We start from the raw sequence: 57671 nt of genomic DNA, 5'->3' as shown, positions 1-57671 counted from the left end.
GAACAAACAGAGGGAAGCAAGTGTAGGAACTTTATCATGTGCTCGAAGTAGCGTGCTTCTATAGATTTCAGTTTCTTTGATTGATTTTACGGCTGTTTTGGGATTACTCTGTAGCCCCTCGAGTCGAAATCTTGCTGGGGTGTAGGCACCGTTTAATAGCATATGGCGTAAGACCCAGTTATATGAATTTAAATTAGGCATTACACCAAGTTTTTGAGCCAATGCGGTTGAAAATTTTATTTCCTCGCGGTCTTTAGGGGTATTTGCGATTTCTTCCTTCATTAAGTCAATTGACGGTAACTTCAAGCGACCACTAAACACACCACAAGCATATCTTGCTTGCAACTCAACAAGAGGAAATACTGCTCCACGTGCACCGGGATACATCCCTATATATGCGAGATTTTTCGTATCGAGTGGAAAAGTATCTTCATAAAGAGGCGAAGTTGGATTTAAGCGTAAGCTTTCAGGAAGAAATGATAAGTCTCTTTCATAACCAGTACAAAAGATAACAACATCAAATTCAATAGTGCGGCCATCTTTTAAAACAACACTGGAGTTTAAAAAATAGTCTATTTCGCCACGAATAGGTTTTAGTCTTCCGCTACGGACTTCTTTGAAATAATCATCGGCTACCACAAAACCAACAGGTGAAGAAGGGGACATATGCCATTCAGGAACCTCTTGTTGTTCCGAACAGTGTTGCAGCATAAATTGATATAGTTCTTCTTTGGACAAGGGAGTTTGGGCACTGTTATAGGTTTTTAATAAATCTCGGGGTAAAAAAGGACCATTATTTTTAGGATCTGAGGAGCGATATCTTTTGATTACCCAACGTTCTTTCCTTAATAAGTGTATGACATCGGTTACTTTTGCAATTTCTTCTGCAATGGATGTGCCACTTAATGAGCCTCCTACGATTAAAACACGTTTTTTTGCAAACTCTTTGGCAGATTTATATTTTGAACTATGAAGCATTTTGTCATTTAATTGTTCCAATCCCTTAAAATTAGGAACAGAAGGACTTGTAAATTTACTTGATGCAATAATAATTGAATCAAACGATTCTTCTTTAAGTGTGGTTTGGTTTTCTTGCCAACGAATCAGCCATTTTCCATCTTGCTCTAATACTTCAGTAACGCGACATCCAAAGCGAATGTAAGGAAAAAGGTCAAAATGTGTTGCATAGCTGGATAAATAATCATATACCTCTTGAGTTGTTGGGAAATCAGCAGCGTCTCGTGGCCAACTGAAATTAGAAAAAGCGCCCGTATGACGTGAAATATTTACTTTCATTCCTGGCCAAGCAGAACCTTTATCTTCAGGCTTACGAATATCTGGTCCCCATACACCACCAATTCGAAATGACATTTCAAAGAGGGTAGGAACTATCCCTTCTTCAAGTGCAGCTTCAGCGGAAGTAAGACCAGACGCACCAGCACCAATGATGGCTATTTTGGGCATAATGACAAATTCTCCATACGCATACTCGGTATTTTGGGTACTGAACCGAATACCTTTTTGCAGTATTTATATAAGAAATTGTGACGATAAGGAATAGCAAGCATTAAATAAAGGAGGGAGGTTACCTCATGAAAATATCTGGCTCCGTAGCAAGAATAAACAACCGAACGTAGTGACCTGAAGATCGTTCTTTCTATTTGTATTCTATTGATTTTTGCGTATCGAGAGCTACAAATTCTTGATTAGAAGCAGACTTAGTCCCGCTAAATATTCCCAGTTGGCTGCTTTTAACTTCTTCTGTCTTTGATTTTTGTAAAACAGATAAAGCCAACTGTAATTCTTTGGCTGCTTGCGCAAATACTTCCGGGCATTGAGCCAGCACTTTCTCCCAGGGTTTATCATTTAAGGAGACAAATAATTTTTGTTCTAAAAGTTCATCGCGTACAATTTGATACACAATATTAGCTAAATAATTTTTACCCAATGCATCACATACATGATGTGTTTCAAGAGTGTTTATGATTTGCTGCAGTTCATTTAATTTTGAACTAATTCCTGCATCGCGTTTAAAACTATTAAATAAAGATTGAGCATCTTCAATATCGAAAAAGCTATATTCTACCCCTAACTCATTGAAGTATGTTCCGTCTTTATAATAAGCAACAGGTTTTTCACCACGAACCCAAAATCCTAGTTTGGCACAGAGCTCAATGGCATTGTCTTCATGAGTAAATAACTCAAGTTTTTTTACTCTTTGTCCTGCCAAGATAACATTTAAAGCCTGTCTTAAGGCGAGGCTGCAAAGCTCTTTATCCTGATGATGAAGTTTTAGATTCTCAAGAAATGCAATATGTTGAATGACACTTTCATCTGGATAATAATCAAAATCAAGAATTAACTCATTTCCTAGTTTGACTTGGATCTTATCGTTTACAAGACGTACTTCCCATTGACCTGACATGTTCTTTAAAAGAGGAGGGAGTTCTGGTTCATATTGTCTAGACGAAGTGGATTCCGCTTTGTTAAGCAATACTGGGTCTATAATTTTGTAACTAAAACGTTCGATAAGGTAATAATGATCCTTTGGCGTTGGTCCAGTGCGCTGCAACCAATCTGGAAATACTGCTTCGGCGTGATAACCTATTGAATCAGAGAGATGAAATGCTTTATTGTTTCCTCCGCTTTGCGTAAAACGGATGCATTTAATCTTGGGATTTTGTTTTACAATTTCTTCGAATCCTTTCCAAAAAACTTTACCGTATCCTTTATTCAGGTATTGAGCATCAACTCCCATGGAGCAAAATTCGGCTACATGTTCATAGGGACCAGAAAGATATTTAATACGGCGCACACCTACAATCGTTTCTTTTTCATTGATCGAATCGACCATGACATAAATATCGCTTTGTTGATTGAGCCGATTAAAAGTTGCTTTAAAGGACTCTTTATCTTTTTTTGTAAAAGACATCCATTGGATAATATGATCTTGCATCCATATTTCCCAAACTCGCTCATAATCGCTTTCTTTAACTCGCCGAAGAAAAGGATATTTTATCTCAGAACGCTCTTGCATATAATGGGCCACCAAACAAACAGTAATGTCTATTATATTTGTTTTGTGATTAATTGTAAATCATATTGATTGAAATGTGATCAATTGATTTTTAGGGAGTGCTGAAATATTGTTGTTAACATTAGCAAGCATACTCAATGGCAGTTAAGCTTACTCTCCTTGAGCCTACGTCTCGCGAACACGTCGCGGGACGTAGGCAGAGAGGGAATATAGAAAAATATTCTTAGCTTAGTGCAATTTACGTTTAGAGATCATTGTCATTGCCATAACCAAGACCTATATTAAATCCTTGTTGGACCTCATATTTATCGCCAGGTGATTTATTGGTCATTCCTTGATACAAATCATCTCGCACACGACCTGATCGATGAAGTGATTCTATGCTCAAGGGCGCCCCTTTTTCGAGAGAACGAGGTAATTCAATACCTAATGTTTCTCGAGAAAAAGTTTGTAGCTTCTCAGCCAAACCACTTCCAGTTTCTTTGGAGAACATACCCGTGAGACCACCGCGCAGAATATGGCGGTATTCTTGCAACATGAGATCGATCATTTGTTCTACTTTTCTTTCTGGACTTTGATTGCTACTGTCAATCTCTTGTATTTTTTCAAGTAATCTATCCTTGCCGCCTCTGGTTGTTTCCGAGGTATTAATCGCTTGTTCTAATTTTGTTTTTACCTCATGCCACTCAGGGATTTTAGTAGAAGAATTATATACATCTTGGACGGTTTGTAAGGCTTGATATTCTAGACGTTTATTAAGAAATAGCTGATCATTTTGAATAAGGTTCATTTTTTGTTCATAATCTTTGGATAACTGCTGATACAAACTCAGTTTTTGTTGATACTCACTCAACTCATTCTGATATTCATCGTTCGATTTCTCTATATCACGATATTGTTCCGATTCAGGACGATTATCATCAATCCATATAGAAGATAGCCCTTCAAAAGGGATCCACTCTTTTGTAGTACGCGAAGGCTCATTTGGCAAAATGGGTTTTTCGGGTAACATATCTCTTAACTCATTGCCTAAACTCCAGATTTTTTGATTTAATGTACGCTCAAACTCAGTACCGCTATTTATTGAGATTCCACCCTGATTCTGCACATCGTACTGAGCCATTAACTGACTCAAACTTAGGGTATTTCCACCAAGCAAAATTTTCATTTTAACATCTCCTTGTCAATGTACGCTCCTTATATGTATAAATTATAGACAAGCTTGACGAGAGGATCTGTGAATTTTAGACCATTAAAAATGAGTAAATTATGAGGTGAGGCGTTATTGCTAATTTATAGCACGCAGGCACTAATATTAGCCATGCGTGCTGATAGAGGCGAGAGGATTTACTTACCACCGAAGCAGACATCGAGAGTGACTGCATTACTAGCAGGAAGCCAGTGTCCATAACCTTCTCCATGCCAGCGGCTGGTTTCTTCAAGCTTCGCGAGGACTATTTCTTTTGTGAGCTCGTTGCGTTTAACCCAATCAGTACAACGTTTTTTTACTTGCCTACGAATTTGATCGCGCATAAAAGCGTAACGACATGGGTTATAGGCTTCATTTAGGTTATCTGAAATATAAGGTTTCAATAAGTTATACTTATTGACGTGTTTGGAGAATTCCCATGTATCTCCATGCAAAACTAGGATTGGGGGAAGTGTTTGTTCTCCAATTTTTACGCTATTTGCAAGATTCATATAAAACTTCCATCCTGCATAATTTGCAGCTAAATCCGCATTGGAATACACCCCATTAATTAATGTACCTAAATAGGTCTGCTCTAGAATTTGACCGTATGTAACAATAGCGGCATGGGCTTGATCGGGTGTTTTTCCATGATCCAGGAAATAGTTATAAATTTTATAATAGGTATGGCCCATCATGAAAAAATGACCAAGTTTGTCTGTACCAAAATAATAACCATACATATTAATCGTTGGTGCAAGTCCAATGACAAATAAGGGAGATTGCGAAAAAACGAGCCAATAAACGGTTTTCCAAGGCCAGACTTCTTTATAGAGCATGGGATTGGAGTCTTTAGGTAAGCGACGCAACCAACGTGGAAAACCCGGACCGGTATTTTTATATATTAAATCAGCGATGTAGCTTGCTTTACGACGCGTCGCCAATTGTAATGCCGAGTGCCGACTCTTCTGTGCTCTTGGGAGAAGCATTTGAATTTCTGCATTAGTTTGTGCGATGGATTTTTCAAGAACTTCATAAAGTCTATAACTGGCCGCTGGGCCGATGTCTTGTAATTCACCAGGTGGTAGAGTAAATTGATCCGTTTCCTCTGCTTGAGTTTCCTGTATTCCATAAATACTAAATAATAAAATTAAAAAGAAGATCCTTGTAAAAGCCATATTCCTTTTTCCTATCCTAAATCGGTGAGTCATTAGAATACAAAATGTTTCCTACTGTCTAGAAAAATTATTAAGAAATGTAATTTAAATAGGGTGGTTTTACGTTCCAAGGGTATTTTATGCTGGATTTGGCATATAAAAATCAAGAAAGGCTCTAATCTTGGGTAGTTCAGATCCATAAGGCTGATAAAAAGTAAAAATCTCATATTGTTTAAATTTTATTTCAGGAAAAATATGGATAAGTGTTTTATCTTTAAGGGCTTGCTCAACGAGTCTGTCGCCAGTTAAAAAAAGTCCTAATCCATTTTTACACGCCTGGTTTAGCGCATTAAAGTCATCCATAAAGAGTATGGGTTTTGGGCAGGGTAGATAAGTTCCATTTTCTAGCGGAAGTTCTGTAGCCGGTTTTCTCAAGCTGTGGGAAATAAACGGAAAGGCCATCAAGTCGGATGCATGAACTGGCATCCCATATTGTTCAATTAAACGAGGTGCAGCACAAAGAATATTGTTGATGGGGTTCATCTTCCTGTATTTTAATTGGTCTGTAAACGGTGGAATTTCCGGAAAGCCAACCATCACATCAATATCTTTACGCGCCAAATCATTATCTTGTTCAGAGAATAAAAATTCGCACTCAATCAAGGGATATTGGGCCATAAAATCAGCAAGCCGGTCTAGAATTAATTCCCTGGCAAGAATATTCGAAACCAAAATGGTAATTTGGCCTTGAGGGAGCGTTTGTCTTGATTCAATAAATTGTTCAATAAGTTGTGTCTCTGCAAGTAGCTTCTGACATTTTTCCAGAAGAACGAAACCAAAAACGGTCAGTTGTACTTTACGCGTATCTCGAATAAAGAGTTTTTCACCAAGTTGATCCTCCAAGTTTTTAATTTGCTTACTCACTGCGGTTGCTGTAATACATAGTTCGGCTGCAGCGCGATTGTAACTTAGATACTCTGCTACTTTTATAAAGCATCTTAATTGAGAGAAATTCAGCATAATCAAATATTGGTTGTTTAATTATTCATTAATTATAAACTAATAGTTCATAATGCAAAAAATAATGTTGATTAATATCCACGTAATTGATGAGTACAATATAAATAAATAAAAGTACTGAGGTTTATTATGAACTATCAATATCATCATGTTGGAATACCCATCACGGAGCCGCGTGCAGGTGAGCGTTATAGTGCCATTATGGATATGTATACCTCAGGAGGAGAGTTACCAGGACGCATTCAATATCATCGATTTGGTCCTAATTGTCCTTTGCATAAGCTGATTCAAACCCAACCGCATATAGCCTATAAAGTGAGATGTATTGATGAAGCAATAAAGGGGAAACATGTTCTTTTAGAGCCCTATTTTCCATTAAAAAATTTTAAAGTAGCAATGATCGAAGACCATGGGGCGATCATCGAATTTATTGAAACAAGCCTGCCAGAAGAGGAAATATGGGATGAATCAAAGCACCAAGATTCCATGTTATATTCTCAAGGATAGCCGGACGTTTGTCCGGTTTGTCACAAAAAACTACAATCTCGTTTTGTTTTAATTGAGGTATATAAGGTTGATCACCCGCGGAGAATAAACTGCAAATAATGTGTAAATTCAGCACAGAAAATAACAAAGTGTGTATCAAGCTCAAATATAATATGAACTACCAAGATTAAAATAAAACTAAGATGTCCGAATCAATTAAATTTGTGGTAACTGGAGAAAGTGCGGGTATCGTTGAAGTGAAGATTGATGCTACTTCATCAGAATTGACTGCGACCATCATCTATAAGCCAAATCCTGAAACGCCAGTCCCCAAAGAAATGTTATTAGGTTATCGTGATGCATCAGGAAAAGGTCATATGCTTTCTATGACTAAAGAAAAAGAGGGAGAATGGAGGGCAAAACGTTCGGTTGCTCCAAATGAAAGCAGCGATTTTTTTATGCATCCAGATGTAAAGCCTGGGGAGTTGAATCAAAAGCCTAATATTATCAACAAAATTGCTTTATCCGATGGAAAAATTGTTACCTCGGTGTATGAAAATCGTGAATTATCCCAAGAAAATAAAGGAAATCTTCAAAAACGCATACTGAGCGCAACAGGTGTTTTAAGCGAGCCGATTGAGGAACCCTATCAATTAAAGTCCGGGGACCAAATGGTTGAAGTCTATTTTCCAGCTGGTTATAAGGCTTCCGGACCTAGTGAATACAATATTCAGGTGATGCTCGATGGGGATATGCATTTGCACCAGGATGCCTTTGGAAATCGCATGGGCACAAAAGAAGTTTTAGATAATTTAATTGCTGAAGGTAAAATAGAACCAGTTATTGCCGTATTCGTATCACCGACACCACCTATTATGGGAAAAGGGCAGTGGGCCTCTATGCCAAGGCTTAAAGAATATGGTTGTGATCTGCATACCGATGCGATGCTCGCTAAAATTCCAGGCGCATTAAGGCGAGCAGATATTCCCGTCACGAGTGATCCTCAAAAAATAGGTTTATGTGGGCAAAGTATGGGTGGGCTACAAGCCTTGTATACAGCGAAAATGCATCCGGATATCTATGGACACGTGATTGCTCAATCTCCAGCTGTTTGGTGGGGGCCCTCATTACTGCGATTAAAAGGTGAAGAAGTTGATGAGCCTGTGCGTTATGAAGAGGATCGAACCTGGCGTGCCCCTTTGGCTAATAAAAATGAGCAACAATATTTATTGCATATGCTCAAGAGTGGGTATGATGAATTGTCTAAGCAGAAAGTACCTCAGGGAGCGGTCAATGTTCATCTCCAGGCAGGAACTATGGAAACAGGCGACTGTGGTTTAGGTGATGAACCACTAACCCAAGCAACCCTGTCGCTTGCTCAAGAATTAAAGGTTCCATGCAAACTCCACAACGGAGGGCATGCAGCAGAGCCTTGGGCCACTGGATTTGCTGTGCTTTTGCCGCAAGTACATCCTAAGCTGACCCCATTAAAGCAGAGTTGGCTAGATTCCGCGCCAAAGACTGCATCGGGCGCGATTGATTTAACTAAAGCCGAACGCTTTGCCGAAGGTGGGACTCATGTACTTTATCGTTTTCCGGATGCCCCTTTTGTTATTAAGGTAATGAAGCAGAATCCCAACCCTAAGGAGCTTGAAGAGTTAGAGAAAAAATATGCTGTTTTATACGATTGTTTTGACCGAGATAATAAACAGCGGTGTATTCGGGAACACCATGTTACCCATCAGGTTTTACTCCCTGGGAAAGAACCGAAAAATGCTGCTCTATCAATGGTTCCATATGAAAAATGCTTCAAGTCTAAAGTGAAATTTGATTTTAAAATAGAACCTGCGGAACTTGATCCCTACTTAATGGAACACAATAAAGTGTTGTGCGAAAAGGTTAATAAAATACTTATCCATAGTGGCTCTTCTGCAGCAAGTTTTGATTTTAATGATTATGCGAAGGTTGATGAGCGAATCGGCGCCATAATACAACGGTTAGAGAGCGATCCTAAACTCCGGGACCTAATGATTGAGTTTCTAAATCATTATCGTGATTTCTATCAAAAGACGAATATTATTATGGATGCTATGGGGTTTGAAAATATTCTCTTCTTTAAAGATGAAAAGAATGAGTGGCAATTTAAAATAGGAAGTGTCATCAAGCACGATACTGGAAAATATACCAATGAATTGTTTCATGCACTAAATACTGAAAAAGCAGTAGATTTGAATTCTTTTGTTAATTTTACCCATGCCTATTTTTCGCCGGCGAACATTCGAGCAGTTAATGTCTGTGCGATGAGGCTTGGTTTAGAGCCTGTTATTAATGATGTGATGATTGATTCCAAAGATTTATTCAAAATATCGCAACGCTTATCTGTTGCAGAGCGCATGTTTGCCTATGCACGACATGGCGATTTTGGGCAAGTGAATAAAATGCTCGAGGCGAATAAGGATCTGCTTAGTTTTGATCTCAAAGATTTCTGGGCTTATTCTCTAATTGCTGATGAATACATAAAACATGGACAGCCACCCACAGCACTTAAAGCTTATTTAGATACCGTGAGTAAATTCCCCGTTATCTTGCCAGAAGGTAAGGAAGAGGCAAAACGAGTACTCGATGCAAAAACGGTCATTGTCGATCGAAAAAACATACATGATAAAAAAATAATGCTCCATAAAGAACTCACCATGTTCTCACCATCCGTTCTTTCAACTAAAACGATGACTCATAATTATAAAAAGGAACTGCAAGAAACAAAATCTGAAAACCCTTCTAATATGTCTATTTCATATAACTGATGTATCGATTTCTTTTGAGACTAAAAATTAATATGAGAATTGAGTTTCGAAAGAAGTGATGCAAATACTGCATTAACAATAGACAAATAATGTTGGCAATACTTTCCAAATGAATTAAGATGGTTCAATTTGACTTATATTTTGCTTGGGGTTATGTATGTTTGGTGAGTTATTTGAAAATTCAATAGGCTTAAGTATTCGATATTACTCCAACCAAGCTTATGAAGCTGTAGCGAATATTTTGCATCAAGCAGAGCAATTTGGAATTGGTCGCACCAGAGATTTTATTCGTGATCCGAAAAAGATGATCCATACGTTGACCTCTGAAGCACGAAGCAGCAAAGGAGGATACAGTGTTGCCAGTTTGGGATATTTGGGAGGACACTATGCAGTGATTACGCCAAAGTCTCAATCGCAGCTTGTTGAATTAATTAATCAATTTGATAAAGAACAGTCAAGTCGAAAAGGACATGCTTCGTTTAAGTTTTTTTCCGGTAATGATTTTTTTATTATTTCAGATATTGGACATGATGCACTGGCATCAAGAAAAAATCTATCTCGATTTCTTACCCCATCTCGACTTGCCAATCCTCTTAGCACAGAAATAGAAAAAAGCATAATTCCTGATGCGGATATTAAAATCCGTCATTCGGTGTGCGGTATTGTGCGTGCCGTTATGGTCGAAAATATGTTGGGTATCCAGCAATTACCAGAAGATACTTATAACATGATGGAGTCTTATAGAAACGATGTAAAACGTTGGGGCGCATTCCCTTTTCCTGAGTTGCTTAATTTTATGCCGAGCTTAAGAAAAAAACGGGATGCTTATCGCGCTTTTTCAAAGGGAATTTTAGAGCAAGAGTTCGACAAAGTTGTCTCAGAACTCCATTCAGAGGATCCTGGGAATGCTAATTTAATCGCTGCTTCTATAGTGAGTTTGTTTAAAGATGAAAACCCAGAGCTATCAGCGACTGAATATTCAGATGCTTTAAAATCTTTGCCTGTTCATGAGATTAGACGATATTTTGAAAATCCCGTAGTTCAATCGCTCCCGATGATCCTTAAAGCGGCAGATAATTTAACGGATGCAATTGTATTGTGCCTCGAGCAGATGGCGTCCGATCCCAGCCTACTTGAGATGCTTCGTGATGAAATTGATGGCGCTCATTTGACATTCGGAGAATTAGACATTAAAGCTCTGAAATCGCTACCCATATTGGATGCTTTTTATAAGGAGTCAGTGCGGTTTGATGCTCCTATTGCAGTGCCGCGATATACTCAAAACGGGTATTCATCGGAATCAATGAACATCCCTCCTAATACCATGATTATCTTTGATTTACATGCTTTAGCAAAAGGGGAGCAATATTGGACTCATCCTGATGAGTTTGATCCTAAACGTTTTTTGCAGCCTAAACAGCACCTTAAAGAAGGCATTGAATCAGATAACAAAAATAATCATACCCTCGGTCAATTTCCATTCGTTCCTTTTTCGGTAGGTCAACGCAATTGTCCAGCTTTTGCGGTTACAGAAGTGTTATTTAAAGCGGCTGTTGCGAAATTTGTTGCAGACTATGAACTCAGTTTTGTTAAAAATGAGGATAATGATTCAATATTGCATATTGCTTCAAGAGATAAGTCATTTAGCTTAACGCAATAAGATCAAAAATCGATAGGTTGCATTGAATGCAACCAACACTTTCTGAGTACGATGACGTTACTGAATTATATTTTTGGATTTGACAAGCAATTCGTCCAGGCTGTTTAGATTGTTGAGATGTTTTTGTACTGGCTCTGTTATCACAGTATATTGTTTTGTTCCTTCAAGAGATAATTGCTGTAAATCACCAAGAGTTAAGTATAAAGGACTATGAATCTCAGTAATCGAACAATAAATACTTGATTCAGAGGTTTTAGGATTTTTAACGGCTAATTGATATATATTGACAGCGGCTGACTCTTCATCTGTTTTCATTTTCTCTTGTGCAATCTTAGGTAGTTCGATAACTCCAAAATAAGTATCCTCTTTGGTTAATTCAAATCCATCGTCTTTAATCGTTTGACCAATAGTGCTCCCTTTGTAAATTTTCTTATGAGTATCTTGCAACCAGGGTGGAACGGGTAAAGAAAAATGAACAATGGCACAGGTTCGCATGACACCATTAGAATTGAGATTGGATATACGAACACTATCTTCTTGAAACATAAGTTCTACTCCATAGTTACCAAATATGAGTTTAATTCTTTGACTATTGAGTAAGCCCTGCATCTTCTCCAGCTCATCCGCTTTTCTACATGGCATTTGTTGGTTCACAGCGCCTAATTTAAAGAAGGTTTGGATTTTTGAGGTAGGATTAGTTAATTTTGCATACATCTTAAGCTCCTATTTGTAAGACCTCCAAGTTACCATGTTTTATACAAGGAGGGGATAATTTATCCCTATTGCCTATGTGTCGGCGTGTTTCCTACGTAGGCAGAAAAGATGAATTTGTTAATTCGTCCTATCTACGTTGTTTGAATTTTTCTTAATGCCTTGAGCAATCAGAGTCTAGGTCCTGGGACAGTTTGTTTCCTTTATAGATCCCGCCCCACGACTTGTTCGCGGGGTTATCCGCGGGATCCAGAGAGATGCTCCTTTGCACTGCATTAATTGATTAGGAAGAATGTAACTATTAAATCAACTATACATCGACGTTCGGATTTCATTGAACCGATCGTTATCATGCTCTTTCAATTTTTCAGCTGTTTGCAACTCCTCTTGCTCTTGTTCTTGTTGCGCTTTTAATTTCATTAGCTCAATCATGTTTTGGGTTTTTAATTCTTGTAAAATACCAGCCAACAAAAAATCGGTGGTGGTTTGTAGACTTATTTCTTGAACGGGTTGCTGTATTTCCTGTGTATTTTGTGTTTCTTGTATTTCTGATGAGGTGGGTATTGGTTTTTGATTAAAGAAAAGTGGCGCCTCCTGATTTGAGTAAGTTTTTTTTGCTTTACTATTTCCATTTGCTAGACGAGCATTTGTAGCTTTTCTACCCATGATGATCTCCTTTTCCTTATGAGTCTCCTCCAGATTAATCTAAATATTGACTCAAATGCAAATGTTTTCTTCAGAATTAACAAATTTTGAGTTTATATAGTTAATATTGCTCATCAAGCGCATATATAATCCGTTTTTTCTCTGTCTAATGAATAAAAAGGAACATTGATCCCTCGTGTTGTGCACCTTAATTGATAGTTTTGCGATTAATCATGCGATTCCTTCATTTTTAATACCCATGTTATGCCTATATTTTGTTCTCATTGTCTTTTATTTAATAATTCGTTAATCGCAATGAGATATAATGTTGCAAATTGTTTAATTTTATATCTTACGATCTTAGTCTTTTAAGCCGCAACATGAGAATTAAAAATTATGAAAGAACTCTTTGAGAAACCTTTTGCATCTGATGTAACTACTCCTGTAACGCATGCTGATATTTGTACTTGTACTATGTGTATGAAAAGCAAATTATCTACTGAGGTTACGAGCAAGCATTTACATAGCTTGCAAGCTACTATGGTGGATCGACGCAATCCTGATACACCTGGCAGCAAACCATTAATGAAAGCAGTAAAAGCCCATGCCATTCTCAAAGCAGGCACAGAAATAAACATGATGGAAGCAACTGGAATTGATGAATATGATATACCTAATGTAGGATGTGTGATTCAAATAGCTTCTCCTCAAGAATTAACTATTAAGGCAACATGGAAAAATAAAAATCAGGAATGCGCAGTAAGTGGTACGGATGCGAGTGTTTTTGGTAGTTTAGGAGTATTAGTTATTCCATCCGATGTTCAAGTAGTGAATATACCCAAAATGAATGCTCGTGCTGTACCCACAGCGTTTTTAGCTAAATACGGTGCCGAGTTAATTCCTTTAGATACATCATTTGTTTTGGATGCTGTGGATGAGCCGTCATTAGAAAACCTGTACTTGGTTGAATATCAATGGGATGCAGATTACATACCAGACTATGTAATGAAAAGAAAAGGTGGTGGTGGATTATTTGTAGAAACACATCCATTTCCTCATGTTTTTACACCGTTGTCCCCTGAGTGCAGTGGTGCATTGATACTTGGAGTAGAACGGCCTGATGGGGCATTTGATTTTGCTGCTTTTGAGATACCATTTGGATACACGATGAAAATTGGGAGTAATGTAATCCATGGCGACTCGTTTTTTGTCGGGCCTTACGCAATCGCATTAACTGAAACCGAATTAGCTGATTCTGTTATTTTGAAGCAAGATACTCCTCAGCGTGACCTACAACGAGTAGCTCAAATACCTACTAAAACGTTTAAAATAAATTTATTTGAGGATACGCAGGTACATAAAGGTGCTTTTGACAATCAGATAAACTTTTTTAAACAGTTACCTAAAGAAGTTTTAAGTGACGCTCGTCATTTATCAACAGAGTTTCAAGAGGCATTTGATCAACAATTTGAATTAGTACCTAAAATCGAGCCCCCATATTAAAAATAGATAAGTATAACGAATAATTAGGTGATGTTTAGTAAATGGAGTATCGGCCAAAAAGTACTCCATTTTTCTATCCTGTAGAAAAGAAGCAGGCCAAATGAATCGTTCAATCTTTGCAAAGTGAACAATAAAGTGTATTATTCAAAAAAGTTCCAAATTGAAAAAAATTTCCACTGAAATAGAAAATTTGTGACTAGCTCTATTATATTTATGAGGTAAATGGATATGTTTGGTAAAATCGGCCCTGCAAAAAAGAATACTTTTGAACAAGAAATAGCATCAGAGCAACGTCAAAAACTGAAAGAAAATTTAGAAAAACTTGCTGTTCCAAGGTGTGAACAAGATAAAATCATAGAAATGCGAAATAATTCATCTGATGAATACCGTAAGTCGCGTTGTTTTTGGTTCCTTGAAAATCATACTATTCCTGAGACGAAAACGAAGCTTAACCGGCATCACTTCGAGACATTTGAGCGATGTCAGCGTGATCTTAGTAAAGCGCTTGAACATGGGACAGAAGAACCACACTCAGAGGGTTTGAAGTTTAGATAGATTGTGGCAGTTTTATCGAAATTCAGCGGGGTCGGGTAACCAAAATACCCTGTTAGACGCATTAACCACAACATCTACAGAAGGGCTTCCTGCGGCCATATCAATGAGTTGTTCGGCCCATTTTGCATACGTGTCTGCGGATTGGAATTCGAATTTTTGCTCTGAATTCATCAGGGTTAATGCAATCATAGTACCAATCATTTCATAGATTATTGGTTTTTGATAATCATGCATGCATTTCTGAGCGATGGTAACGCGGTCTTTTTTTCCATCCATCAGTACCGGTTGAGCAATGTGTTTTAATACATTTTCTTCCATGGTTAGCCCTGTCAACGCTGCAATGCGTTGAATCAGTTCTTCTTGAGGATATACCAGTGACACAGCTACGTCACGATTAATACCAGGTTCGTAGAATAATGGCTGATGCTGAAGTATATTAGGGAATTCTTCGATATAAGGCACACACTGGGTTACTTCAAAGTAATCGTCAATCGATTTAAGCATTTGTTTGAAATCAAAACAAACTTCCGTATCCAGCTCGGCGTTTAAATCATTTAAATAACAAACAATTGCCAGCCCACCCATTATCCGAGCGCGCGCCTCAGGTGAGTTGGTATCCGCTTTGCTGATGGGGTAGGCGATGCTGAGCCAACGATTGGGAACTGCAGCCAATTCTTCTATTGGTGATCGGAGATTACGTCCATACATTTTTATGGTGTACTCTATAACCCGATCACATACCTCTTGACGTGGCTTTAAAATCATCATTTCCGTTGGCTTAGATACGTTTTGCTCCTTAATTTTGTCTTCATTCATTTTAGTTACTCATTTCAAATCAAATGTGTACTATTGCTCTAAATGATTTTGACACAAAGGCCCCTTATTCATCATTTGAGCTACCATTCGGTCGTGGGGTGGTGATGCAAGGTGTATAACATCGATCCATAGCATTAATAAACGCTTTTTTCCCATCAAAACTTCCATTAGGCTGGACTAACCAGGGTTGATCTCCTTGCCAAGTAGTAATTTTTATACGCTGTAACATACCAGGAAGTTCTCTTATTCCCTGTGTCGCAACGATAGATAGTCCATCTCCGTGATTTTTATGAATACAATGAGGTGATTGGTGATGTAACGAAAGAACATCTTCAGGGAAGAGAGGAACTGCACCACCAAATACACGCGCTCTATCCATATTGCTAAAAAGATGCCCTGGCCCTTGAACAAAGGCCAAGGTATGAGCTAAAGCCTGTGAATATTCGCTGTCATAATAAGAGTGTTTTACTAATGCTAATTCATCGTTTCGCATAGCATCAATATTATTTCGGTATTCCTTTTTAATTTTGTGTATTATTTTGGCACGTTCATCGCTAGTCAAACCCTCTTTCTTTAGGGACTCAGCGAGTGAGATAAGACGCATACAATGAGTGCCCAATTTCTCAGCAATATCTACAATCGAATCTAAATGTTCATCTTTTATAATTTGCCCATTTAAGCCAGCTACAGTTTGACCCGAGATTAATCCTAGACCATACATTGCAGAACCAATTCCTGCGTCAATTATTTTTCGACATTCTTTTTGTGATAGATGAGTGATTTTGGATAGTTCTTGGGGATCGATGCTTACTAGTTTTTCAAGAGCGGCTCTCGCGTCGGGATAGAGTTTGGCGAGATGTTTATGTATGCTTATGCGGTGCTGCATATCAATATAGAACGCCTTACAGGCTTCAACACCCTCTTGAGCATGTTGGTGCCTCTCAAGTAGCATCGAGGTATACTCATTCAACGTTTTTCCTTGCATCTTGGCTCTTTCCTCGAGCTGTTCTTTAGGCAAGTTTAAAGCGACTTCGGTAAGTTCCAAATCCGAGAAATATTTGCGACCTTTCTCGGTGACGCATTCTAAATGATGTTCTAATGCGATCCCGCAGGCTTCTACCAATTTTTGGTGTTGTTTTGGGTGTTGGAACAAAGTCAGAAGACCACCTGTAAATCCTTGAACGACTAATTCTTGAGATCGACTCGGCGTATAAGCCTCTTTTCCTGGATGAGGAATTGTTCCGATTGGTAATTGTTCGGCATAAGTTAATAATTCTTGCGCTGAGGCAAATTGGGTTTCAACATTTTTCGTTAAGTGATCTTTGTCTGCTCGATAGAGTTTTTCAGCATCTTTGAATCGTTGTTGATCTTTAGAGTCCAAGTTGTAAAGTATTACTCCCGTACCAACTCCAGTACCAATGATAATTGCCGCTGCTTTTTTCAGCTTAAAAGCATGTTTAAAACTGGAGCTTACTTGTCGGTGGGCTTGCTTGACATAGATAATTTTGGACAACATAATTTTTTCCGCAAAGTTTGTACTTGTTGGTCATTATAGCATCATGTTGATTAATGAATTATTAAGTAAAAAGCCAGCATAGTGCTTTTTTTTTTAAATTGAAATTATGTGAATGAATTGTACTTAATTAAATCCATAATAGATGCAAAAATGGGCGAGAAGATAGGCGCAATAGTTGCTAATAATGCTTTAAATTACTCTACAAAATATCAGGAGTGTTTTAATGAATCGATATACAGGTGAATGCTTATGCGGTGCATGCCGATATAGTATTACAGGGCAAAAACCAAAGGTCATGTACTTATGTCATTGCAGTCGATGTCGGAAAGAAACTGGGACAATACATGGTGCGAATGTGTTTTTTGAAAAGGCTCAATTATCCTGGGAGAGGGGAGAGAATAATCTCAGTTATTTCAAGTTAAACAACACGAGAAAGGAACGCATGTTTTGTAAAACGTGCGGGAGTCCCCTTCCTCGACAAGATGAGAGAGGGTACGTGGTTTTACCGGCAGGCTCTTTAGATGATGGTGTGTGCTTAGAGCCAACAGCTCATATCTTCTATGGAAGTCGTGCGTCTTGGGAGGATAAAGGGGCCGATTTACAACGATTTGATGAGTTACCACAGTCCGATTAAAGCAAACATGTAATCTGTCTTATTCACGACTACGTCATCCAGAGCGTAGAGAAGGATATCCTTCGTTACACCAGGATGACATGACTTGAAAGGCCATTAGGAACAACAACTATCTCATTTGTACGAGTTCATAATAGTAAGGAGATACAGGTTTCTTGCTTCCCTGACTATAAGACCATAGTTTCTGAGGAGGCTCTAAAACCACTGCTTTAGCATTAATCGTCGGTATATCAAAATCATTAAGATTTGTAGAAATTAAGATGAGCGTCTTTCCAGCAAGTGATATCGAGTTTGACCAATATCGATACATTAAACTGTCCATATTAAAAATATGTCTCCCAACAATGGGGTAAACGTCTTGAATTGTTCCATGTTCGAATAACTTTGCTTGATAAAATGCAAGTTCACTTCCTATGTTATACACATCTAGGGGAACTAGGATGGGATCCGTATTTCGTACATGGCTCACATTTTTTGCTATATCATGGAATTGCTCGGTAAGATTTTCCCACGAAATCATTTTTTGGAAGAATAGTTGCGATGCTTTTTGGGAGGGACTAAGAGTGATCATTACCATGACGCAAATATAACAAAATAATAAGAAAACTGCGCCTATATGCCATAATTTGTAAGACGTATTATTTTTAGATGTGAGGATTGCAAGCCAAGGAACAATCGCTATAAGGCCTGGACCTATCCAATCTAATTTAATGAGATGATTAAGACTATAGATGCCAAAAAAGATCAAAGGGAACAAGGTAAATATCTGTAGAAACCGTTTGGCTTTGACTTCAATGCTCACTATATTCGTCGATTTTTTATCTAATAAAAGATAAAGCCCCATGACTCCCGCAGGCAGTAAAAATAAGAAGATTAAGCCGATAAAATGATGGAAGGAAAAACGATTAACTGACTTAAATCGACGCACGCTTTGAAATGCAAATGAAGCCCAATCGTGCATAAAGTTCCAATAAATTACTGGAGTAAAAATAAGAGCGGCTATTAATACGCAAAGATAGGGCTCTTTCCGGGTAAACCAATATCGTGCTGAAGGCACTGTGATTAGATAAAGAAGTACCGAAGGGCCAAGTAATACGATGGTATATTTGGATAACATTCCAAGACCAAGCCACACGCCTGCTTTGTACCAGGATTTAGATTCGTCGAACAGAAAAATGCGATAGAAATAATAGAGTGCAGCGGACCAACAAAGCAAAACAGGTTGATCTGGGGTAGTTAGAGTGGATTGTATAAAATAAAAGGGCATGAGTGATAATATGAGAACTGCATTCAGGCCAGAACCTCGATGAATTAATTCTGTTAATTTGAAACTGAAGAATGCAGCCCCTCCCCAACACAACAATGCGGGAATACGAATACTAAATTCATTAGTACCAAAAATCAGGGTAGCGAGTTTTATTAACAAAGCGACCATAGGGGGATGGTCTAGATAACCAAAATCTAGATGTTGCGAATAATTCCAATAATAAGCTTCTTCAACGAATACATTGTGCGAACCAATGCATAAGACACGTAAAACTAAAGAAACAAAAATAATCGAAAGAGTGAGCCTTACGCTAATATTTTGACTCAATCCTTGACGAGATAGAGCAATATTTTCGGATTTAAGTATAGAAGTCATTGTCCATGTACACAAAACTTAAACAGGCCACATTCTATCCTTTTTAAAGGGGCTAGCATAGTAATAATTGTTTATCAATATCTTTAAATTGATGGGAATAATCTCATAATCCGCTTTGCTCCTTACGGGTTTGCTTTTATTTGGGACTCTTCACGTTCAAATATCTCTTTAGTGATTTAGGTAGCGCGGGCGGTGTCATATAATGTTCTATTTGAGCGGAAATCGACATAAAAAGGTAATTTGTTGGCATAAAAGTATCCGCAAGTAGGCTGCCTTATTTTGACCCAACAATCTGATGAAATAGTAATGCTAGAATTATTATTTGTGCTTTATATTGCCTATAATTTTTGCTTTAATAGTCCAGATGTTATGAAAATAAAAGAACGTTAGAGTGAAGAAGTTAAGTGAAATTTCTATTCATAAAAAGATACTAAAAGCAATAGAAGAAGGGAATGTCGAAGAATTAACATTTTTATTAATTGGTCTTGATTTTGAAAATGTTCTTAACTACGTTACCGACGAAAATGATAAGTCTCTCCATATGTTGATTCAAGAATCAACTATTCCAGAACGAATTAATAAACAATGCAAAATTCATTTTGCTAAGGAAGTAACTCCCCTGCAAAAAATGTTTTTAATAAACGAAGGTCAAACCCATCCTCCATTCAGAGAATTGAGTTTGCTGCTCAAGTTAGGAGCAGATGTTAATCAGCACATCGATCAACAAGGTAATACATTCTTGCATGAATATGTAAGACGGCATGTGGTTCATCCCATAATAGTGACTCGGTTCTATTTAGGAGGCGGGGATTTCTTCAAAAAAAATAATCTCGGCGAGGCCCCCATTGATCAAATGGCCGTTCATGAGGTGAGATTTCTGAACCGTTTAATACAGACACAGGATAGGCGATATCATGCGGCGACACTCATTCAACGGCAATGGCGTTTAAACCAACAAAAAAAACAGATACCCCCAACGATGCCTCCCTTTGAGCATCCACTTTTGCTAAAGCCTGTTCAAGAACCAGTTTTTAATCCTCTTCAGATTGAACAGACAGAAGCTTGGATAGAGCAACATAGCGAACAGGACAGAGAAGTCGCAAGAAAGGTTATCGATTCGATACAGCATATTTCTTATCATCACTTTTTGTTTGGATTAAAAAATACCATAAGAAAATTCAATGAATTCCTTTTATCTCTTCCCGAGTTTGATAGAAATTACGTGTTGGTCATCGATGGCAGAACAGATAAAAGTAATCTTTGGGTTACTAAATTAGCAGAAAAATATCTTGCTATTGCGCCCAAAGAGATTGTCAAAATGACCGATCTTGTCCATTTCGTCCCGGGGGCAGACTTACAGCATCTGGTCATAATAGATGATGCAAGTTACTCAGGAAATTTCTTTTTTCATTTTTTAATGGATTATAACAACAAAATTATGGTTCAAAATAATCAATTGATGAATCTAAAATTTCATTTAGTCATCCCTTTTACTACCGATGAGTCGCGTTTAATATTCCAAAAACATGGCGCTCTGGTACATACTCAAGAAACATTGCCTATTTTTTCAGTTAAAGGAACCTGCTTTCGAGGAAAGACTGCTACATTTTTTGATCATAAAATCCCGAGCTCCATATCTACGATTGAATGTATTGAGAGCGGGAAATTAATTACTGGAGAAGAAAGTGAGGTAAGATTTGTTACGCCTTTTTTGTCGCCTTATAAGCAATAAGAGCTACAAAATTGAACACGTTCTAAAATGGTAGCAGTTGGGGCATTTTGACCCAACAATTCAAAGTTATTGCCAGAAAAACAAAAATATATTCGAGTTGGTTATTTGTTTGATTTATGTCACTTATTTAATTAATATTCCGGCATTGCTCTCAGTCTTTTATTTAATTTCATGAAATTTTTTAATAGTTCTTTACCCTTAAGTGCAATTCAAAACATAGTTAGTCGCTTACCCACAGTCGATAAGAAGAGATTAAGTAAAGTCAATCGAGGCTGGAGACAGGTGTTAGCTCATGAAGGTTCTGAATTATGCATTGAAGCGGATTCAAAGGATGTTTCGGAATTACTTCCTCATATTCAAGCCATTTTACCCGTAACTCCAAAATCTCCTATTACCATAAAACGATTAAGCGGCGGATTTTCTCCTTGGGCAAATAGTTATCTCGTGCAGGTTGGTGACGAACGGTATGTGTTGCGGCATATAAGACATAAGGAAGGACGAGCTCGTGAAGTATTCGCATCTATTTTTTTCGCCCAGAAAAAAATAGCGCCCGAAGTAGAATATTTTGATTTTTCTGCGGGTGTAGTCATCATGCGCTATGTAGAAAATAATCCTTCGATTACTGGGCGGCTGGATGATGAACAATTAAAGCTTATTGCAAAAAAATTTGCAGTGATTCATTCCGGACCCCGGTTACCAAGACGCGCGGAAATTGAAAAATCAACCCTAATCACTGAGCGTCGAATCACTTTAGACAGTTACATTAAAGCCTCGCCTGTTTTCTTCTTGCAACAATTTGCGCTGATGCAACTTGATTATTTAACTGGTTTAGTGAAACAAACTCATTATTGTCACAACGATATGAATCCTAATAATCTGTTAGCGACCCCTGACGATTTCTATTTTATTGATTGGGAATGCGCAGGATTGCTTGATCCATTCTTGGACTTGGCAATTGTGGTTGCCACTTTACGTTTAAAGCCGGCTGCAGCTGATTCTCTTTTAACTCATTATTTAGGACGTAAACCCTCCCCAGAAGAACATTTGCATTATATGTACATGCAACAAATTGCTTTATTGCGATTTGCAATGAGTTTCGCGGCAAATATTAGTGACCCCATGAAAGTTAATCACATTGATATTGCCTCAATTCCAGCGTTTAACGAGTATCAACCGAGTGATGGGGCGATTGATAAAAGCAGTGACGAAGGTAAGTTTTATATTAGCGTGATGCTGATAAAGCAAGCGATGCAAACGGTAAATGATTATCAATTTAAGCAGCAACTCAATACCAAGCTATTAGGGAATGTAACTAAACCGGCAAAAGATTTTAGTCTTGGGGAGCTAAAAATTCCTTATTTTATTATGGGAGGAATTTTACAATATCTGCGCAAAGAGGAACTACAGACGTTACGCCTAGTATGCAGAAGTTGGCGATTATTTATAGATGACCAGGTAGTAAAACCTAAAGGATTGATCGCTGAGAATACAGTGGAAGAAATGAGTAATTCTAAAGGAATTGCAACGCGTCTAAAGCCCACATTACAGTCTGTTCTGCCTTGGAAAACAGGTTCTTTAAAACCACTGGGCGGTGGTTTATCGCCTTTTTGCCAGAACTTCCTATTGGAAGCGTATAACCAAAACTATGTAATAAAAATATTAGAAGAAGGCAGTGTTCAGGGATGGGTAGAGTTATACGCAGCACAAGCTGCTTCAAATTCAGGTATTGGTCCCAAAATGGTTTATTTTAATTTGGCACAAAAAGTAGCTGTCTTTGAATTTGTTTCCAATGATCCGAAGTGGCCATTGGATAAATCATTGGATAGGTTAGCTTCACTGAGTTCAGTAATCAGTGCATTGCATGCAATCAAAGTACCCGTTAAGACATTAAGCCAGGAAAGCGATAAATTTCTGCAATTAAAAGCAACGGTTCAAAAGCTTGTAGAAACAGATTCGAGATTCGATGATTTCTCTTTGGTTTTATCTCTGTTTAATGACTTAGACCACTTACTTAATCTAAATCCAAAAACCAGTCTGTGTCACTATGACATGAATCCTTGGAATATATTATTCCAAACAGAAGGAAATCAATTTTCATTAATTGATTGGGAGTTTGCACGCATAGGAAGTCCACTTTTTGACTTGGCAACCGTTGCGAATTTCTTGCGTTTGAATACGATGGAAGAAACTTTTTTGCGTATTGCCTATGCTAAAGGACGGGTTACCCCTCTGGATGACGCTTGTTATCAAATAACGAAAGCCTATGTCTATTTGCGATATGCTATTTGTTCACTTGGACTGAATACAAGTACTGATTTGCAGCTGGATCCAGGCATATTAAAAGCATTACCACCCTTTAATCAATTTAATCCTTTTCAATTAAAAATTGATAAAAATACGAATGAAGGGCGCTATTACATTGCCCAAATGTTTGTAAAAGCTGCTATGAATTTGCTTAAGGACAAACAATTCATCACTCATTTAAAGACATACCAGCAGGGGTTTAAAACGGATTATATTCCCTCCTTTTTTGCACATTCATCAGAAAGGTTAGATGAACCAAATGGAACAGGAATTATTCCCAATACCTCAAAAGAATTCACATCTTGAGGATACTGCACCCGTACTCATCGGTTTAAGTTTAAGGCTTCCACAGATAGAAACTGAGGAAGCCTTGTGGCAATTTTTAATTGCGGGCCAAAAAGCAAGGTATTCAGTAGATCCTTCACGAATGTGGCGTAGTGAGGGTGAGACGAGTCATGCCAATTTGTTTACTGATTGGAGTTTTTTTGAACCAGAATTATTTGGTCTGAGTGTCAAAGATATTGCTCATATCGATCCCCAACAAAAATTAGCGTTGCATGGCGTACATACTTGTCTGGAAAATACCGGCATAACACGCCATGAGCTACAGCAAGCAATAACCGGCGTTTATGCCGGAGTAATGTCCGTGGATCATCTGCATTCGTATGCAATGAATGCATGCGACAGCGACAGTCGTTTGTTTTTAAATAATTGTGAAGCGAGTGTTGCGAATCGAGTTTCGTACTGCTTTAACTTTACGGGAGAAAGTAAAAGTATTAATGCGGCTTGTGCGAGTTCCTTGGTTGCCTTAAAAGACGCGTGTGACAGTATTCGACGAGGTCAAAATGATTTTGCTTTGGTAGTTGGCGTTAATTATATTGATAGTGCTTTGCGGCATCAGAGCTTCAAAAAAGCAGGTATGCTGTCGCGAAGTGGTTGGTGCCATACCTTTTCTATGCAAGCCGATGGGTATTTGCCTTTGGAAGGAATGGTCACTTTGCTGGTTACCTCAAAAGCAAAGGCGGACGCCTTAAATCTTCCGGTTTTAGCGGCAGTTACGGGGATTAGTTGCAATCACAATGGAACTACCAGCACGATGACCGCTCCGAGTGCTACTGCCCAATCTAAACTAATCCGTTTGGCCCAAAAACAATGTGCCTATCTGGATGTGGCCTACATTGAAGCTCATGGAACGGGAACTAATCTTGGGGATCCTATTGAGCTTGAAGCGTTAAGTCATAATTATCCGGGTTGCCATATTGGTTCCATTAAAGCCAATGTAGGTCATATGGAAGCTGGTGCCGGGCTACTCGGTGTTGCTAAGTGTTTGCTGATTTTAAAGAATCGGCAAATTCCTCCTCATGTACTTTCAGAGACTGCGAATGTTTTATTGCCTGAAACTTTAAAAATCAATACGGAATCTGTTGCTTATAATCATTCGCAAATTGCAGTAAGTTCTTTTGGATTTGGGGGTACGAATGCACATGCCATTTTGCAAAGAGTCCCTGAACGTGTCCCGATTCATACAAATGAACCGTGTAAATTACCGGTGTTGTTGAGCGCAAGAACTAAAGAGGATTTGGAATCCTTGGTGGCACGTTTTGAAGATTATGTTCTGCAAGAGCAAAAGTATCATTTAGCCTTAAACTCGATTTATACCCAGGACCATAGTGTTCCTTTTCGTCAAGCAGGATGGCTCAATGAGCATGAGCAGCACATTGATTGGGTGTCCATGAAGAATGACTTTACCGTTCTTCCTGGGACCTGTGTACCAACAAGTTCAGTGCAATTAAGACCTTATCTGCAGTCTGCTTGTTCGGAACCGTTGCCAGAATACTGGATCCATCTCATTCATGATTTTTTATCCGACATACGTTGTATCGAAGCTTATAGCCGTGGGGTTTCTCTGGCAATCAAAGCCAATCAAAAAACGCAAACTCATTTAATATTAAATGGCGAATCCTATCCTGCCCTAACTAATTTAGATGATTATGTGCTGAAACTTATTCATGGTTTAGTAATCGAACCGCCCCAAGTGAAGCAACTTGTTGTTGAAAGTATGGCGCTTTACCAACATCAATATACATTTAAAGGATTTTTACAAAAGCTACTTCCTGCAGAGTTAATCGTTTTGTTTGAACAACAAGACCTACAGCAAATTCAAAATATGTCGATGCATGAGGATAAAAAGTTTCTCCAATATCAATTGATTGTTATCCTTTTATGGGCAAGGGTATGTGTTATTAACAAATGGCAATTAAGTACGGTTAAAAAAGAATTGCTTCGCCGTTTTTCTCCTTCTGTTGTTGAACTTATTGCGTTGCTTGAATATCAACTGCTCTTACCTGAGGAGCTCAAATTACTGTTACAGCTTGATTCGGCATCTATCGAGATTTTTAAAAGCAGATTAAGCGAACGAATAACTTCAGTGGCCGAAGCCAAGGCTTTTACTTTATTAAGTGCTTATTATAAACCGCTGTTAAGGTTTACTCAGGATTCGCAAAACAAGAGTCCCAATCAATGTATTTTTCATCTTAAAACAGGACAGAGCATTTGCATCGATCTGGATATAGTGAGTGACAAAGATGTGGTGACCTTAAGTGATGAATTCATACTGCAATTATGGCTTATGGGTATGGTTATTGATTTTGAGCGTTATTTAGGAACAATGCCTTTTGAACGGAAATCTTATTTTAAAAAAACAAAGAACGATTCGCGAGAGAATAAAAAGCAATTTTATACGTTGCAAACCACGTTGAAATGCATGAATCACCATGAGTTCGCGAATCTTAAAACTACGCATTGGGCCGAGTGTTCGCTACAGGATATTTTGGCACATGATCTCTGGGTTACGATCGATTATCCAGAAAAAGATCCGCTTCAGTGGGTATTAGAAATAATTCGCCAACTCTCAGTTAAATGCAGTAATCAGCTAAAAAAGCAACGGACTATTTACTTAAAATTAGATGAAAACTATTCCTCGCAAGAAGTCCAGCTCATCACGCATTTTGTCAACGCAGTAAACTTGGAAATCAACCCTCTGCATATTAAGGTAACTGATTTTAAAGGCAGATTTTATCAGTACCAACATGTCGCTTTGCAATGTTCTAAGGTGGCAAATCAAGCTTTTGCATATAATGGAATCTATGTTTTAGTTGGCGGGGCCGGTGGGGTAGGTTTAAAGCTTGGTGCTTATCTCCACGAAAAATATGCAGCACAAGTTCATATAGTAGGGCGCAAACCCTATCATCAATTAGATGAACACGTACAGGTACAATTACAGCAAAGTAAAATGATTTATCATTGCTGTGATCCTGACGAAAATGAGGCTCTTTTAACCTGCTTAAAAGAGATCGCCGCTTCCGAGAAAATTTCCGGTATTTTCCATTTGGCGGTGGCGCGTCACGATGAATGGTGGGTTAAGCAAAGTGAACATTCATTATCCGATACTTTGAAGGATGTGATTCAACGCAACAGTTGGTTGGTCGCGCAAGAGTTGTCTCAGTTCGCCAAAAATCTGTATGTTTTTACTTCCATCCAAGCTTATGTTCCCAATTTAGGGGCTACAATCTACAGTTTTGAAGCGGCATTAAAAAATTATTTAATAGCACAACAAGAAAGCCTTTCCTGCTTTGTTACCGCATTGGGCGTAATCGAAGGTATTGGGTTAGCAACATCAGCTGATTATTCCAAGTATATGGCGAGTAATGATTTGGCTCCTTTATCGTTTGCTGAGTTGATGGAGCTTTTTGAGCAGCAAATTGATACGCAAACTCCATTTGCATTAATTACTGGCCGTACGAAACCGAACGATTTTATAAGCACTGTTACGGTCAATAAAAATAAAATCTTAGAAGAGTTTGTAGCATTAAGTCTTTTGTTGCGCATCAACCAATCATTCCCCATGCATGGTCTTAGCGCGGCCATGTTTTTTGCACCGTTCCAAAAACACTTTCAATTATTGGTACGTGAATTATTTAATATCTGGCAGAAGCTACAGTTTGTTCGCATGGAAGATGATTTTATTTTTATAGCTCAAGAGAACAAACAACTTGAGGCGATAAAAAGCAGTTATGAAGATGAATTAAAAGAAGGAAATTATTCCTCCCGGCTTAAATTATTTGCCGCAGTGTGTGATCAATATCCTGAATTATTATCTAGTACTCTATTGCCACACCAAGTTATTTTTCCGCAGGGAAATACGGAATTAGTACAAGGCTTTTACGAACATCATGCGGTTGCTGATCATGCTAATCAGATGGTGGCAAGGAAACTAAGAAATTACTGCCGATCATCCCAAAAAACACTAAAAATTCTTGAGGTAGGTGCGGGTAGTGGTTCATCAACACGAGCTATTTTAGCAGCGCTACACGATCAATCATTCACTTACTATTTCACCGATATTTCTTCTGCACTGGTTAATAAAGCAAGGCGTCATTTTTCGGAGTATGAACACTCCATGGAGTTCCGAATATTTGATATGGAACACATGGATTCTCAGCATGAATTTTATCACGCTTTTGATGTGGTGATTGCAACCAATGCGATTCACGCCACGAGTGATATTTTAAATTCACTGAAGAGTTTGAGTGAATGCTTGGCTGATAATGGCCATTTATTATTGAATGAGTTAGTGGAAAAGACGAATTATACCACTGCTATTTTTGGTTTATTTGATGGATGGTGGAATGCGAAAGACCAACATCTACGTCAAATGAATTCACCATTACTGAGTGCGGAACAATGGATATCGGTATTGCAGGAGATGAATTTAACCGATATTGAGTATCAATGTTCTTGTTTAAATTTCTCTACTGCAGAACAAATTGTTATTGATGCCAAAGTAAATCATCAACATCAGAAAAAACAGCCCATTTTGAAGATGCCTCTGGCTAAAGTATCTGTCGGAGGTGGCGTGCCAAAACAATGCATCCAAGTTCATTCAAAAACAAGCCAACAATGGATCCTTGAGCAATTAGCGCAAACACTTTATTTGGATAGGGCAACAATTCAATTAGAAGATCGATTGTCGGATCTTGGTTTTGACTCATTAAGTTTGAGTGATTTATATCAAAAATTAAAACCTAAATATCCTGAACTCGGTATTGCTGAATTGTTTGCAGTAGACACGGTAGATGCACTGGTAAAACGATTCACTACTAATGAATGCACCGAAATTCCTGATGAAGTCCATTTTGATTTAAACCATTATAATCAGGACACCGATATTGCTATTGTGGGGCTAAGCTATCAGCTTCCGCATACAGGTTCTGATGATTTTATTTCTATGCTGCAACAAGGAAAAACAGCATTTGCACCTATACCTAAATCACGATGGGCGCATGACTCATTTTTTGATGCACAAAGAGGAAGGCAAGGTAAATCTTATGCGGAGAGAGGCAGTTTTTTAAATGATATCGCTTGCTTTGATGAAGCTTTTTTTAAACTCTCTCCACGAGAGGCGGCGTTTATCGATCCTCAAGAACGTTTGCTGTTGCAAAATGCCTATTTTGCACTTGAGGATGCGAAGGCTTTTCCGATTGCCTCCGACAATAAAATCTCAGTATTTGTCGGCATAAGTGGTGCCTATTACTCTTGGTTAAATGAAGATTGGACGACCCAAAAACATGCCAATTCTGCGTGCGCTTACTGGTCTGCAGCAAACCGAATTTCATACAGTTTTAATTTGCATGGTCCAAGTATGGCGGTGGATACAGCATGTTCATCTTCATTATCCGCACTTCATTTAGCGAGTCAAAGTGTGTTAACGAATGAATCGACGATGGCCGTAGTGGGTGGAGTCAATTTAATTGTGCATCCACGACAAATGGTAGAACTTTCTGATTTGCACATGCTTTCAGCCCAAAACATCAACGCCACCTTTTCGCAAAATGCAGATGGATTTGTGTATGCAGAAGGAGTCGTCGCGTTATGTATTAAAAAACTAGGGGTGGCGGTTGCCGAAGGTAATAAAATTTATGGAGTCATCAAAGGCAGCGCACTCAATTCAGGTGGTAAAATGCATGGGTATACCGTGCCAAATCCTGAAGCCCAAAAACAGGTTATCCTTACCGCGTTGCAAAAAGCAGGAATTAATTCTTGGCAAATCAATTATATTGAGGCACATGGTACAGGCACCGTTTTAGGTGATCCTATAGAAATTAAAGCATTGAGTGACGTTTATCAAAATAAAGCGTTTCTGGGGTCGGTGAAAAGTAACATTGGTCATAGTGAAGCATGTGCTGGTTTGGCGGGTTTAGTACGAATATTATTGCAGTATCAACATGAGGAAATCTTTGCTGGAGTTAATGCTTGGCCGTTGAATGAGCATTGTCATTTTGAAAAGACCCAGTTGATTATCCCAGAAAAAAATACTCCGTGGGTACAGAGTAGGGGGGCACGTTATAGTGCACTCAGTTCTTTTGGTGCAGGTGGCTCTAATGCACACATTATTGTACAAGATTATCCTATTATTCCTGAAGCGTGCACGCAACACCATACTTTTAAAAAACAAGCCCATTGGAGCGCTCCTCGCAATTGTTCTGTAGCAATTCAAGAATATCCCTTAACGCTGCAAACGAGCGCCTATTACTTTGAACAGCATCGATTGCATCAACGTCCAATATTGCCCGGCGTGGCGCATATTTATTTTTGTTATCAAGCCTATGTACGCAATATAGAAAATACGTCACAGATTAGCATTCGTGAAATAAAGTGGCTTAATCCCATCTTTGCAGACCATGAAGCGGATGCAATGTCACTCATGATTCGTTTTAAAGCGGAAGATACCCACACTCTTTGTGAATTAACAGGTGTACTATTGCATTCAAGCAGTACTTATCATTCTTTAGATGAGGTGACTGCATTCAAGGAATATGCTGCGCTTGCTGTTGAGTGCACTCACGATGTATCAACGGCGGCAATGTATGCCCAATTTCGCCGTAACAATTGGTATCATGGTGAAGTATTTCAATGTGTACGCACCATTCGTGTTAATCAGGATAAAAATAAAGCGATTGCTGCATTAACACTCGCAGAATCTCGTGAAGATCCTACTTTGGATCCCCGCTTATTTGATAGTGTTTTGCAATGTGTTTCGGTTTTGCAAGGGGAATTGCCTGAAGATCAAGTATATATTCCTCAAAAGATTGAGGTGCTGAATTTAGTTCATCACTGGACCACTAAAATTTATGTTGTGGTGGAAGACAAATCCTTACGTGCATACTCTCCACGCTATGACATTTCTATTTTTGATGAACAGTGTCGTTTGGTAAGCCATATTATTGGTTTTTGCATGCTTCCTATTCACAAACAGCAAATTATTCCGCAAAACATAGAGTCATCAGAAAAGCGCTCAGTTACACATAACGAATTGCCAACGTTCCGCGGCTTGACCGCGGAATCCAGAAATCTCTCAGCCCTAGAGCCTGAAACTAAATCAGCGAGCCAAAAACCAATCCATTATTTTAAGCCATTCTGGCAGCGCATTGATTGTGATAAGGAAGCTGGAAGAACACTTGAATGGTTGCAGGTCACCGATAGTCCAAGCACTGATTCAGTATGTTCGATAATGCAGGTAAATCAATTACAAAATACACAGCAATTCATGAGCTTGTTACAGAATTTACAGCATGCTGTGCAAACAAGAAAAAAATTACAGTTGATTTTGTGTTTTGATGATGCTGGAGAAACTGCTGTGTACGCCCAGGCAATCCATGCCTATTTACGTACAGCACAATGTGAGTTTCCTGAGTTACGTTACAGTGTGGTCCTGTTGCCTTGGGAATTGAGTCCGCAACTCTTGCCACGGGTCGCCCAGAGCCAATTGCCTACGTGGGTTAAAATAAACCGGGAAGGTGTTTTTCACACTCAATATTATCATGCGGTCACTCCAGAGCAGAGCCAAGCGCGTTTGTTATTTAAACAAAATGGGGTATACGTTATTGCGGGGGGACTTGGTGCGATCCCCCAAATTATTGCCCAATACTTGGCGCATCAATATCAAGCCCGCATTTTACTTCTGGGACGACGTAATCCATCCATCGAACACAATCACTGGTTACAACAACACAACATCAATTACAAACAAGTTGATCTCAGTGATTATGAAACATTACACACCTGCATCACTCACTTTGCTTTAGAGCATGGGGGCGTATTGAATGGCTGTATTCAAGCCGCGGGTGTGCAGCAAGATAGTCTAGTTATCAATCAATCTCCGGCAGCAATTGAAACAGCATTGACCGCAAAAGTAATAGGTACCTTGAATTTAGATAAAGCGACAAGGGCCTATGGTCTGGATTATTTTCTTTTGTTGTCTTCCTACTCATCGATACTCGCGAATATTGGGCAGTCCATTTATGCAGCTGCTAATGGATTTTTAGATGGTTTTGCCGTTTTACGCGAATCATTGCGAATCAAAGGAACGTGTTCTGGATTTACTTACAGTATTAATTTGCCTTTTTGGGAACACGGAGGCATGCAGGTTAGTGATTCAGTATTAGCACGCATGCAAAAAGAGTGGGGCATGCAATCAATTAGCAATGCGACTGGATGTCACATTTTTGAAACATTATCCGCTTTATCCTGGCCGCAAGTTATTGCGCATCAAGGAGAGCAGGAAATCATTCTACAGCAATTAAATCATTCGACATCGACGAAACAAGAAAGGTCTGAAGTGAGTATGGAATTTAAACTTTTTGTGGTGAACACAATTAAAAAAGTATTGGAGCTTGAGGGGCATTTTGAGCTAACAGCCTCTTTTGGAGATCTAGGTTTCAACTCAATTTTATTTACTGAGTTGGCCAATCATTTGAACGATGCCTATGCTTTGGCAATTACACCTGCTACTTTTTTTGGTTATAAAACCGTTGCTGAGTTTATTAGCAATTATGAGCCACAAACCAAACCTTCTGTCGTGACGATGGTCCAATCTGAAGAGGTAAAACCTTTAATCCAGCATCCTGCGGTTCACGAGGATGTACCGGTCATTATTGGATACAGCGCGCTATTGCCAGGATGTAAGAGTTTAAATGATTTTTGGCAATTGTTAATGAATCAACACCATGTTTTTAGCCAAACTCCTGTGAATCGCTTGCACTATATGCAACAACATGCCGGAACATTTATTGAAAATGTTGATGCATTCGATGCTGCTTTTTTTAATCTTTCGCCGATTGAATCCATGGTGATGGATCCTCAGCAACGATTATTATTGCAAGAGGTATGGCATGCTTTAGAAATGGGAGGCATCAATCCATTACACTTGAAAGGATCCGCGACGGGTGTTTATGTGGGAGCGTCAACGTTTGATTATGCGAAGTTATTAACACGACACCAAGTGAATAATCCTTACATTCCAGTGGCAACTGTACATAGTTTACTGGCGAATCGCATATCTCATTATTTTGATTTAAGTGGCCCCAGTGAAGCAGTGGATACTGCCTGTTCCAGTAGTTTGTATGCTTTAGATCGCGCTGTAAAAGCCATCAAGCAAGGAGAGATTGAGCAAGCAATTGTATGTGGTGTTAATTTGTTACTTGATGATGAATTTTTTAATGCATTCACTCAGTCAGGAATGCTGTCGGCGACGAAAATCTGCAAGCCATTTGATAAACATGCCGATGGATACATTAGGGGTGAAGGCATTATTGTAATTATTCTTCAGAAACAAACGCGCGCACAGGCACAAAACAATACGATTTATGCCAAAATTCTTGGCAGTGGAGTCAATCATACAGGTAAAGCCAATACACTCACATCACCAAGCTCAACAGCGCAACAAAAACTGTATGAACATATTTATAATTCTATTGATATAGAACGCATTAGTTATATTGAAGCTCATGGTACAGGAACGCCTTTAGGTGATCCTATTGAGTTGGAAGGTTTGAAAAATTTTGTTGCCGATAAAAATGTAGCGATCGAAGTCGGTTCAGTCAAAGGCAATATTGGCCATCTAGAACCTGCTTCAGGATTGGCTGGACTAATAAAAATTTTGCTGATGTTTCAACATCAAATGATTCCAGGACAAGCGAATTTATCGGAAATTAATCCGTATCTTACCTTGCAGCAATCGGGATTGTCGATCAGTCGAGAAACTCATACATGGCAACAAAAACAAATAAATGGTGCATTAATTCCTCATTGTGCGGCTGTAAGTTCTTTTGGTTTTGGCGGGGTTAATGCACATGTTGTTTTAGAACAAGGTCCTCTAATTCAACACGCTCCTGCAGGATCTTTTGTACCGTTACTTCCTCTTTCTGCAGCTAATGAAACAAGCCTACAAGTATTGGTGAAAAATTACATTACCTGGTTGCAAGAAAACCCTCATTTTGAACCGCAAAGTTTCTGTTTTACCTTGCAAAAAAGACGGACTCATCATCGCTATCGAGTACTTTTCCAATGGCATAATCAACAACAATTAATTCAGCAGATGCAGAATTGGCTCGATTCATCGGCAGCGCCTCAAATTAGCGATGATTATCACTCCATAGCACATGCTTATCTGAGGGGGGAGGCTGTATTTAGCTCTGATGCAAACCCGAATGAAATGATGCCAGTACATGGTACACCGACTTATCCGTTTCTCCGTAAAAAAATCTGGTTTAAAACTCAAGAAAACCAATTGGTGTATGTGAACAAAGAAATGCCTACGGAAATAACCCATCAACCCTTACATAACCAAAATATTGTTATCATTCATTCTGAATGTTGTACCGAAACATTAAAACCGATTAGCTCCCACCTCAAACAAAATAATAAGGTTTTAAGTTATAACTTGAATAACTTTAATCCCGATGAGTTCCAGTTATTTTTAGGGGCACATCCTGAGATAGATCACTTTATTATTTATCCTCAGTACCCTGATTTTAATTTAGAGCTTAATTTTTTCAACCAGGATCTTCTCAGTCTACTTCAACCTTTATTTGCTCTATTGAAAACGACCTTAAGTTCCAACTTGTTTACAAAAAAAATTACTATTGACTGGTATTCTTATACTGCTAAAGCCCATCATCCGCAGGTGGCAATGGTCAGCGGTTTATTAGGCTCCTTAGCTAAAGAAATGCCCCATTGGCACTTGAATCATTTGATAATTGATACACCTGTGGAGCGATCGATGCTGGGAATGGTTTATTCCGGACCTCATCAAACAATTAACTATCGAAAAGGACAGTACTGGGTATCTTCTTTGGAGCTAGCTCCTGATTGTGAAGAGAACGATTTTCTCATAACCCAAGGGACATATTTGATTCTTGGGGGTATGGGCGGTATTGGCCGTCGTTTGGCGCAGTTTTTGATTGACTCGTATCACGCTAAAGTTATTCTTGTAGGACGTAGTTCTTTAAGTGAAGAAGGTCGGCAATTTTTACATGCTTATGGTGAGGGAATTGAATTTATTCAAACGGATGTGACTCGTGAAGCAGAATGCGCTTTACTCATTAAGTACCTGCAGGTGAAACATCCCACCATTCATGCGGTATTTAATTTGGTCATGCAATTGCATGACAGTACTGTTGATTCCATGACTTGGCAACAGTTTAGTCAGGTCATTCATGCCAAATTATTTAGTGCTTATTTTATTTATCAGTTGCATCAACAAACCCAAATTAACGCAGCAGTGATTTTTTCTTCCATGCAAAGCAGCGCCTGTCTTGCAGGGCAAGCTAATTATGCTGCAGCGAGTAATGCTCTTGATGCCTATTGCCTGCGCTTGGAACAAGAAACCGCATTACCAATTAAAATTATCAATTGGAGCATTTGGCAAGAGGTTGGGGCAGTCACGAATTCCTTTTACCTCGAACGAGCACGTGATTTAGGTTTTATTCCTTTGACGACACAACAAGCGTTTGAGGCGATGCAACTTGGTTTAAATAGCCCGTATGTCCAGTTTGCAATTCAAAATAAAAGTGTGCCCCAAAGTCCACAGACTCTATCAGTTCTGCCCATTAAAGCAGGATTAGAAGGTGTGAACCAATTCGTTTATTGTTTGGTATCTGATTTGCGGAAAAAGCACATTTTGCGCAACAATGTTGTGCTTAAGTACAGCAGACTGGTTACCTATTTAAACGGATTACCTGAAGTTTCAGCCACGACCGAATCATTGCCTCAAATGCTAGAACGTTGTTGCCAACAACACTCTGCTTATGAAGCGTATTATCGTTTGGCTTATCTTTGTTATATGAACTACCAGCTGATTCTTGAGGGAAATAAGGCGCCCGCAGAAATCGTTTTTTCAGAAGATGGTCTGAAATTATTGTTTGCTCTTTATGCCCAAAGTCCTGAGTCAAAAACGTGTAATCAATACATCGCACGACATGTTGTCGAGTATCTTAAGAACAGCTCGCAACCCGTAAAGATTCTGGAGTTAGGTGCGGGGGTAGGTGCAACAACAGAAACGTTGATGGATGTGCTTAATGGCTATGCGCAGCTTGATTATTACTACACGGATGTTTCTTCATTTTTCCTAAATCAAGGTAAAAAACTACAAGAGCAAGCGCGTTTTAATTTGCACTGCGACTATCTGGATATCAATCATTTAGCAGAATTGGCTGATGACTCTTTTGATGTAGTGCTTGCTTCGAACGTCATCCATTTGGCAGATGATTTAGAGCATACACTTAAAGAATTGCAACGTATTCTTAAGTCGCAAGGGATATTTTTACTTAATGAGGCAGTGCAAGAACAAGCGTATTTGAACTTTATTTTTGGCTTATTCGATGGTTGGTGGCAGGCGAGCGGCGCTGAGCGATTAAATGCTTCTCCTTTGTTAAGTCAGGAGCTTTGGCTGCGAAAATTAACTGCAGCAGGTTTCGGGATTTTAGAACCGCATTTGCGGGAGCAAGAAAAAGCGCAAAAGGTATTTTGTTGCCGCATGAAGCATCTTGGTAAAGAGGTTCAGGAGAGCCTCTCATCCGCCCTTTTGGCACATTCTCCCCACGGGGGAGAGGAGAGGATTAGGCAGCAAATTGCAGAATTTATTCGTGCGGCACTGCATTTACCTAAAGAACAGGTTCTTGAATTGGACCGTCCTTTGGCTGAAATGGGACTTGATTCAATTACCGGGGTTAGTTTGGTAACCAATATCAATAAGGCATTTAATTTATCATTACGCACGGCAGTCATTTTTGATTATCCTAGTTTGCAGCGATTGGTAACATTTGTTCATTCTCAGTTAAAGGAGGAAGAGCCCATTGTTACTGAACGTCAACCTGTAGATTTATTTGCAGGAGAGTTAATTAATGATTAAGCAACGGCGCAAATATACGTATAGTCCTCAAAGTAATTTGTACTGGTTAGCACATCAGATTGATGGTCACTATGTGTTCCCGCTCGATAATTTACTCATGATGATTTACTCCGCTTTGAGGCCTTTAGCTACTGCACCAATCGTGCAATTAACTGAGGTTGAATTAAAGAAATTATTAATTGCTGAAAAAGAACAAGCGATTAATTTATTTCTAGAAATCGATCCGATAAATCATGATTGCTTCATTGAGCAATTACATGATGATGGTAGTAAAGAATTAGTATTACAAACTACTTATCAATTCGAGTTGCCCAGTGACCTGAGCAAAATATGGAATCATCCTGATAAGTTAATAAAGAATAATTTTTATCAGAACGATTCATTACACTACTTGGGTGATTGTTATAGGATTATTGAACAATATCATTGTGATGATTCCTTTTCTGCAGCCTTAAGTCCAAAGGCCAGTTATCCTGCGGTTTTAGGTAGTATGTTGCATTCTTTGATTTACCTCAACGATCCTTCTTTTGCGCAAAATCCTCGTCCTGGATTACCTAAAAAGATAAAGCGCGTTTTATTTCATGATCCCAATCAATCCAGTGCTTTTTTATATGCTAAAGACCAAGATGCTACGATCTTTGATGCGCAGGGGAATTGGCAAATTATTATGGAAGGTGTTGAGCTGACGCGCCCCACCCCAAATACCAAAACGTTTAGAGAGCCTTTAGATATTGCTGTAATCGGTATGGCCGGTCAATTTCCGCAAGCTGAAACGGTGCAAGAGTTATGGACTTCTTTATGTGAGGGATTTAATGCAATTACCTCCTTGGAAAAACGAGGAGAACACGATGTGCGTGAGCCTAATCATGCCGGGTGGTTGGCTGATGTTTTTGCTTTTGACCCAGACTATTTTCATATACCAAAAATTGAAGCACAGGCGATGGATCCGCAACAGCGTTTATTTTTACAAACGGCTGCTGTCGCTTTAATGGATGCAGGTTATTCACCCATGGAACTTCCTGATAAATTCTGCGGGGTTTTTGTGGGGGCAAGCCAAAATAATTATTTGACCCACAGTCAACAAAAACCCATAGCCCAAAGTTTTTGGGGAAATGCTCCATCAGTCATTGCGGGACGCGTTGCTTATACCTTTAATCTAACGGGGCCTGCGATTACTATAGATACAGCATGCTCTTCCTCTTTAGTAGCCATCCATCAAGCCTGCCAGGCGATTAAAAATGGTGAATGCTCGAGTGCTCTTGCAGGCGGAGTATTCATTATGAGCAGTGATCATTTTCTCCAGCAAGCACATCATGCCAAAATGCTGTCTCCGGATCATGCATGTCAAACATTTAGTGATAAAGCCAATGGGTTTATCCCGGGCGAAGCAGTGGGCTGTGTTTATTTAAAGCCTTTAACGCAAGCACTTAAAGATCAGGATCCCATTTATGCTGTGATCAAAGCCAGTGGGGTGAATCAAGATGGACAATCAAATGGCATTACCGCACCTAATGGTTTAGCACAGACCGCGCTGATGCAACAGGTATATACTTCCTATGGTTTATCCACTAAAGATCTCGCCTACATTGAAACGCATGGGACAGGTACAGAGCTGGGAGATCCTATTGAAGTCCATGCGTTGCAGCGATTATTTGCAACACAAGAAACGAACGCTGCAAAATCTTGTGGCTTAGGAAGCATCAAATCCAATATTGGTCATACAGTTCATGCCGCAGGAGTTTCTGGTTTTATCAAAAGTGTTTTATGCAGTTATTTTCAACAGATTCCAGCAACGCTTCATTGTGAACGTGAAAATCCACAGATTGATTTTGCCAGTACCTCCTTTTATCCGGTCAAAGAATTAAGCCCATGGCCTAAAAATAAATCCCTTGTCGCAGTCAGTTCATTTGGATTTTCTGGTACCAATGCTCATGTGGTCATCCAACAATTTACAAATCGGAATCGGGCTCATTTTCCTGTATATCCGTTTAAAAAAATTCATTGTTATTGGCAGAACGCCCTAGAATACACATTATCAGCGGAGCAGACTTATTTCAGTCAGCATCAGGTAAATCATCAGGCCATTTTGCCAGGGGTAGTGAGTCTTGCTTTATCTCAATATTTCCTTAAAGACTTGCCGTTTCATTGTGTGAATGTGCAGTGGCTCAAAGCGTTACCTGCACATAATCCATTACTGAAGATTAATATAAATAAAACGCACAGCGCCATTGAACTGCTTCATAATGGAGATTCGTTTTTTAGAGCCGAATGTGCAGAGCCTGAAAAGGAATTAGTTCCTTTTGATTTGCATGAATTTAAACGTATTTCCAATGCAATTGACTGCACCGAATTTTATCACTGTTTTGAACACGCAGGGATCCAATATGGGCCTGATTTAAAAAACATCAAGCAGCTTTTTGCCGCTGAGGACCGAGTTTTTGCGCATATTCAATTTGATGGGAATTTTAGTGAGTTTCTGTTTAATCCATATCTCTTGGACGCTGCATTACAAACCGTTGGCTATTTTACTTTGTATCAACAACAACCGCTTTCGTTACCGGTGCGCGCAAAAAAAGTGGTGCTTCTCAAAAAAATAACAAGCCATGCGTTAGTGTGTACGCAAAAAGTAGGTTCGCTTAGTTTTCATATTCAAATTTTTGACGAACATGGAGCACTCTGTGTGGTCATTGATGAACTCACGGCACAGGTTGTCAAAAATGTTGTGGGCTCTCGTGGCCTAAATAGAGCAGGGGTTAATCCAAAAAAAGAATCGACTCAAGAGTTAGTCTATTCTATTTTTTCCCATCGCTTAAATATGGCTGCTGATGAACTAAAGAATGTGGGCCAATTCAGTAAATTGGGCTTAGATTCTTTATTGGCTATGGACATTATTTTTGATCTGGAAGTACATTTTGGTAGTCAACCAAAAACGCTTTTATTTGAACATACAACGTTTGATGAACTAATAGCGCATTTCAGCAACCATATCCTCCAAAAAGTCCAAGAACCACCTCCAGAACGTCCGTCGTACCCAATTTCTTCGGCGACGGATATGGCAATTATTGGGATGGCCTTAAATTTCCCTCAAGCTTCGGATTTCTCCTCATTCATCGAGGTTTTGGAGAACGAGAAAAATTGCATCCAGGCAATTGATAACCGGAGTTATGGTTTTGGAGCCTTGCTCGAAAATGCCAATGATTTTGATGCGTTATTTTTTAATATTGCACCTAACGATGCATTGATAATGTGTCCGCAGGAACGAATGATGCTGCAGAACGCCTGGCATTGCTTCGAAGATGCGGGAATTCGTGTGGGTACCCAACCTCAATCAGTTGGGGTGTTCATTGGGGCCATGAATAATTTTTATCAATTAACGGGTTTTGAAAAAAGTTTAAAAGAACAAAAAAAGGTTTTAGCGAATTCAACTGCTGCGAGTATTGCAAATCGAATTTCCAGTGTGCTTAATTTTACGGGCCCAAGTTTAACGCTTGATAGTATGTGTTCCTCTTCATTAACTGCATTACATTTGGCAATACAAGCCATTACGGCCAATGATGCATCCATGGCTTTGGTAGGGGGAGTCAATCTCATTAGTCATGATTATAAATATCAAGAACTCTTACATCGAAATATGTTGTCGCTTCAAGGGCATTGTGCCAGTTTTGGAGAACACGCCGATGGCTATGTTCCCAGTGAAGGGGTAGTGAGTATTTTAATCAAACCGCTACACGCAGCAATCCGTGACGGGGACCGTATCCATGCCGTGATTAAGGGCAGTAGCATCGCTCATAATGGTACCAGTTCAGGTTATACCGTTCCTAATGTAAATGCCCAAGCAGAAGTAATTAAAAAAGCAATCGTAAATGCAGGATTAGAACCCGAAGACATCAGTTATGTGGAGTGCCATGGGACTGGAACGCAATTAGGGGATCCGATTGAAATAAAAGGTTTAAACAAAGTATTTACCGAACGCGATACACCATGCTTTATTGGTTCCTTAAAATCAAATTATGGGCATATGGAAGCTGCAGCGGGGCTTGCAGGGGTCGTCAAAGTAATTGCCCAAATGCAACAAAAAAAGTTATATGCAAGTCTGCACGCGAGCACTCTGAATCCTAATATTCAACTGCCCGAATCATTCATTTTATGTCAAAGCCAGACGAGCTGGTCGGTTCATCCAAAAAACCAGTGTTATTATGCCGGTGTGTCGAGCTTTGGTGCCGGTGGCAGTAATGCGCATGTCATTTTACAAAGTTATGAACATGCCGTTAAGCCTAAAGTTAACCCATTGCCACGAACGGTATTTCAAAACCGACGCTATGCTCATGAAGTTGAGAACAGCATGACTTCAGACCGATTTTATGAGTATGTGTGGCAGCAACAAGAACTATCTACTGATAATAAATCTCCTGCATCCCGTAAATGGATGGTGTTAAGCACTCAACGTAATGAGGCAGAGATAAGAAAACTTTTGCCTCAAAATGTTATCCACCTCATTTATACCTCACAAAACGGATGGCACTTCGCTCAAGAGGGGCGTGAGGTAACGCTAAAACAAATTATTGGGTTATTGGATGATGATTTTACTTTGCTTGATTGCTGTGATAATGAGTTAGAGCTAATTGACCATTTGAGCTTTTTACAACAGGTTGTTCTTGTTGCCAAAAAAGGAACGATTCTTCAGATTAGTGAAATGCAATCACCTAATTTGGATGTGATCGCTTATTTTCTGAGGTGCATGAATGGGCAAACCATAGGCTTAAAAACAGCGACATTAGTGATGGAGCAACAGTCTCTTACATATGAGCTTATTCAACACGAGTTAAGTCAATTAACTCTTAATTATGACAAGATTCGTTATGCGCAAGGACAACGATTCATCCAGATACTCCAAGAGCGTAACTATAAAAAATCAACTGCAGTTTCAATCGAATCGGAAAAGGTCTACTTAATTACGGGCGGTACCAGTGGTATCGGTGCGGAAGTTGCAAAATGGCTCGTTGCAGGTGGCGTCCGTAAATTAATTTTAACGGGCATAACCCCATTACCCCAAGAAACGTTATGGGAGCATTATCTGCACTCATCTTGTAAGGCAGGAAAAACCGTTCAATTGATTCATCAATTAAAAAAACAAGGTTGTGCGGTTTATTACTATATTGGTGATTTAGCTCAAGAGGAGTTATTGGCTGCTTTTTTGAAAGTGGTTATGAATGAGAACGATCGTTTTGGTTGGATTTTCCATTGTGCAGGCGTCACTCCAAAACAAACCAAGTTACTTACTGAGCTTACCAAAAATGAGTTCACTCAAATGTTTCATCCTAAAAAAGCAGGGCTTGAGGCGTTATGGCCCATAGTAAATTCTTATGGGTTTGAACGATTCGTTCTTTTTTCTTCGGTCTCAAGTGTTCTCCCAGAACTTGCGATGGGGGTCGTTGATTATGCGTTGAGCAATCATTATTTAAACGCATTTGCCCAAGCCCATCCTGGAAAAGTATTGAGTATTGTCTGGCCTGCATGGAGTGAGTTTAGTAAAAATGCGGAGCGAAGTAGTAGTTATCAACGAAGCCAACTTGGAAGTTATAAAACCAATGAAGCACTTGCGTTACTTACAACCTTATTAGCTCAAACAACGACCTCTTCAGTCATTATGCCGAGTAAAAATGAACTTTCTCTAAATACCCCTTTACCAGAGCAGGGCTTATCGACTCAAAGCAATGTATTGGACGCGTTAAAGCAGATCCTTATGGAGGTAGTTGGTGTCACTGAAAATGAGATTAAGTTGGATCGGAGTTTTGCCGAATATGGGGTCGATTCGGTTCTATTAATGGCTATATTAAAAAAGATCGAAGCGGTGATGGGCTTGATGCTTGCTGCCGAAGTGATTTTTGAACACAATACACTTGCTCGTTTAGCATCTTATGTGCAGCAGGTTAATGGATCTGCACCCGAAACATCGAACAAACCTGTTGTTATCGTCGCAGAGCAACCAAAGGATACAAAAAAAATTGCAGTAATTGGTATCGGATGCCAGTTCCCTGGTGCCCATAATGTGCAGCAATTTTGGGATAATTTACTGCACGCTAAAATATCAATTACCCCCATTCCTAAAGAGCGGGTTGATCGAACAGAATATGCTGATTTTCATGGCGGATTTATTCAGGAAGATGCATTTGCAACGGCGCTTGATTTTGGGTTTTCTAGCACGCATCAACAGCAGATTAATCCCTTGGTTACGCGTGCATTGGCGTTAAGTCAGGATGCAATTGTTGATGCTGGTTTTACTAAGGAAACCATTAAAGGGATGAATGCAGGTGTCTTCGTAGGCGCGCGTGCAGATTTTAGTGCGCAGCAAGAGATTAACCAGTTTACCATTATTGGTCAGGGACAAAATTTTATTGCAGCCCATATCAATCATTTTTTTGATTTAAGTGGCACTGCAGAAGTTGTTGATACGGCGTGCTCTTCTTCTTTGGTTGCTCTGCATCATGCTGTTTCTGCGCTGAGGGCAGGGGATATTGAACTGGCTTTAGTCGGTGGTATTGATGGATTAGTAAATACTCGGCCTTTTGCTTTGATGGATGCGGCTAAAGCATTATCACCGGATTTTAGATGTCGTCCTTTTGATGTGCGTGCTAATGGCATCGTTCTCAGTGAAGGCGGTGGTTTTGTGGTTTTAAAACCCTTGGAACAAGCGATCGCGGATGGAAATAAGATCTATTGTGTGATTGAGGGTATAGCGGTCAATAATGATGGAAATACGATGGGGTATACGACCCCAAATCCTAAAGCCCAGCAAAAAGTGATTCAAAAAGCATTAGACAATGCAGGTTTGACAGCCCAACAGCTGGACTATGTTGAAATGCATGCTACTGGCACCGAATTGGGTGATCCTATGGAGTTACAGGCCTTAACTCATGTTTTAGGACACTCGTCCAATAAAAAATGTGTTGTGGGTGGTGTGAAAGCACATATTGGTCACACGTTAAGTGCTGCAGGCATGGCCGGATTTATTAAAGCGGCTTTATGCAGTTACCATCATTGTTTGCTGCCTCAGCCTGAAAAAATAACGCCAAATCCTCGTTATGATTTTGCTCATTCTCCCTTGTGTTTGCTCGATGAACCAAAATTTTTAGATGCGGCTCGCACCCATTATTTTGGAGTGAGTGCTTTTGGTTTTGGGGGAACAAATGCTCATGTCATCCTTTCGAGTAGGATGCCCAAGCCACAATCAATAAAACGTGCCGTTTCAAAACGGGAAGAACCATATTCCGAAATAATGGATGAATTTTTTGATGTTGAACGAATTTAAAATTAAATTAAATGCGGATAATTATCTGGTTGCGGATCACCGAATCGACGGGATCCGGGTGCTACCTGGCATTGCCTATTTAGATATTATTGCACGCTGTTTTCAGTTTGAGTCTTTCGAGCTTACCCAAGTAACCTATCCACATGCGGCTAAAGTGCAAGCAGGTGAAACGATTATTTTATGTGTTGCTTATGATTCCCAACGTCATACTATAGAAATCTCTCATCAAGAACAGAATAAGAATATTGTCCATTTCAAATCAGCGATAGGATTTCAAAGACCGGATTTACCCGTATTGATTCAAACGCCCAAAGAAAACGAACAAATCCATTCGATGAGCACCATATACAATTTGGCGCGTGCCTCATTTATTGAGCATGGTGAATTTATGCAGGTTAGTGGTAGCACCGGCATCAATGCACCCCAAATTGCTATGGAGTTGACTTTAGGTAGCAAAGCCCAATCTTATTTATCATCTTTTTATTTACATCCTGCTTTGTTGGATGGTGCTGCTTTTGCTATAGCTTCATTGCATTTTGATGAAGTGGTGCATGCAGGTCCCGACATCAGTTATTTACCTTTGGGAATTGATAAGGTGAGCGTCTTTGGGCGGGTAACGACTTCAACATTGTTGGTCAAAGCTGAAAAAATGCCAACGCATCATGAGTCGTTAATCAAGTGTCGCATTCAATTATTTACACCTGCAGGTGATTTAGTCGTCGCTCTTGAAGGATTAACAAATAAGCGATTTCAGCGTCAGCAATTCGGGCTGCAAGAAGTGACAAAATCGGTGAACGTGTTGCCAACCGTTCATGCTGATACGCAGAAAAAAATTGAAGCATTGATAAGGAATCATTTACCGGATGCACCTGATTTTTTAGAGTCTCACGTTTCTTTTTTTGATTTAGGGTTTGATTCCAGCAGTCTAATTGCTTTGGTCGATGTATTAGAACAGCAATTTGATTTAGAGCTTTATCCCACTTTATTGTTTGAACAAAATACCGTGGACAAATTAACTGCATATATTAATTCGCGTGACTTTTCTTCCATAACTAAAGCTCAATCAAAGATGAGTATGTCCATGAAGGAGACAACATCGTTGGATCCCGCGGTCAAGCCGCGGGAAGTCGGCAGCGTAGAGCAGACGGAGCAGTTACAGAAACAATTAAAAAAAGCTAATTATGCGATTTATGTTCCTACAAAAACAAAAATAAAAGGGGGTTTTGACAATAAGCAGGTATTGATAATTAATGACTTAAACTATGAGCAAGCACTGGAATTTTATCAAGAACAACCTAAAGAGGATTGGATCATATATGATGGTCGTTATCATCAAACCGGGCTTGATTTGCACACTGTTTTGCATCATTTAGTAGAAACATTTGCTAAGCTTTTATCTGGTGCCCAAAGTAAATTACCCCCTATTGTTATTGGTTTGTCCCCGAAGCAATCAATTTTAATCCATTCTCTTTCTGCTTTCTTTTCATGTCTTGCTAAAGAATACCCTCAGCATCAATTCTCGATTTTTGTAAGTGATGAATGTGTCAAAGAGAATGCTAAAGGTTTGCCAAGCAGAGAAGGGTGTCTTTTCCTCCATCAAGACGCGGTTTATGCCGCAAGTTACATCAAATCCCAATTGAATCAAGCGCTGCCTCGCACATGTTTTAAAACGGGAGGAAGCTATTTAATTGTGGGTGGTCATGGAGGCTTAGGCCGGTTGCTCGCGAGTTATCTGCGCACGCAATATCAAGCGAAGATTCATGTCATTGGGCGAAGTAAACAGATCGTATCTGATGAGAATGTAAGCTATTACCCATTGGATGTATCTGATCCGAATGCAGTACAACATTTTTTCGCGACCCATGATTTTCCTATTGATGGTTTGTTTTATTTAGCGGGTGAAAAGCATGATCGGTTGCTGATGAATATTAGCTCCGAGGACATTGAAAAAACGCTGCGTGCCAAATTAGGGGGCTTGACAATAATTCATCATGCACTACAACATAAGCCCATTGATTTTTATTGTATTTATTCTTCTTTATCAGCAGAGATTGGCAACCTTGGACAATGCATTTATGCTGCAGCCAATGCTGCTTTAAATGCTTATGCGTGCGAACAAGAACAATTACGCCTTGCAGGAAAACAGCCTTCTCGATTTATTAGCATCAGTTGGCCTTATTGGTTAGAAGGCGGGATGGAAATCAACCCGTATCAATTGCAAAAACTGCAAGAGGAATATGGAACCTTGCCTTTGGAAACCTCGCATGCTTTTGCATTGTTGGAGCGTGCATTTGCTGCCAATGTACCCCATGTGGTGATTGCCAATTCCACCTTGCTCCAACATCGCTTATTAAAGTCACAAGAATCTCCGCTTGATAAATTCCACACCCAGCTTGACGAGCCAGAGATCAATGAGCATGACATTGCGATTGTCGGAATATCATTTCAATTACCCGATGCAAGCAATCTGGAGGCGCTTTGGAGTAATTTAGCTGCTGGCAAAAACTCCATTAAAACAGTACAGCGAAATTGGCATTATATCCCCTATCTTTGGGGCGGATATTTAGATGATATTACCAGTTTTGATCCTTTATTTTTTAATATATCACCTCGGGATGCAGCGTTAATTGATCCTCAAGAGCGATTGTTTTTAGCGAATGCTTGGCATTGTTTAGAAGATGCGGGTTATGCTCAGTTGCACGAGAAAAATATGGGGGTAGTTGCGGCCTCCATGTTTCATCTTTATCAAAACTATGGGGTGGAGCAGTATCAACAGGATACGGAAGTTAAATGCCCGCAATCTTCAGGGGCAAGTATTGCGAATCGTGTTTCCTATGCATTGAATTTGACAGGCCCTAGTTTCTCTCTAGATTCCATGTGTTCCTCCTCGCTTACTGCCATTGAATTAGCGTGTCGTTATTTAGCGAATGATGAAGTGGATGCGATGTTGGTGGGGGGCGTGAACCTCTGTTCACATCCTTATAAATTAGCGTCATTGACGCAAAATAAATTCTTATCGCCTACGGGCAAAAGCGCTCCATTTCATGAACAAGCGGACGGCTATGTTCCTGGCGAGGGCGTTGTAGTCCTCCTTTTGAAGAAGGCAAAAAAAGCCCTTGCGGACGGGGATTCAATCTATGCACTGATTAAAGGTTTAGCATTAAATCATGGGGGAATGGGTAGTGGATTTACTGTACCTAATGCTGTTGCACAAGCAAAAGTAATGCAACACGCGTTAACCAAAGCGGGGCTTAAACCGGAGCAAATCGATTACATCGAGGCACATGGAACAGGAACTTCTTTAGGTGATCCGATTGAACTTGCTGCATTAAAGCAGGTATTTGCCACGCGTTCCGTGCAAAAACCATTGTATGTGGGGTCTATAAAAAGTAATTTCGGACATTTGGAAGCGGCTGCCGGAATGGCCGGGATTGTGAAATTGATTGCGCAATTTCAAGCGCAGGCATTAGCACCCTCCATCAATGCATTGCCATTAAATCCGGGATTAAATATTGACGATGTTCCAATTCAAATAGCGACGCAGTACTTACCACAACAAACGCTTCATTTTGCTGGACTGAGTAGTTTTGGCGCGGGTGGTAGTAATGCACATTTAATTTTACAAAACTGGTCACACAATCTATGTGCACGGCCCAAAACCCAATACAACAAACAAAATTATTGGTTGGCGCATTCAGAAATAATGACGCATCATTGTTATCGAATGGATAGTGTATCTTGTACCTTGGAGCCCGGTTCCATTTTTGAAGAACTCTATCAACTGGATAATGGCGCTCAACCAATGTATTTCAAACGAGCTACAGCAAAAACACGATTAAAAAAAGCGGTGATTGTTTGTGGGGAAACAAGCAATGCATCAGAACAACTTATTGCCTTGTTAACTCAATGTATTGCGATGAATCCTGAGGTTCAATTTATATTGATCCATCAAAGTCGGAGTCATTGGATGGAGTCGCATGCATTGATGATGTCTTTGCCGAATCAAGTAAAACATTATCAAAAGAATATTTTGATTCCTGATTTATCTCGTTTGCCTGCTTCTGAGGTAGTGCGTATAGTAAATAACGAAGCCCATCAGCTTGATCATCGCCTGGTGGCTTATAATCCGATGCGCCAAGCGCTTACTTTAAATTTAGTAACCACACCGACTCAACCGCAACGACTTCATCCTGAAATACGCGTTGTCGTATTGGGTGGTTTGGGCACTATTGGATATCAATTTTGCCATACGTTAATTGCTGCTGGAATTTATCGATTTGATGTCATTGGACGTAGTGCTCTTGATGCGAAACGACAACAGATGCTTGCTGCTTTACGAGGCGAAATTCAGTACATCCAACATGATTTTTCTAGTCCATTCCCTTCTTCTTTTTCTTATGATCTCATCATTAATTGTTTAGGAGTGATGCCTGGAAAAAGTAAAAATGAAGCGGTACAACGAAAAAAATTACATCATCATTTAAGTCAATTTATTCAACAAAACCATCCCCCAAAATTAATCAGTATTTCTTCTTTGTCTGCATTAGCTGGATTTAGTACTCAAGATGACTATGCAGTATATAATGCGTCTTTGATTGCATTTACTGATTATTGCCAAGAACATGTGTGTGTCTATTTGCCCTTTGTGATGACGGAAACACCGTCGTCAGCTGATGAATTAAATTGGTTAACATGGAGTAAAAGCACTCAAGGGTTAGATCCGTTAAAGACCGATGACTTAAGGGGTATTTGCCGCCAGTTACTTACTTTGGCGGCCGGCGAGTACATTCCATTTCAGGGAAATCCCCAGCAATTTCATAAGTATTTAACTCAGGAATGTTTTAATGTTCCGTTTAAGAAATTGCCTGAATGCATGACGCTTAATAAAGAGTATTCCTTATATGAATTAATCGAATCCATTATAGGAATTCCTTCTCAGCAAATTAAAGAAGAGAATACCTTTTATCAATTGGGATTTAATTCATTGACACTTAGTGAATTAGCCGAAGCAATCACCACGCATTATCATATACACATTACTCCTAATCAATTTTTTGAATTTCATACTGTAAAGAAACTACACGAATATTTGCAGGAAAATAACAAGAGTACCCCTGATGCTTTGCCCAAGCGATTGGATTCGACGTCAGCTGGTGTAGTTATTTGTGGTTATTATTGTTCTTTTGCTCAATGCCCTACGCCAGAAGAATACTGGCAGGCTTTATTGGCAGGTCACGATTGTACGCAGATGCCTTTAAAGATGCGATTTGAGAATGAGGGCGATGAGTCACGTAAGATGGGGTTTATTGACCATTATGCGGATTTTGATTTCGCTTTCTTTGAACTGGGTTTAGAACAAGCAAAATATATGGATCCCCAGCAGCGCAAGCTATTAGAACTTTCCTGGCATGTATTCGAGCAGGCGGGAGTTTCACCCTCCACATTGAAAGGAAAAAATATCGGGGTATTTGTTGCGATTCAATTCGATGATTATGCACGTCTATTGGATCGAAGTCAGATAAACAGCCTTTACCAAATTACCGGGTGTGCAAAGACTTTTGCTGCAAACCGAATTTCACATTTTTTTGATTTCCATGGCCCCAGTGAAACCGTTGATACTGCCTGTTCGAGTAGTTTTACTGCGTTGAATCGCGCCGTTGCTGCCATTAAGCAAGGTGAGTGTGAATCGGCACTGGTCCTGGGTGTGAGTTTGCTTTGCGATATAAAAACACTTGAATTGACGACCCAGTTAAATGTTCTTTCGCCAACGAATTGTTGCCGTCCTTTTGATGCTCAAGCGGATGGCTATGTTAAAGGCGAAGGTTTAGCGGGACTGTGGTTGGTTGGAGATACTTTGGCTGCCGCTCAAAAGTTACGTATTGAAGCGACCATAAAAGCGATTCAAGTCAATCATGGGGGGCAATCACAATCATTAACTGCTCCGAATCCGGTGGCCCAAAAACAATTATTATCACAGGTATATCAAAGTGGGGTGTCGATTGATGAAATCGATTATTTTGAAGCACATGCGACCGCGACGCGTTTAGGGGATCCCATTGAATTCTCGGTCTTACATGAATTATTTGCACAACGTTTAAAACCGCTTTATATCGGTTCGGTAAAAAGTAATATAGGTCATACCGAGCCTGTTGCAGGACTTGCGGGGGTAATTAAAGGATTGTTGATGTTAAAGCATCAAGTAATTCCACCGCAGGCAAATTTTCAGGAAGTGAATCCCTTCCTTCGACATGCGGAAAGTCCATTTCATATTGCAAAACAAGCCGAACCGGCTCGGTTAGTAACGATTGCAATTAATAGTTTTGGTTTTGGTGGCAGTAATGGTCATTGTATTTTGACGCGTCATGAGCGTTCCACACCCCAATTACCCCAATTGCCTTATGTGCCGATTAAATTGTCCGCCAAGACAAATAAGGCACTTATAAAAATCTCGGAACAACTACTGGATTATTTAAGCGCTGCACCAAATAGCTTGTGCATGACCCAATTAAGTTATTCCTTAAACGTAGGGCGAGCTGATTTTGCATGCCGTAAGCTATTGATTGTGGAAGACCTTGACGATTTGCGTGAACAATTAAAACGGGGTGTTAAATCATCTAATTCGTCACATGATAATTACTCTGGGGAACAGCCTCTTCTTGAGTTACAGCATACTCCTCATCAATTGAGAGATTATTTAAGTAGACTTCTTGCCTATCAGGACGGCGAATTAATTGATTGGCAGCGTGTTTATGAAGGAATTAATGCCATTCCATTGGTATTGCCTGTTTATCCTTTTGCAGCACAATATTGTTGGTTTACCGAGCCAGAGAAATTAAAACTGATAAATAAAGAGATTGACGCTTATGAGCCAATTTGGCGGAAAAAAACAGTCGAATCTCTGGAGTTAAATCGTTATCAGCATTTAGCTCTTTTTTTAAGACGAAGGCAAGAACGATCAGTAAAAGAAACACTACAGCAAATATCTTATAAAGGGATGTTTTGCTTTATCTTTGTTGATGAGCCGGATTCAGTGACGCAAGGTATGCAATGGCTGCAAGAACATTCTTGTGAATTGATTTATTATTTTGCCGGGATGTGTGATGAACAAATAAACGCTGCATCTCTGGTCAACTCCCAACGCGTGGGGATGGCAGGCTTTTTAGATTTAATTAAAAAACTGGAAGAACTGGCTTATCGCGAAAAATCACTAGCACTTTATGTGTTCAGCAATAATGCTTATGGAATAAAACAATCGACGATTAATCCCTATGCAGCAAGTCTGCATGGATTAGCCCAATCCTTAAAAAAGGAACATCCATTTTGGTTGATTGAATGCATTGATCTTGCGGACAATATGATTAGTGCTCAGGCTCTTACTTTGTCAAACCAAGGTCAGGCTTATCCCTTGGTTTTAGCTGCTGATGGAGTATGGCATCGGCAGCTAAAAGCAGTGAAAGCTTCTTTAAATCATTCAGAACCTGCTAATCAAGTTATCGTGCTCATTGGGGGGGATGGTCAAGTAGGGCGGTATTTAGTTCCTAAGTTTATTGAATGTAATCCGCGCGCCCTTATTATTGCCAGTCGGTCTACCCCATCACGAACGGAAGGCGTACTTCATTGGCGAACGGTCGATTGTACTGTGGCGGATGAAGTTGAATCTTTGCTTGCAGATGTAATTCAACGTTATGGAACGATCGACTGTCTTTATCATTTAGGTGCTAGTTATGCAGAAGCCCCAGTAACTTCATTAAGTTACGAAGAATATTTGTCCCAGATGAGTGTTAAGGTATTGGGTACTTATCATTTAATCAAAGCATGTCAGCGCAGCGAGGTGAAACACGTTGTGATTACCTCTTCAGTACAGGTTTATACACAAAATAAAAACAGAGGCGCTTACTCTGCAACCTGTTATTATGCGGATGCATTAATTAGGGCGTTACATTCCGAGAAAACGAAACTTGTTCATTGGGGTTTTTGGCAACAAGAAGATGAGGCTGCAAATCAACTGATGATCTCCTCGGGTATTGCCCCGATTACGGCAGAACAAGGTCATTACTCCTTGCAATTGGCAGCTTTTTTGCCCCAGTCTAATCTGAGTTTTTTCAATGTTTCAGAATCAGTAAAAACAATGATGCCAATTTGTACCGATTCTCTAACTCAAGCAAGCGAAGATTTACTTCTTTTTAATCAAGGTTTATCTGAGTTAGAGTATTTTTGTTTTCACTTAATGAAACATTACTTGCTAACTCAAGGGGTCGTTTGGAGTCAAAATAATTTAATGCCAGGAGTACAGAAAGATTATGAACAGTACTATTTAGCATTAATCAATATATTAAAAGATTTTGAACGAAATCATGTTCAACAGAATCCATATCAAATTAAGTCTCATGCTGAACTATTGCATGATCAATTGCAATTAATGAGAAAGTACCCGCAAATCAAATCGTTTGTTCAATTACTCCAGGTGTGTGCAACGCATTTTACTGAGATAGTGACAGGGAAAAAAACCATTCAGCAGGTGATGTTTCCTTTTGGGCGCGATGATTTAGTACGTGCGATTTATCAAAAGAATCTTTTGGCGCATTATTACAATCAAACCATTGCGTCATTAGTTAAGGACATGAGTGCTGCCTCTCCCTCTCGAGTTGATATTCTTGAATTGGGGGGAGGTACAGGGGCTACAACGGAAGCAATACTCACCCAATGTGCCGATAAGATTCATTACACCTTTAGTGATATTAATCCCCAATTTGTCGCGCGGGCTAGAGAGAACTTCGCTCAGTATACTGAGGTGGACACCTGCATTTTAGATATTAACAAGCCTGTGATGAGTAAACAATTTGATCTCATTATTGCAAGTAATGTATTGCATACAACAGATGATATTCGTCAATGTCTACTGAGTATTATTCCATTGCTTCGTGATGATGGCGTACTGATTATCAATGAGGCGACTGCAAATAGTTTATTTTTGGCATTTACCTTTGGCTTATTTAAGCAATGGCATACCAATAAAGATGAATATCGTATTCCTGCCAGCGCATTACTCAATACCGAAACTTGGCAAAAACTACTGCAAGAAATCGGTTTTGCAGTGGATGTGTCTGCGACGCCTACTGAAATCGATCAATCGATTTTTGTGGCACAATTAAAAAAACGACCTCGTCATCATACTTTGGTACAAAAAGTGGCGGACTCTCCAAAAGAAAGGGAGTTGATGCCAGTACAAACTGCAAATTCAGATGAGTTATTGACACTACTAGCAAGACATGTACATTGTGCAGCAACAACCTTGGATTTAAATCAATCACTGGTTCATTATGGTTTTGATTCATTGGCAGCAATCCATTTGGCCGAGCAAATTAAATGCGAGTTAAAAATTAACATTTCACCCACGGTATTACTTGAAAATGTTTCTATATCACAACTCATTCATTCTGTTGCAAAGAAAAAGGAAGAACTTTTATGTTAAGTAATGAAGAATACACTGAAGTGAGAAAATCACTGAATTTTAAGCGCCGACTTACCAAGAGTCTCAGCTTTCTAATTGCTGATATCGTGTTGCTTTATGCTGCAGTTATTTTGCTCGGAAAAAACAGCATGCTGTTCTATTGCCTGGGAGAACTGTGCTTGGCGATTTTATTTCTGCATAATTTTATTTTACTTCACGAGTGCGGTCATAATACCCTATCGAGTAAATCCTGGCTCAATGTAGTTCTTGGTCATTACATGAGTATTTTTTGTTGTATGCCATTTTATCCATGGAAAATCATTCATGAAGAGCACCATAAATGGACCGGGCATATTGATAAAGATCCGGTATTTGAATTATTGAAACAGGCAAAAATAAGTAAGAAGCTCCCTTGGATCTTCCATGTGGGTTGGAGAACCTTTATTCCCTTAAATGTATTTTTCTTACATTTGGTTTATTGGACTTATCCTCTTAAACTGCTAAAACAAAAAAAACTATCCCAAGTGATGTTCCGGCAATGTGTGTTTTCTGTACTCTTTTTGTTTTTTGCTTATGTACTTTTAAAATGGTGTTTCCCAAGCTTTTTAACGTTTAAAAATCTAGCGCCCGCGATTTTGATTTATGGAGTCCTCTGGGAAACTTTATCTACGCCGCAGCATTTAGGTTTAGAACCCACGCAGCATCGACCTACCCTAAAAGAACATACACTAACGACGCGAAGTACCTGGTTTCCACGATGGCTACAACATTATTTATTTTTAAATTTTGGTTATCACGTGGAACATCATTTTTTCCCAGCGTTACCTTGGCATGAATTGGAAAAAGCACATTTTAAAATTAAGCCCTTGTTAAACAATGAATATCAAATGGTAACGGGTGGCGTATGGAATATTCAAATGCGTAGCCAAAATATGGAGAAGGCGATTGGGGTTCGCGATGATTAAGATTTTGGACAAGGCTCATTTTGAGCTCGGAACATGTGAAGCCGAATTGTGTTTGGAGAAGCAAATCATCGTTAGCGATCTTCCAGCAGGGGAGGCAACTCAGGGGCACTTTGCTGATTACTTCGATGCCGCAACTTCTTATGTCACGTTTTGTGCAGAACAGGATGCACGTCTCCTGTTATGGGAGAGTCATGCATTGCTTGAGCGTTGTCAGGAGAATTTTATTGTAAAGGTTCATTTCAAATTGTCTGCGGCTGAGCTTCTACTATTTGGGGGAGCAAAGGGACTAGAAGCTTGGTGTGTGCGAAATCGTATGGTTTTACAGAAACTCAGAGATGAAGCACACCTAACCTATTATTTTACTTTGTTCGATGCACATAAGATCACCGGTGAGCTGCTGGTATCTCCGGTACTTTATTTTGATAAAAATCCAGCGTTTACCCTGCAGACGGATGTGGAGGTAGTATCTCAGTTCGTTATGGCAAAACCTATTGTTTTAGAAATCAAAAAAAATCAGATGATTTGTTTTGATAAGTACCATTATCAAATGGCGTATCAACCGGATTTTAAATTTATACGAGTTCATGATGTACATCGAAGTCATTAAAACCCAGCGATTCAAGTTTATAAATTATTGTCCGGTGGTTGTTGATACGGAGAATAAAACCTGTATTTTTATCGATCCTTCATGGGAAAAAAGAACGTTTCAGGATTTTGTAACCCGCAATGAATTAAGGGTCATCGCTATTTTGTTAACCCATCACCATCTGGATCACTCACATTTGGCGAATTATTTTGCCAAATATTATGAATGCCCTGTTTATATGGGTAGTGCTGAAATAGAGTATTATGGATTCGAGTGCCACAACCTCAACGCGATCTATCCTTTTCAAAACCTCCTTACTCTGGAACATATTCCCAGCATTATCATTCATCAAACTCCAGGCCATACTTTTGGTGGTCTTTGCTATCAAATCGATAATGCCTTATTTACAGGGGATACTTTGTTTAATGAAGGGTGTGGTTTTTGCCACAGCAAAGGTGGAGATGCAGGAATGATGTTTGATTCGCTGAATTATCTGAAAAAAGTAATTCCTAACGAAGTACTAGTCTATCCAGGGCATCGTTATCATCATGACTTGGGGCAAAGTTTTGCGGAAGTGAAAAAAATGAATATTTATCTGAATATAGAAGATCGCAATGAGTTTATTCAGTTTCGTAGCCGAAAAACAAAAGGTTTATTAAATTTTAGGTGAGTTATGAGTGTATTATTATTTCCAGGTCAAGGATCACAATACAACGGAATGGGAAAAGAGTTATTTAAATTATTTCCTGAGATGGTTGCTGAGGCAAATCAGATCCTGGGTTATGACATTGAGCAAGCAGTATTCAGTGAGGTAATGAATCAAACGCGCTACACTCAACCGCTCATTTACTGTATTTCGATTATGGCTTGGCTTGAGAGAAAAGCCAATTTAAAAGTGGATATGGTATTGGGGCATAGTTTAGGCGAGTATGCGGCGTTGTATGTGGGTGGAGTTTTTGATTTTGCTACGGGATTGAGAATCGTTAAACGGCGCGCAGAATTGATGAATGAAGCTAAAGAAGGGGGCATGGCGGCAATTGTAGGAATCAGTGCGGCTAAAATTGAAGAGATTATTGAAAAAAATCGGTTGCCTTTGGTGATTGCTAATTATAATTCCCCATTACAAACCGTGATTTCAGGAACAAAGGAATCAATTGATGCAAGTTCCAAGTTATTCGTTGAAGGTCGCTTTATTCCCTTAAAGGTAAGCGGCGCATTTCATTCACCCCTGATGCATGGGGCTGCTGAAACATTTTATGCTTATCTCAAGGAATTTAAGTTAAATCCACCGCGATATCCCATCATATTAAATGCAACAGCGCGGGCACATGTGGATTGTTCAATCGAGATGCCTAAACTACTGAGTCAACAGTTAGTGAACCCAGTGTTTTGGCATCAAAGCATTGAATATTGTTTGGCTTTAGGATATTTGGACTTTGTTGAGCTTGGACCAGGCCAAGTATTAACTTCATTGTTGGATGCGATTCTGCACGACCCAGTAATAGCAAGTGCCGTCAACTGATTCCAGGGGTTCAGTAATTTGATGATGTTTGCGATACTCATCCACCGCCCTTTGACATTCAGTAAAGCCACCATAATCATCAATAATACAAATACCATTTTGCGAAAGTTTTGGGTATAAAGCGTTAAGTACATCCAACGTTGATTGATAAAAATCAGCGTCAATTCGCAAAAGGGCAATCTGTTCAATTTGCTCTTGCATTTGCGGTAAGGTGTCTTTAAACCAGCCTGGTATTAATTTTATTGAATCATCATGGAGATCATATCGTTTGAATGCTTCAAGAAGATCCTGATGAGAGGTTGAAATTAAGGATTCTTTTTTAATGTAGGTTAATGAATTGGCAAGCGCAAAAATCTTATTTAAAGTAGTTTTGTCATATTGTTCATTAGGAAAGGCTTCCATTACATAATTCGCCAGGCGTTGTTGGGATTTTTTAGGCAAAAGTGCTCGGATTTTTAATAAACTTTTAAGACGAATTAATTTACCATAAGAAGTCACTAAGGAACTTGATTCAGGAAATAAATCAGCACCCCAAACCTTCCTGGGGATCACATTCTGATCATCATAGACATTTAGACAGGCTTTCAAATACAATAAAGCACCACCTCGCCAGCATCCTGCCTCAACAATATCACCAACTACATGGTTGCTCGTTATATGTTTTATTGATTGCTCTATATTATCTAATCGTTTAGGACCAATTAGGGTTCTAACTTGGCCATTCGTCATAAATGACCTAAAGGCCTTGGCAGAAGCAATATTAAATTGCCAGTGATCTGGTTGCGAAGTGTCTAAAGAACCAGTAAGTGATTTTTTCATTACCGTAAGGTATTTTTCTGCGATTTTATGTGGTGAGTTCATTGTATCTTTTAAAGTAAGCCAACAGATTAAATTATGGATTAAGAATGAAGTGATTCATTTAATATTCCGCCCAGTTCCGGGAATTGGATTATACAGATTAACTCTTTGTTTTGTATTAATTAATATGCTTTGGGTTCTAAAATATTTGATTGGATCTTAAATTTTTTCAACCTACGACAGTGCTTTATGGACGTTATCCAGGGCTTTTAAAATAAAAAATATCTCAACCATTCTAGATACCGCGCATAAAGCGCGGTACGTAGGGAGAATACAACCAATACACTCTGAGGAGAGAGAGGCTAAGCTATTAGGGATGT

The 57671-nt window shown here is 39.3% G+C and carries 26 protein-coding genes (1 of these 26 running past the window's edge); 15 read left to right on the top strand and 11 right to left on the bottom strand.

Annotated features, from left to right (window positions below):
* The 5 genes from ACWTEW_RS35075 to ACWTEW_RS35055 form a co-directional block, all read right to left on the bottom strand.
* Positions 1-1464: the 5' portion of a flavin-containing monooxygenase gene (locus ACWTEW_RS35075; protein WP_454782616.1), read on the bottom strand. 75 nt of this gene lie to the left of the window's left edge; only the first 1464 of its 1539 coding nucleotides appear in the window; its start codon is at positions 1462-1464; the stop codon falls past the left edge of the window.
* 193 nt (positions 1465-1657) lie between these two features.
* Positions 1658-3037 (bottom strand): GNAT family N-acetyltransferase, encoded by a 1380-nt coding sequence (locus ACWTEW_RS35070; protein ID WP_454782615.1) that lies wholly within the window; start codon positions 3035-3037, stop codon positions 1658-1660.
* 244 nt (positions 3038-3281) lie between these two features.
* The gene (locus ACWTEW_RS35065) at positions 3282-4205 is read right to left on the bottom strand and encodes a hypothetical protein (RefSeq protein ID WP_454782614.1); all 924 of its coding nucleotides are present in this window, start codon (positions 4203-4205) and stop codon (positions 3282-3284) included.
* Positions 4206-4384: 179 nt separating this feature from the next.
* A complete protein-coding gene (locus ACWTEW_RS35060; RefSeq protein ID WP_454782613.1) occupies positions 4385-5404 on the bottom strand; it encodes a hypothetical protein in 1020 nt (339 codons plus the stop codon).
* 117 nt (positions 5405-5521) lie between these two features.
* Positions 5522-6403, bottom strand: coding sequence for a LysR family transcriptional regulator (locus ACWTEW_RS35055; RefSeq protein WP_454782612.1), 882 nt, complete (start codon positions 6401-6403; stop codon positions 5522-5524).
* Between the two features lie 129 nt (positions 6404-6532).
* Here ACWTEW_RS35055 and ACWTEW_RS35050 point away from each other — a divergent pair, with 129 nt between their 5' ends.
* The 3 genes from ACWTEW_RS35050 to ACWTEW_RS35040 all read left to right on the top strand — a co-directional run bounded on the left by ACWTEW_RS35050 (position 6533) and on the right by ACWTEW_RS35040 (position 11353).
* Complete coding sequence (locus ACWTEW_RS35050; RefSeq protein ID WP_454782611.1) at positions 6533-6910, top strand: helicase; 378 nt, start codon at positions 6533-6535, stop codon at positions 6908-6910.
* Positions 6911-7092: 182 nt separating this feature from the next.
* The gene (locus ACWTEW_RS35045; RefSeq protein WP_454782610.1) at positions 7093-9693 is read left to right on the top strand and encodes an alpha/beta hydrolase; all 2601 of its coding nucleotides are present in this window, start codon (positions 7093-7095) and stop codon (positions 9691-9693) included.
* A gap of 157 nt (positions 9694-9850) precedes the next feature.
* Complete coding sequence (locus tag ACWTEW_RS35040) at positions 9851-11353, top strand: cytochrome P450 (protein WP_454782609.1); 1503 nt, start codon at positions 9851-9853, stop codon at positions 11351-11353.
* Between the two features lie 57 nt (positions 11354-11410).
* Here the strand turns inward: ACWTEW_RS35040 and ACWTEW_RS35035 are convergent, their stop codons facing one another.
* Together ACWTEW_RS35035 and ACWTEW_RS35030 are read right to left on the bottom strand one after the other, a co-directional pair.
* Entirely contained in the window at positions 11411-12067 is a 657-nt protein-coding gene (locus ACWTEW_RS35035) for a hypothetical protein (RefSeq protein WP_454782608.1), read from the bottom strand.
* A 303-nt stretch (positions 12068-12370) separates the two neighbouring features.
* Positions 12371-12730, bottom strand: coding sequence for a hypothetical protein (locus ACWTEW_RS35030; protein ID WP_454782607.1), 360 nt, complete (start codon positions 12728-12730; stop codon positions 12371-12373).
* A 375-nt stretch (positions 12731-13105) separates the two neighbouring features.
* On the opposite strand from ACWTEW_RS35030, the gene ACWTEW_RS35025 reads away from it, so the two are divergent.
* Positions 13106-14212: a hypothetical protein gene (locus tag ACWTEW_RS35025; protein ID WP_454782606.1), complete on the top strand. Its 1107-nt coding sequence runs from the start codon at positions 13106-13108 to the stop codon at positions 14210-14212.
* Between the two features lie 228 nt (positions 14213-14440).
* Positions 14441-14767, top strand: coding sequence for a hypothetical protein (locus ACWTEW_RS35020; protein ID WP_454782605.1), 327 nt, complete (start codon positions 14441-14443; stop codon positions 14765-14767).
* A gap of 12 nt (positions 14768-14779) precedes the next feature.
* On the opposite strand, the gene ACWTEW_RS35015 is transcribed toward ACWTEW_RS35020, so the two are convergent.
* Together ACWTEW_RS35015 and ACWTEW_RS35010 are read right to left on the bottom strand one after the other, a co-directional pair.
* Positions 14780-15583 carry a hypothetical protein gene (locus ACWTEW_RS35015; RefSeq protein ID WP_454782604.1) on the bottom strand — a complete coding sequence of 268 codons (804 nt, stop codon included), beginning with the start codon at positions 15581-15583 and terminating at the stop codon, positions 14780-14782.
* Positions 15584-15647: 64 nt separating this feature from the next.
* The gene (locus ACWTEW_RS35010) at positions 15648-17099 is read right to left on the bottom strand and encodes a hypothetical protein (protein WP_454782603.1); all 1452 of its coding nucleotides are present in this window, start codon (positions 17097-17099) and stop codon (positions 15648-15650) included.
* A 223-nt stretch (positions 17100-17322) separates the two neighbouring features.
* On the opposite strand from ACWTEW_RS35010, the gene ACWTEW_RS35005 reads away from it, so the two are divergent.
* Complete coding sequence (locus ACWTEW_RS35005) at positions 17323-17733, top strand: GFA family protein (protein WP_454782602.1); 411 nt, start codon at positions 17323-17325, stop codon at positions 17731-17733.
* Positions 17734-17842: 109 nt separating this feature from the next.
* Here ACWTEW_RS35005 and ACWTEW_RS35000 read toward each other — a convergent pair whose 3' ends face one another.
* On the bottom strand, positions 17843-19375 hold the full coding sequence (locus ACWTEW_RS35000) for a glycosyltransferase family 39 protein (protein ID WP_454782601.1): 1533 nt from the start codon (positions 19373-19375) through the stop codon (positions 17843-17845).
* Between the two features lie 391 nt (positions 19376-19766).
* Here ACWTEW_RS35000 and ACWTEW_RS34995 point away from each other — a divergent pair, with 391 nt between their 5' ends.
* The 9 genes from ACWTEW_RS34995 to fabD all read left to right on the top strand — a co-directional run bounded on the left by ACWTEW_RS34995 (position 19767) and on the right by fabD (position 56493).
* Positions 19767-21107: a phosphoribosyltransferase-like protein gene (locus ACWTEW_RS34995; RefSeq protein ID WP_454782600.1), complete on the top strand. Its 1341-nt coding sequence runs from the start codon at positions 19767-19769 to the stop codon at positions 21105-21107.
* A 171-nt stretch (positions 21108-21278) separates the two neighbouring features.
* Positions 21279-23717, top strand: a complete 2439-nt coding sequence (locus ACWTEW_RS34990; RefSeq protein WP_454782599.1) for a phosphotransferase — start codon at positions 21279-21281, stop codon at positions 23715-23717.
* Positions 23662-36660, top strand: coding sequence for an SDR family NAD(P)-dependent oxidoreductase (locus ACWTEW_RS34985; RefSeq protein WP_454782598.1), 12999 nt, complete (start codon positions 23662-23664; stop codon positions 36658-36660). Before ACWTEW_RS34990 ends, ACWTEW_RS34985 begins: the two co-directional genes overlap by 56 nt.
* Positions 36653-43969, top strand: a complete 7317-nt coding sequence (locus ACWTEW_RS34980) for a beta-ketoacyl synthase N-terminal-like domain-containing protein (RefSeq protein WP_454782597.1) — start codon at positions 36653-36655, stop codon at positions 43967-43969. Before ACWTEW_RS34985 ends, ACWTEW_RS34980 begins: the two co-directional genes overlap by 8 nt.
* Positions 43953-53441: an SDR family NAD(P)-dependent oxidoreductase gene (locus ACWTEW_RS34975; RefSeq protein WP_454782596.1), complete on the top strand. Its 9489-nt coding sequence runs from the start codon at positions 43953-43955 to the stop codon at positions 53439-53441. Before ACWTEW_RS34980 ends, ACWTEW_RS34975 begins: the two co-directional genes overlap by 17 nt.
* Positions 53435-54385 (top strand): fatty acid desaturase family protein, encoded by a 951-nt coding sequence (locus tag ACWTEW_RS34970; protein ID WP_454782595.1) that lies wholly within the window; start codon positions 53435-53437, stop codon positions 54383-54385. Before ACWTEW_RS34975 ends, ACWTEW_RS34970 begins: the two co-directional genes overlap by 7 nt.
* Positions 54378-54992, top strand: coding sequence for a hypothetical protein (locus ACWTEW_RS34965; RefSeq protein ID WP_454782594.1), 615 nt, complete (start codon positions 54378-54380; stop codon positions 54990-54992). The genes ACWTEW_RS34970 and ACWTEW_RS34965 overlap by 8 nt, the downstream gene beginning before the upstream one ends.
* Positions 54970-55641, top strand: a complete 672-nt coding sequence (locus ACWTEW_RS34960) for an MBL fold metallo-hydrolase (protein ID WP_454782593.1) — start codon at positions 54970-54972, stop codon at positions 55639-55641. The genes ACWTEW_RS34965 and ACWTEW_RS34960 overlap by 23 nt, the downstream gene beginning before the upstream one ends.
* Positions 55642-55644: 3 nt before the next feature.
* Positions 55645-56493, top strand: a complete 849-nt coding sequence (gene fabD / locus ACWTEW_RS34955) for an ACP S-malonyltransferase (RefSeq protein ID WP_454782592.1) — start codon at positions 55645-55647, stop codon at positions 56491-56493.
* On the opposite strand, the gene ACWTEW_RS34950 is transcribed toward fabD, so the two are convergent.
* Positions 56440-57354 (bottom strand): TylF/MycF/NovP-related O-methyltransferase, encoded by a 915-nt coding sequence (locus ACWTEW_RS34950; protein ID WP_454782591.1) that lies wholly within the window; start codon positions 57352-57354, stop codon positions 56440-56442. The two genes, fabD and ACWTEW_RS34950, sit on opposite strands and share 54 nt — an antisense overlap.
* Positions 57355-57671 lie beyond the last annotated feature (317 nt).

The organism is Legionella stuttgartensis (genome assembly GCF_977063405.2).
This window is presented reverse-complemented; position numbering and strand designations above follow the sequence as displayed.

Bases quoted from the DNA above. Each gene is read 5' to 3' on its own strand.
- ACWTEW_RS35070 (WP_454782615.1), bottom strand. From the start codon at position 3,037: ATGCAAGAGCGTTCTGAGATAAAATATCCTTTTCTTCGGCGAGTTAAA.
- ACWTEW_RS35065 (WP_454782614.1), bottom strand. From the start codon at position 4,205: ATGAAAATTTTGCTTGGTGGAAATACCCTAAGTTTGAGTCAGTTAATG.
- ACWTEW_RS35060 (WP_454782613.1), bottom strand. From the start codon at position 5,404: ATGGCTTTTACAAGGATCTTCTTTTTAATTTTATTATTTAGTATTTAT.
- ACWTEW_RS35055 (WP_454782612.1), bottom strand. From the start codon at position 6,403: ATGCTGAATTTCTCTCAATTAAGATGCTTTATAAAAGTAGCAGAGTAT.
- ACWTEW_RS35050 (WP_454782611.1), top strand. From the start codon at position 6,533: ATGAACTATCAATATCATCATGTTGGAATACCCATCACGGAGCCGCGT.
- ACWTEW_RS35045 (WP_454782610.1), top strand. From the start codon at position 7,093: ATGTCCGAATCAATTAAATTTGTGGTAACTGGAGAAAGTGCGGGTATC.
- ACWTEW_RS35040 (WP_454782609.1), top strand. From the start codon at position 9,851: ATGTTTGGTGAGTTATTTGAAAATTCAATAGGCTTAAGTATTCGATAT.
- ACWTEW_RS35035 (WP_454782608.1), bottom strand. From the start codon at position 12,067: ATGTATGCAAAATTAACTAATCCTACCTCAAAAATCCAAACCTTCTTT.
- ACWTEW_RS35030 (WP_454782607.1), bottom strand. From the start codon at position 12,730: ATGGGTAGAAAAGCTACAAATGCTCGTCTAGCAAATGGAAATAGTAAA.
- ACWTEW_RS35025 (WP_454782606.1), top strand. From the start codon at position 13,106: ATGAAAGAACTCTTTGAGAAACCTTTTGCATCTGATGTAACTACTCCT.
- ACWTEW_RS35020 (WP_454782605.1), top strand. From the start codon at position 14,441: ATGTTTGGTAAAATCGGCCCTGCAAAAAAGAATACTTTTGAACAAGAA.
- ACWTEW_RS35015 (WP_454782604.1), bottom strand. From the start codon at position 15,583: ATGAATGAAGACAAAATTAAGGAGCAAAACGTATCTAAGCCAACGGAA.
- ACWTEW_RS35010 (WP_454782603.1), bottom strand. From the start codon at position 17,099: ATGTTGTCCAAAATTATCTATGTCAAGCAAGCCCACCGACAAGTAAGC.
- ACWTEW_RS35005 (WP_454782602.1), top strand. From the start codon at position 17,323: ATGAATCGATATACAGGTGAATGCTTATGCGGTGCATGCCGATATAGT.
- ACWTEW_RS35000 (WP_454782601.1), bottom strand. From the start codon at position 19,375: ATGACTTCTATACTTAAATCCGAAAATATTGCTCTATCTCGTCAAGGA.
- ACWTEW_RS34990 (WP_454782599.1), top strand. From the start codon at position 21,279: ATGAAATTTTTTAATAGTTCTTTACCCTTAAGTGCAATTCAAAACATA.
- ACWTEW_RS34985 (WP_454782598.1), top strand. From the start codon at position 23,662: ATGAACCAAATGGAACAGGAATTATTCCCAATACCTCAAAAGAATTCA.
- ACWTEW_RS34980 (WP_454782597.1), top strand. From the start codon at position 36,653: ATGATTAAGCAACGGCGCAAATATACGTATAGTCCTCAAAGTAATTTG.
- ACWTEW_RS34975 (WP_454782596.1), top strand. From the start codon at position 43,953: ATGTTGAACGAATTTAAAATTAAATTAAATGCGGATAATTATCTGGTT.
- ACWTEW_RS34970 (WP_454782595.1), top strand. From the start codon at position 53,435: ATGTTAAGTAATGAAGAATACACTGAAGTGAGAAAATCACTGAATTTT.
- ACWTEW_RS34965 (WP_454782594.1), top strand. From the start codon at position 54,378: ATGATTAAGATTTTGGACAAGGCTCATTTTGAGCTCGGAACATGTGAA.
- ACWTEW_RS34960 (WP_454782593.1), top strand. From the start codon at position 54,970: ATGATGTACATCGAAGTCATTAAAACCCAGCGATTCAAGTTTATAAAT.
- fabD (WP_454782592.1), top strand. From the start codon at position 55,645: ATGAGTGTATTATTATTTCCAGGTCAAGGATCACAATACAACGGAATG.
- ACWTEW_RS34950 (WP_454782591.1), bottom strand. From the start codon at position 57,354: ATGAACTCACCACATAAAATCGCAGAAAAATACCTTACGGTAATGAAA.